This is a genomic window from Acinetobacter gyllenbergii, from assembly GCF_001682515.1.
GTDB lineage: Bacteria > Pseudomonadota > Gammaproteobacteria > Pseudomonadales > Moraxellaceae > Acinetobacter > Acinetobacter gyllenbergii.
Genome location: NZ_KV575264.1, coordinates 57,672 through 115,342, shown reverse-complemented (window position 1 = coordinate 115,342; position 57,671 = coordinate 57,672). Strand labels below are relative to the sequence as shown.

Here is a 57,671-nt window from a genome sequence, read left to right as displayed (position 1 = left end):
AGGCCAATAAGGATATTGCAACGGTAATAATGATCAGAGTCACAGTGTGACCAAAGGGTAGATGTAACATATAGGTTTTAAATTGATCAGTGTCTAAGCAATAATGCCATTAAAAACTTAATAAACAATGATCTTGCATAGAATTCCTACAAAAATGGTTGATTTTTTTTTATTACCCTCCATCTTCGGTTAATATAACGACATCAGCTTGAGGATTATTGTTATGTCGACTGAGAACACCAACACTGCTGTCGCAGAAGAAATTCCAAACCTTTTAATTACTCCCTCTGCACAAGAGTATTTAGGTGATTTATTAGCAAAGCAGAATACCCCAGGAATTGGCGTTCGTGTTTTTGTAGAGCATCCAGGTACTCCACGTGCTGAATGTTGTATGGCATATAGCGCACCTGAAGAAGTGGTGCCAACGGACTATAAACAGGACTATCCTAATTTTCCTGCTTATGTTGATGCGCCATCAATTCCGTATTTGGTTGATGCGGTGATTGACTACAATAAAGACCGTTTTGGTGGGCAATTAACATTCCGTGCACCAAACTCAAAAGTACCACGTGTCGGCCCAGATGCTTCAATTGAAGAGCGTATTACTTATGTATTGCAATCTGAAATTAATCCAGGTCTTGAAGGGCATGGCGGTAACTGTAGTTTGGTAGAAGTCAATAATGATCCAGAACACGGTCTTACTGCTGTATTGAAATTCGGTGGTGGTTGCCAAGGTTGTTCTGCGATTGATGTCACCTTGAAGCAAGGTGTAGAAACCACCTTAAGACAGCATGTGCCTGAGTTGCAACGTGTGGTGGATCAAACCGATCATACACAAGCAGAAGGCGCTTATTTCAAATAATTGCTGGAAAGTTAACGTAATAAAAAAAGTCCTTTTAAGGACTTTTTTTATTGTTTAATCAAAACCAAGATAAATTTTCTTTATTTCATAAATGGATGTATTCTAAAAATAATGAATATATAAATAATAATAATTATCATTTTTATTGAGTTTTATTTAATTTTTGTTAGAATTCTCATGAATTTTTAAGCAAATCTTAAGATTTTTCTGAATCGGGTGAAAATATGTCTAATACGATCGTGCGTCAATCACTCCTCACAATTTCTGTGTTGAGTAGTATGATGGCAGTTGCACATGCAGCAGAAACTCAAACCAATAAAGATGCGGTGCAATTAGACAAGATCGTTGTCACTGCAAGTGGATTTGAACAAGATATAAAAAAAGCAGCGGCTTCGATTTCGGTATTGACACAAGAACAAATTAATAAAAAAGCATATCGTGATGTGACGGATGCACTTAAAGATGTGCCAGGGGTGGTGGTCACAGGTGGGGGCAGCTCAAGCGATATCAGTATCCGTGGTATGAGCAGCGCTTATACAGTGATTTTGGTAAATGGGAAGAAAGTAAACTCGCGCTCAGTGCGTCCAAATAGTGATAATTCAGGGATTGAACAGGGCTGGTTACCGAATATTGGGGCGATTGAGCGTATTGAAGTCATTCGTGGGCCGATGTCTGGTTTATATGGTTCAGATGCAATGGGTGGTGTGATTAATATCATTACCAAGAAAAATGTAACTGAATGGACTGGCTCATTGAAGCTTGATACCACATTACAAGAAAATTCAGATTCAGGTAATCAATATCAAACCAATGCATATATTGCAGGTCCGTTGATTGCCAATCTCTTGTCTTTTAAAGCCAATGGTTTGTATTCTCAGCGTGATGAAGATGAAATTTATGGTGGATATAAGAAACAGAAAATTCGTGCGGGTGGGGCAGCATTTAGCCTGACACCAAACGATGACCATACAATTGAACTAGAATATCAACGTTCAATTCAAAACCGAAATGCGACTGTTGGTAAAAGTATTTCACCAGTACAAACGGGACGAAACCCGCCAGCAAATTCACTGACTGATTATTACCGTACCGAATATAGCTTAACGCATCAAGGTAAGATTGGTGCTGTGGAAACTCACTCTTATATTCAACGTGAAGAGAATGAAAATCCATCCCGTAATATGGAAGCAACGAATACGACATTTAATACCCTCAATAAAATTAATTTTGATCGGAACAGCCTGAGCTTTGGTGGATCATATTTAAAAGAAGAATTAGATGATAAAGGCAACCAGTTAAGCGTGGGTGGGGCAAAGCCAATTTCGAGTCTTGAGCGCTATAGCTGGGCTTTATTTGCTGAAAATGCTTGGAACATTGTCGATGATTTCACCTTAACAACATCATTGCGTTTAGATAAAGATGAAAATTTTGGTGATCACTGGAGCCCTAAAGTCTATGGTGTCTGGGGACTCAATGATAATTGGGTGATTAAAGGGGGTGTTTCTACAGGCTATAAAACACCGACACTGCGAGAAACTGTGGCAACATGGGGACAGGCAACGGGTGGTAGTCAAAGCAATGGTGTGATTGTAGGAAACCCAGACTTAAAACCAGAGAAAAGTGTGAACTATGAGGTTTCTTTCAATTGGGATAACTTAGATAATCTCAATGCTGGTTTGACACTCTTCAATAGTGAATTTAAAGACAAAATCACAGAGATCCGTGATTGTGACAAAGGTGCAGGTTCAGCTGGCTGTGATTGGTTGGGTGAAAAATTTGATTTTGTGAGCTTGAAGGAAAACGTGGATAAAGCCAATATGCGTGGTGCGGAAGCAACCTTTGGCTGGAAAGTACTCCCGAATGTGAATTTGAGTGCGAACTATACCTTTACGGATACCGAACAAAAGAGTGGCGTGAATAAAGGCAAGCCTTTAAATGAAATGCCTAAGCATATGTTTAATACCACTGCTGACTGGGAAATAAATGACCAGTTCTCAAGCTGGGGCCGTGTTAACTATCGTAGTAAAACTTCAGACTACTTAAGCCGTACCGCAATGGCGAAAGGTAAACCTGCATATACGATGGTGGATGTTGGGGTTAATTATAAGCCAACACAAAATATCGCAGTGGCAGCAGGGATCTATAATTTGTTTGATAAAAAGATTGATACAGCAACCTACAATTATGTCTTAGATGGTCGCCGTTACAATCTTGGTGTGACCTATAGCTTCTAAATAATCGAAGTGAAGGATAGGGCTATAAAGCCTTATCCTTCTGATTTTATAATTTTAAGAACTTGATCAGAATAATAAAATTTCTCTAAATACGTGCGGGCACGCTGTCTTAAATAACCTGTTGTAATGACTTGCTGTAAAACTGGGCTGAGCAAATGGCTCAGTTCATTTTCAACCAATTCTTCATCAATATTCAGGTCACGTAGTAACAGGTCAAAAGTGCGTTCCTGATTACGGGCATACCATGCATAGACGCCATCATGTACTTGCTGTTTTAGGTAAGGCGTTTGACGGATATGCTCCCAAATTTCATGTCCCATGCCCACGGTCTTAGGCAAATCTTGTACTTCGACATAATGACGCAAAACCGATAAAGGCATGACTTTAATTTTATGCCAGAGGTTGGCCTGAAAATGATAAAGCTTGTCATCATTAAAATGTTGATTTAATACTTTTTCACTCATTTGACTGATTTTTAGAATGTTCTTTTGTAGATAGTGGTTAATCGTGTCATTCAAGTTGGAATCGGTCACTGTTTCTAAAACCGATTTTCCCATTTTCATAAAATGTCCAACCCCAGGAACACGTTTTGACATGGAATTATCCAGATAATCTTGGATTGAGTGCTGAATCAGTTGGGTAATCAATGCAGAAAAAGCAGGGTTGTTGACCACTGTTTTAATCAAACGCTGTCGATGGCCGCTTTTGCTTGCTACATATTGTGCAATCGAGTCAATGGTCAGAACAGGAATGACTTGTTCAATCGTGGTTTGATCATTGATTGGATGAATCAGGGCAAAACGAATATGTTCCGCAATTTGTTCGATTAAAAATGGACTGGCTGGTGTGGCCAAAATCTGCTTGTCAATCAGCTCAAAGATTTGTTCAAACGACCAAAGATGCTGTAATTGTTGTAAGCGCAACCAATGATAGAACTGTTTAAACTCGTATTGAATCGTTTCTGCTTGTGCAAACTCCTGCTCTAGAAAATCAAGTTGTGCATCAATCAGTTGTTCTATCATGGGTTGTTTCGACATAAAATCTCAAATCGCTAATTAAATTTAGGGTGAAGGTGCTGCTGCAGGCTTTTGTGCCTGAATCTTACTGAGGAAAGGTAGATATTGCTGTACCACCAATTGATCTGCTTCCAAGATTGGCATATGTCCAACATTGTCCAAGATCACAGGCGCTTGCGCATTTTTCAGCAGTGATTTTAACTCAGGTGCAACTTCAACATTGATAATTTTATCTTGTTTACCCCATAAAATTAGGGTGGGTGCATCAATTGAGCGTGCTAATAAGGCAAATGAATCAGGTGTGTAGAGTTTATTCAAGGCAATGATTTGATCCACCATCTTTTGAGTTTGCTCAATCTGACCAATCATCATTTTCTCTTGCGCTTGTGCAATTTCCTTAGGAATGAAGGGTGGTGTATGCATGGCTTGTTGCATCAAGAAATTAAAGTCTCCTTTTTTGCTCACAATCATGTTTCTTACTTGGGTTGGATCTTTGAGATAAGGCGTGGTAGCAGATTTATATACCCCAGCCGCATCAATCAAGAACAGGCTCTTGGTTTCAAACGGATATTGACCTGCATACAGCATCGCAATTGAACCACCCAGTGAATGGCCTGCCACATGGGCTGGACCAGTGAGGTTTGCCGCTTCGACAAAACGACGTAGTTTTTCAGTCACGTTGGGAACTGAATAATCAAAATCTTTCGGTACCTGCGTTTCACCACTGGCAGGCAAGTCAGGGATGACCACATGGTAGTTTGCTGTTAAGGCACGTGCGACACGGTTCCAGTTATCGCGACTGCCTGCTAAACCATGAATTAAAATCACAATCGGTTTGCCTGCTTGCCCGCCCTCACTATAGGACCAAGTGATATCACCTACTTTTAGGGTTTTACTTTGTAAGCCTGCCCAAGCACGTTCTTGTTGCAGTAGGTTTTGGAAACTCATTTCAATTTCCGCAGCCTGTGTGGTGCTGATTGCAACTGTAGTCAAACTGCATGCCAGTAAAGCTGCAGTGAGTGTCCTACGAAAGGGCATTGCAAATTGGTTTTTTGTATTCATTGTTCTGTCCTTGATCTATTTTTACGCCCATTGATTATTGGGGAAAGTGCTAAAGGAGTCATTTGCATAATCTACAGCTGTATGGAAATTCTTGCCAATGAAATCATCAATTTTCCATTATTTTCCTGATTAAAACATTAGCAGACCGACTGAGAGTTTTTATTTTTGTCAGTGACTTTCAAACAGGCGCACATTACACTATTTGCTCATGTCAACCATAGATGGATTTAAGCATGCTCACTGCTCAAGAAGCCCTAGAACGTTTAAAAGCTGGTAATGCTCGTTTTGTAAAGGGAGAGGCAGTTCAACAAAAATTATTGTCTCACCAAGAACGTGCCGAAATGGCAAGTGAACAAAATCCTTTTGCAATTGTTTTAGGTTGTTCTGATTCCCGAGTCCCTGCGGAAATGGTGTTTGACCAAGGTTTAGGTGACTTGTTCGTGATTCGTGTAGCCGGCAATATTGTTGCGCCATCACAGGTGGGGAGTGTTGAGTTTGCAGCAGAACGTTATGATTGTGCTGTCGTAGTGGTGCTAGGGCATAGTCACTGTGGTGCGATTCAAGCGACGATTGATACCTTGATGAATCCACAGCAACCGCCATCGTCAAATTTGATGTCGATTGTTAATCGGGTACGTCCTTCGGTTGAAATCTTAATGCAAACAGATTTAAAAAATGATTTGAAAAAACTGTCAGCTCATGCGGTTCGTTCCAATGTATTTGCTTCAGTGAATCAATTACGTCATGGTTCAGCGGTATTGGAAAGTCTGATTGAGAAAGGCAAAATGATTGTGGTCGGAGCAGAATATTCACTGGAAACAGGTGAAGTCAGTTTCTTCGATTTTTAAAGCAGATGGCGAGTTGAGAGACTCGCCATTATTTTAGCATTCATACTTTATATTCTTTATTGATAAAATTTAGGTGTTTCAATCAAAGCGTAGTTCCACTATGAATATTATGCCGATATCTGAATCACAATTATCAGATTGGCTGGCATTAAGACGTTTGCTCTGGCCTGATCATGAAGAAGCGCATTTACAGGAAATGCGCCAACTGATCACACAGGCACATTGCTTACAATTATTGGCTTATACCGACACCCAACAAGCAATTGCCATGTTGGAAGCTTCAATTCGGTATGAATATGTGAATGGCACACAAACATCGCCTGTGGCTTTTTTGGAAGGGATTTATGTATTGCCTGAATATCGCCGTTCAGGTATCGCAACGGGGTTGGTTCAACAAGTAGAAATTTGGGCGAAACAGTTTGCATGTACAGAGTTTGCTTCGGATGCAGCGTTGGATAATCAGATCAGCCACGCCATGCATCGAGCACTCGGTTTTCATGAAACTGAACGTGTGGTGTATTTTAAGAAAAATATCGGCTAAGCGGCTTTAGCGACTCAACTGGTACTTATAAGGCGCTTTTGATATAGGGATAAGCCACATTCAGCATAATTGGTTGCGCTTTGGCATTGGGATGAATCTGGTCATTCTGAATTAAGTTTTTATGCCCAGCCACGCCTTCAAGGAAGAACGGCAAGAGTTTTACTTTATATTGCTGACTTACAATTTTGTAATTATTTTCAAAAGCTGTGCTATAGGCGGTCCCATAATTCGGTGGTATTTTCATACCAAACAGTAAAACATTGGCGTTCTGTTTTTGGCTCAGTTGTACCAATTGAGCGAGATTCTTTTGAATCATTTGTGGTGGTTGGCCACGTAGACCATCATTGCCGCCAAGCTCAATCACCACAATTTCAGGCTTATAGGTTTGTAATAACTTCGGAAGTCTTGCTAAGGCACCACTGGTGGTTTCACCGCTGACACTTGCATTGACCACTTTGTGTTGTTTCGGATACTGTTGGTCTAGGCGTTGTTGTAATAATTGCACCCAACCTTGCTTTACATCGATGCCATAACCTGCGCTCAGGCTATCACCCAAAATTAAAATAGTCTTTGCTGATACCAATGTTGGGATCAAGCCAATGGCGATGATTCCAACTGCTTTTGATAGTGACCAGATAACTTTAGATTTTTGCATCGTATTTCAAATTTGTCCTAAAGGATACGTGACATCATGCCACAACCGATTATCTCTGCCCAAAAAGTTACACAAAACATTCAAATCAATCAGCAAAGTCTGAGCATTTTAAAAGACATAGATTTAGACATCTATCAAGGTGAACAGATTGCCATTACTGGCCGTTCGGGCTCGGGGAAATCAACACTATTAGGTATTCTTGCGACATTGGATCGACCAAGTCTGGGGGAATTATGGGTCTGTGGAGAAGCCGTTCATAAGCTTACTGAAGAACAACGTGCCCGTGTCCGTTTAGAAAATATTGGTTTTGTCTTTCAATCTTTTCAGTTGTTGCCGCAGTTAAGTGCCTTGGAAAATGTGATGTTGCCGTTGCGGCTACAGCCAGATTTTAATTTCAAACAAGCTGAACAAAAAGCATTAGTATGGTTGGAACGGGTTGGACTGATTCGACAAGCACAGCAAACGCCGAAAGTGCTTTCAGGTGGAGAGCAGCAACGTGTTGCAATTGCACGAGCTTTGATTGCCGAGCCGAAAATCATTTTTGCCGATGAACCCACAGGCAATCTGGATGGGCAAACTGCGGAAGAGGTTGAACAACTATTATTTGATTTAAATAAAGAACTCGGCACCACATTAGTCTTGGTCACCCATGATCAAAACTTGGCTTCATTGTGCCAACGCCACGTCAAACTCGCCGATGGTCAAATTCAGGAAATCGTCAAGTTGCAGGAGGGGGTATGAGTTCAGTCCTGAAACCCTTACTGTTACAAAGTTTTCGTACTGGGGGCTTATATCTACTGATTATAGCCTTGTCTTTGGCAATCAGTGCAACCACGGCGCTCAAGTTTAGTAATACCCAAGTCCAAAATGCGGTGGCATTACAGGCTGCCGAAATGTTGGGTGGTGATTTAGTCTTATCAGACAAGGACCCTATTCAGCCGAATTGGCTGCAACAGGCAGATGAACTGAAGTTAAAGCATGCTCCTGTGACGGTCTTTAGCTCGATGGCACATACCCAAGATCAGTTTGTGATGGTCAATGTCAAAGCTGTAGATGGACATTTCCCATTGCGTGGTCAGTTGGTGATTCAACCCAAAGCACAGGCGATAAAAGCAGGAGAAGTCTGGTTAAGTCAGCGTGCCATGGATTTATTACATGCCAAGCTGGGTGAACCACTGGCAATTGCCGATGCTCAGTTTAAAGTCACGGGCATAATCGAGCGTGATTCTAATCAAGAGACAGGTTTTTCAGGTTTCTCTCCGACAGTGATTATTCACCAAGCTGATATTGCCAAGACCAATGCAATTCAAGTTGGAAGTCGAATTGAATATCGACTGCTACTTGCAGGAGAACCTGAGTCAATCAAGGCCTATAAAAAGATTTTTAAACAATCTCAAAAAAATGAACAAGACACCGAACAGCAGGCAGATCAACAATTTGAAGGCGAGCAAAGTTCACTGAAACTTAGAGATGCCAGTCAATCCAATACCCGCTTAATGAAACCAATTGAAAATCTGGATACCTTCTTGCAGCTGGCTAATCTATTGACCATTTTACTTTGCGGTATTGCGATTGCCTTAACCAGTCAACGTTATGTCCAACAAAACCAAGATCATATTGCTTTGATGCGATGCTTGGGTGCCAGTAAGCGACAAATTTTATTGGCCTATATTGCCTTGCTTGGAATCGTCAGTGCTTTGTCGATTGTGTTAGGGAGTCTGATTGGGGTTGCTTTGGGTTATGGTTTATTGCAACTGATGCTGCAATTGATTCCACAACTGCAATTGAGTTTCGCAGTCATCGATCTACTTTATGCCTTGCCGATTGCGATTTTTACCAGTGTGATGGTGTTGATTGGTTTTATTTTGCCAAGCATTTGGGAATTATTAAACACACCTCCGATTCGGGTGATTCGCCAACAGGAGCGTTCACGCAAGTCTTATGTGGCAATGTTTGCGATTGGTATTGTCAGCTTGGTTCTGTTTAGTTTGGTGCTGAGTGATAACCTCCAGTTGAGCTTGTTGGTACTCAGTGCAATCTTACTACTTTGCACAATGATGTATGCTGTGATTTGGCTGTTCCTCAAGGCGATTAAACAACTGAAACATCCTCTCGCGGCTTATGTGCGGATTCCACATCAAACTGCTTTGCAGATCACCGCACTGGCTTTAGGCCTGAGCTTGATTACGGTATTGAGTGTATTGAGAACGGATCTATTGCAACGCTGGCAACAGCAATTGCCTGTGGGTACGCCAAACCAATTTGTCTATGGTTTACCGCCATTTGATATGCCTCAGTTTAAGCAACAGATTGAGCAAAATAATTGGCAATCCACGCCACTGTATCCCAATATTCGTGGGCGATTGGTTGCTAAAAACGGTCATGCCTTTGCACCTGAGTTGGTTAAGCAAAACAATTCATTACGCCGTGAGCTCAATCTGACTCAAGCCAGTCTTTATCCTAAAGACAATGTGATTACTCAAGGCGGTGCTCATTTTAGCAAAGCAGGACAAGTGTCGGTTGAGGAAAAAACTGCACATGAGCTTGGCATTCAAATTGGGGATCAACTCAGTTTTAGCCTGCCTGAAGGTAGCTTAGAAGCCACAGTGGTGAATTTGCGTAGCGTCGAATGGGAAAGCTTTAGTCCGAATTTTTTCTTCATCTTCTCACCAGAAACGATGGATGAAAACGCGGGCAGTTATTTAGGCAGCTTTTATTTGCCACCTGCTGATCAGCCGAAAATGGTGCAATTGATTCAGCAATTTTCCAATACGGTATTTATTGATGTCGGACGGATTCTGGATGAAATTAAACGCTTGGTGAATGTACTGGTACAGATTGTCACAGTACTGGCTGCCTTAGTTGGTTTCTCGGGTATATTGGTACTGATCGCATGTTTAAATGTGCTGATGGATGAGCGTCGTAAAGAAGTTGCGTTGCTACGTTCATTTGGCGTTGCCAAGAATAAGCTCAAACGGATGCTCAGTCTTGAGATTGGTTTTATTGGATTATTGTCAGGTGTGGTGGCGTGTTTATTTGCAGAAGTGATTAGTGCGATTGCTAGTCACAGGATGCAAATGGCCGTGCAATGGCATCCTGAGATTTGGTTGATCTTACCGCTGAGTATGATGATTATTTGTACTTTAATTGGTCGTTATCGCCTGAGTTATTTATGCGATATTCCACCCTTACAAAGCCTAAGAGAAATGAATCAGTCTTAAAAACTTAATTGGTTTTGGTGCAGGATTTCATGCCATAAAGGATTAAGTCCTGTGCTTAACACCGTGCAATACCAATAAAATGCAGCAAGTAGGAGCAGTCCAACCCCTATGGCGATCATTTGGAATAGGCCTTTATTTTGTACTTTTTGACTGAAATACCACATCGAGGCTAACAAAGCTCCCATGATCATACCGCCAATATGTGCAGCATTATTAATGCCTGAAACAGTAAAACCAAAGACTAAGTTAATCCCCATGATTATCAGTAATGATTTCTTATCAAGCCAGAAACGTTGCTGTGGCAAGGGCGGAAATAAGGATACGACCGTCAGTGCTGCACCAAGACCCATGACAGCACCTGATGCACCGGCACTAATCCGTGGCAGGAGGTTTGGATCAAAGTGTTGCAACAATTCATAGCCATCACGAATGCTTAAATAGCTTGATAATACACTGCCCATTAAACCGGCTAGAAAATACAGACCAATATAGTAGCTTCGACCAAATAGCTGTTCGGCCACACTGCCGAAAATATACAGAGCCCACATATTTAACATTAAATGAATCATGCCAAAATGAAAAAACATGTTGCTGAATAAGCGCTCAGGTTCAGCTGTAAAGGTGAGTGGGGTAAAATCTGCACCCCAAGCAATTGCATCTACAGGGGTAGGGTCGGTAATATTCACCCCTGAAAGAATCTGCCAGCCAAATAATCCGACATTGACTGCAATCAATAGCGCAGTAAACCACCATGTTTGTATTTGCAATTTTTGATTAATTTGTGGTGGAGTCGTTTCAGTCATGTGTTTACGCTAGTTATTGATATAAAAAATAGCTTAGCATGAATTAGTTGCACGATGGAGTGATGCACTTTAATGAAAGCCTTTTTAGCACGCGCAGTAATGTTGATTATCGGCGTCATTCTACTGATTCAATTATGGATCTTTGGTAGTCTGGTCTGGTGGCGTACCCATCCTGTTGAAACCACAATGTTTATGCGGGCAGACTATTTAACCGATTTTAAGCCAATCAAACAAGAATGGCGTGACTATGACAATATTAGTGATAATTTCAAGCGTGCCATTTTAGCGGGTGAAGATGCCAAGTTTATCCATCATCATGGTTTTGATTGGGCGGGGATTCAATTTGCATTGGAACGCAATAGTGAAAAAGGGGAGTTGGTTGCAGGCGGTTCAACGGTTTCGCAACAACTGGCAAAAAACCTTTTTCTTTATAACAAACGTTCGTTTATTCGTAAGGGGCAAGAAGCCATTGCCACATGGATGATGGAACGAATGTGGTCAAAACGCCGCATTTTAGAAGTGTATATGAATTCGGTTGAATTTGGTCAGAATATCTATGGGGTCGAGGCAGCGGCACAATTTTATTATGGCAAAAGTTCAAAAAGTTTAAGTCGAGAACAAGCCGCATTCTTGGCGGCATTACTGCCTAATCCGAAGTATTATCAAGACAATCGCAACGATCGCAAGCTGCAATTTCGCAAACGAGTGATTTTGAAATATATGAATGCGATACAAATTCCAGAATAATTAAATAAATTTTAAAAAAGCCCAATATTTTTGGGCTTTTTTACCAAATTGACATAATTTTGCAGCATACTTAAATCATCACTTGATGAATGATAATGCGACAAGGTTCGGTATGAATACTGCAGTGACGACAACAGCGCCCATAGAATATAGTTACAACGACCGTTATATTAATCGTGAACTTTCGATTCTCGATTTCCATCTTCGTGTACTTGAACAGGCCGTCGATCCACTTCACCCACTGTTAGAACGGATGAATTTCCTTCTGATTTTTTCACGTAACTTAGATGAGTTCTTTGAAATTCGTGTTGCAGGGGTAATGGAGCAACTGACCTTAGGCAATGAAAGCCGTACGCCAGATGGGTTAACACCTAAACAGGTTTTAGATCAAATTTCAAAAACGACACATGCTGCGATTGAACGCCAATATCGTATTTTAAATGAACAAATTTTGCCAAAATTGCGTGAAGAAGATATTTGCTTTTTACGCCGTGGAGAACTAACGCCGGCCCAATCGGCATGGATCAAGAAATATTTCCAAGAACAAGTTGCACCTGTACTGACTCCGATTAGCCTCGATCCTGCACATCCATTCCCACGCTTAGTGAATAAAAGCTTAAACTTTATTGTAACCTTGGAAGGCAAGGATGCGTTTGGTCGTCAGATTGATCTCGCTGTTGTCCCAGCACCACGTTCATTGCCTCGTGTGGTACGTTTACCTGATGAACTCACCGATGGCAAAGAACATCATGTGATGCTTTCAGCGATCATTCATGAACATGTCTCTGATTTGTTCCCTGGCATGACTGCAACTGGCTGTTATCAGTTCCGTGTCACGCGTAATGCCGACTTAGCCCTGAATGAAGATGTCGAAGATTTGGCCAAAGCGCTCAAAGGTGAATTAAGTTCACGCCGTTTTGGTCGTGCTGTACGTCTGGAAGTGACACATAACTGTCCAAAGCATATTTATGAATATTTGTTGGATGAGTTTGATTTAAACGAAGAACAACTTTATCGCGTTGATGGGCCAGTGAACTTGGCACGTTTGTTATCGAACTTTAAGCGCCCGCATTTACGTTATGACTCGCATACCCCTGTGATTCCAAAAGCATTTAAAAAGTCGGAAAGTATTTTTGCGGCAATGCAAAAGCAGGACATTTTATTGCACCATCCATTTGAGTCGTTTGCGCCTGTGATTCAACTGTTGCGTGAAGCGGCACGTGATCCACAAGTGTTAGCAATTAAGCAAACGCTTTACCGCAGTGGTGCAGATTCAGAAATTGTGCAAGTCCTTGCCGAAGCAGCACGAAATGGGAAAGAAGTGACAGCCGTCATTGAACTACGTGCTCGTTTTGATGAAGAATCCAATATTGAAGTGGCTAACGTTTTGCAAGAAGCGGGTGCTGTGGTGGTGTATGGCATCGTAGGTTATAAAACTCATGCCAAAATGATTCTGGTAGTGCGTCGCGAAAATAATAAATTGGTGCGTTATGTACATTTGGGGACGGGTAACTATCATGCCACCAATGCACGGATCTATACTGACTATGGTTTGATGACCACAGACAAAGACCTGTGCGAAGACGTACATCGTATTTTTCAAGAATTAACTGGTATGGGGAAAATGGCGAAGCCGAAAAAGCTACTCCATGCACCTTTCACTTTGCATGCACAATTGATCAATTATATTGATGACGAAATTGCCAATGCCAAAGAAGGCCGACCTGCGCAAATTATTATTAAAGTTAATGCCTTAACTGAAGTTCAGTTGATTAATAAATTGTATGAAGCATCGCAAGCTGGTGTTCAGGTCGACCTGATTATTCGTTCTATTTGCTGCCTACGCCCAGGTTTGCCAAATTTATCTGAAAATATTCGTGTACGTTCGATTGTTGGACGGTTCTTGGAACATACTCGCGTTTACTATTTCAGTAATAATGGCAATCCACGCATTTACGGTTCGAGTGCGGACTGGATGGATCGTAATTTATTCAACCGTGTTGAAGCTTGTTTTCCAATTGAAGATCCAGCATTGAAAAAGCGGATCTACCAACTCGGTTTATTGAATTATCTCAAAGATAATCAGCAAGCATGGCTATTACAAGGCGATGGTGTTTGGGATCGTGCACGACCTGTGGAAGGTGAAGAGCCACATAATGCACAACATACCTTATTAGAAGCGATCAAGTAAGATCATAAAAAACCGACCTACTAAAGGTCGGTTTTTTATGGCAGGGTTTAGTTGGATTTCATTTCTAAGACCAGTTGATTGACGAGATCTACGGCTTCTAATTCTCGGATTTGCGCTACATTACTCCCTGCCCAAAAGGCACCATAGCTAAAATCATGCTGTCCGCCAGCAATGCTCATGAGTTGTTTGGCAAGGTCATAGGTATAAGGGTAGGCTGGTACTTTCGGGCGTTGAGGGCTGTCAATCTGGGTATGCCAAGTCCCGAGTAAACCACGTGCTGGACGACCAGACAGACTTGCACTGATTTGAGTAATTGGTTGGCTAAACAAAGCTTTGCGATAGGCCGCATTGGCACTGGAACTTTTGCATTGAACAAAGGCTGTACCCAATTGTACCGCCACAGCACCGAGTTTTAGCATGGCTCTGGCTTGTTCGCCATTCATAATTCCACCCGCTGCAACCACAGGCGTGTTGCAATGTTTTACGAGCAGTTGTACTAAATCAGCGGTCTTGATGGCTGCATCAAATTGTTGATTGAAAATACCTCGATGCCCTCCTGCCTCAATCCCTTGTGCAATAATGATATCAATGCCCGCAGCTTCAATCGCTTGCGCCTCAATTAAATTGGTGGCAGATACCATGGTTATGATGCCAGCTTGTTTCAAGGCTTGGATTTGATGTGGATGGGGGATACCAAAATGAAAACTCACGGCTTTGGGACGTGTTTCAAGCAGCACATTGAGAAAGTCATCATTATCTAAAAAACTGGGATAAATACAATTGAGTTGAGTCGGTGCTTGTGCAGCAAACTTTTCAAATTGTGGACGAATGTAGTCAATCCATTGTTGCGCTGTTTCCTGATTCAATGACTCGGATTGATGGCAAAAGAAGTTCACTTGAAATGGATGATCTGTGAGTTCTTGAGTTTTTAAGATTTGTGCTTTGGCGGCTTCAGGGGTATTGGCTCCAAGTCCTAAAGAGCCCAAACCGCCTTGGTTAGAGACCTCAGCTGCAAGTTCAGGCGTGGAAACACCCGCCATCGGCGCAAGTAAAATCGGGTGTTTTATTTCTAATAATTCTAAAATTGACATGCTGCAATACTCATTCCCTTTTCAGTCACCATAACGTAAAAACAAAAAGGCTTGCAAATAATAATCGCTATTTAATTATTGAATATAGACAGTATTTTCAAATCTAAAAGGAATGCTAAAGCGGCGTGACATTAAACAGAGAACCGACCCAACTGGAAAAGGCCATAGCGAGCATGCCCCATAAAGTAATGCGTAAACTGCCTTTGAGCATGGAGGTACGGGCAAAATAGCTGGATAAGGCACCTAATAAAGCCAGAGAAATCACCCCTGTGATCAGTACAGAACCTGCGACCCATGAACTAGGGCTCAGTAAAATCACCAACATCGGTAAGGCTGCACCGCATGAAAATGATGCTGCGGATGAAAGTGCCGCTTGAACAGGATTGGCAGCGGTATTTTCATGAATCCCGATTTCATCTCGTGCATGTGCACCGAGGGCATCGTGTTCAGTCAGTTGTTTGGCAACTTCTTCGGCAAGTGCTGGATTTAGGCCACGTGAAATGTAAATTTGCGTCAGTTCTTTTAGTTCGGCATGTGGATTTTTTTCCAGTTCCTTGGCTTCAAAGCGCAGATCAGATTTTTCGATATCTTCCTGTGATTTAACCGAGATGTATTCACCCGCCGCCATTGAGGTCGCACCTGAGATGAGACCTGCAATACAGGTAATCAATAAGGTATGTGAACTGGCACCGCTGGCAGCCATACCCATAATTAAACTGGTGACGGAAATAATGCCATCATTGGCACCTAAAACAGCGGCTCTTAGCCAGCCTGAACGTTGGATTACGTGCGGTTCTGCATGTTGGGAGTAGGACATAATCTTGCTCTTTTTGATCGAGTGAATTTAATTATTTATAAAGGTGAATGTAGCGAATGTTTGTAAAATTCTATTGCTGATTCATAAACTTAATCTATTATAAAATAACGTATTTTAACGATAGCATAACCATGACTTGGTTATAATATGTGAATAATTTAACACTTTAACTTTAGATTACATTGAGTTTTTATTGTCTATATTCTGAGTATATTTAGTTGAGATCTGCGATGAACAATTCCAAAAATAAGCTGCTGAGTCATACACTACTATTCTTGGGCCTCATTCTACCTGCACAACAGATATTCAGCGCTGAAGCTGATTTTGTAAAGGAAGGGGATGCTGCTTATAAACCCGGCAACCCCATTTACGATCGTTGGGATAAATTTTATAAAATTGAACAAAGCCAGCCACGAGACGCTGAGAAAATCCTGCTTGAATTAGGACAACTCACACCACTAGATATCAAAGTCTGGAAAAGTTTGACCTATTTGCAGATTCGTTTAAATAAACACGATGAGGCCATTCAGAGTGTGCGCAAAGCTGAGCAGCTTGCACCTGAAGATGATCAATTGAAATTACAAGAAGGGTATTTGCTGAATCAGCAAAAAAGGAACAAAGAAGCCTTAGTCATTTTTAAAGGATTATCGACCTCCTCAGATACTGAAATTGCTACAAAAGCACTGCAAGCCGTACAGAATTTAAGTGGTTCATCTGTTCCCGCGACGTTTAAAGATGTGTATTTTGCCCCGTCTTATGAGTCACGTTATGACGATTTCATTTTTCCTTTAAAAATGCGCTATGGGAAAAATTTGGAGGGTGGTCGAGCACAAGTCTATGGCTTTGTGAATTTGAACCGTGATACCAAATCTAAAGGTGGCGTGCGTCCAGAAATTATTGATGAAAATGCAGTAACTATTGGCGTGGGGGCAAACTATCAACCATGGCAATCGATTCCTGTTCGGGCCTATTTAGAAGTGGGGGGCAGTTATGATCTGATCGATCGCAATCGAGATAAGTTCAGAGAAAGTGTGGTGGGTGGGGTAACCGGTTATCAAGAGTGGTATGCCAATCCAGCGATAGAACAACGCACAGTATGGAATGATTATTTCACGGATCTGTATGGCAATGTGGCGAGTTACTCTCGGGAGGACTATAACGTGATTGCTGATTTGCGACTGCGTTCTGGTTTTAATCTGTACCGGGGTGAGGCGGGTACGGTGCAAGCCTATGGAAAACTACATACCTTAGCTGATTCTAAAGGTGAAAATTACAATAATTTATTTGAATATGGTGCTGGTTTTGCATGGCAACCGTTTAATTATATGCCTGTGAAACTCCGCGTTGAGCGTTTGTATGGACACTATTTCAAAGATGCGCTCGCTGATGGTACTGAAAATTATAACAACACCCGCACTGAACTGGTTTTTTATAAGGATTTCTAACAATGAAAAAACGAATATCAATTGTGTTTGGAACACGACCTGAACTGATTAAATTAGCACCTGTTATTTTGCAGGCCCAACAAGACCCTCGTTTTCAGGTCGAAGTTATTTTTACTGGTCAGCATGATGAATTGGTTCGTGATGCGATCGATTTTTTCCAAATAAAAATCGATCATCGTTTGAAAATGATGAATGCAGGCCAAAGCCTAAATCAATTATTAATACAGGGGCTAAGTCAGTTAGAAGGTATTTTTAATGATGGACAACAGCGTAATGCAATCATCATCCAAGGGGATACCACAACTGTTTTAGCGGCAGGATTGGTTGCATTTTCTATGAAAATTCCAGTTGCACATGTCGAGGCGGGCCTACGCTCTTATGACTTAGCGCACCCATTTCCCGAAGAGGGCAATCGACAACTGGTTTCACGAATTACTCAATGGCATTTCGCACCCACAGAACAGTCTAAGCAAAATTTACTGCAGGAGCATATTGCTGCCAATACAATTACGGTCACAGGTAATACAGTAGTTGATGCTGTCTATTTAGGTCGGGAACTGATTCAGCGTAAAGGAGCTGAACAAAATTATTTACAGCAACATAATTTGAATTTTCCTCCCGATGCACGAGTGGTCTTAATTACGGCTCATCGCCGTGAAAATTTTGGTGAGGGCATTCAGAACATCTGCCATGCCGTTCAGCATTTAGCTCAGAAATATAAGGATGTGCATTTTGTTTGGCCTGTGCATTTAAACCCTGCTGTGCATGACCTTGTTCATGCTCAATTTGATGGACATACACAAGTACATTTAGTTAAGCCACTTGATTATCCAAGCTTACTTGCTGTGATTGATCGGGCGACTTTTATATTAACTGATTCAGGTGGCCTACAAGAGGAAAGTCCTTCATTCCATAAACCTGTATTGATTTTAAGAGAGACAACGGAGCGTCCCGAGGTCGTACAAGTGGGTGCGGGGATATTGGTTGGGACAGATCAAGCAAAGATTGTCACTGAAGCTGAAAAATTATTATCTGACCAAGCCCATTATACACGTATGGCCAATGTCCCAAATCCCTTTGGAGATGGGAAGGCTTCGCAACGCATTTTAGACCAAATCGCGGCGCGTTAATGCGCGCTGTCGATTCTAGTTGTATCGGAGTTTATACCACAACGCAACTGCATAAACGGTCATACGGTTCATATAATGTGGGCCGTCAAAAATATAGACGGTTTGCCCTTCGTAGGCTTTCAACTGCTGCATGACTTCCCAAGGATAGGCGGAGCGAAATTTTCCGCCTTTCACGGGACGAAATGCTTCTAATACAATCACAATATTGTCTTTGCCAAACTCTTTTTGAAGGTCTTCTAATACAACACGCGCTTGTTGTGGTGTCCGCGTTCCAACGCCAACGCCATCTTGGAAGAAGACGCCAGTATGGCTTGGTAACCAGCTTTTAAGCCAAGAATCTAGATGCTCTGGTGCCTGCTCTCCACTATAGATACTGATCCACAGCGGTTTGGGCAAAGTTCGGATGGCATGGGCCAGATCATCAACACCGATCCAGGTTGGGTCGGCTTCTACAGGAAAATAATAACCTTTAAGGGGAATAATTTGGGTGTTTTTAATGATTTTTTGGGAGCTCTCAGCAAGTTTTAAGACATTGGCGCGAGCTAACTTCTCATCATATTCTCCTGCTAGGCCAAGTAAAATATGCTGAGCCCATGCTTTTTGCTGGAGCTGTTTTAGATTGATGTTTTTATCCCATTTTTCTAAACCGATGTCGTGATCAAACCATGATTTAGATTGTACAACTGACCATTGTGGCACAAAAGTAGAAACACCAAGTAAGTCCCAATTGCCTGACGGTGGCGTGGTTGCCAAGTCAGGCTGCCAGAACATACCTTCAATGTGCGGAGCGTGTACGTCTGTTTTGAGATGATGAATACAACCTCCTAAAAATAAGAGTGCTGATAATGTAAATGTGATTAAAAACGTTGTTTTAGTCAGCCTTATTTTTAGCATTTGGTCTTTGTCGCCAGTACCAGAGCAAGATTGCAACAATCATGATAGCAGAGATTATAACGACCAAGAGAAAGAAGGAGGATTGTTTTACCAGAGGTGCTTTTTGATTTCCGACCATAATCTTTTGTAAAATAAAGACTTGTCCGCTTTCAGTCACCAATATTTTGCTGGCATTATTTGGGATGTTTTGTTGAATCTTTTCCCAAAGCTTGGTGAAGTTTTGTGCCCCTTGCATTGAGTCGGTAATAATATCAAAGCGTTGATCATGGAAACTTACCAAGAAGCCACTCACGGTTGCTGGTGCGTACAGTGTACTCTGATGCATTAAAACCTGTTGGCGATAAATGTTGGGATTGACCTGTACATTGAGCAGTTCAGGTTTAGCTGGATCCAACTTGACCAGATTTAGTGGAATCGGGTCATTGGTCATCAGCATTTTTTTGGCCACTTGGCTGATGATCATCGCAACTTCTAAGCTTCCCGCATTACCGTCAATCGCAATAGTGGGATGTGTTGCAAAGGTCATCGATAAAGATGCAACACCATTTTTCAATTTGTGCGGTAATTTCACCGTCGATTTTTGCGTATCAATCCACAGAGAACCTTTCGCAGTCGGTAAACATTGTGAGTTGACGATAACCGAGTTTTCAAGCTTTAGGTTGAAGGTGGTATTATCTGAAATGGTCTTGGCAAAGTAGTTAAATTGGCGGTTAACAGGGTCTGAATCTAAATTGGCTGTTTTCAAACTCCCCGCAAAACCGCCATCAATCCAAGTGGTAATATTTGAGCCTTCCAATAAACCACTTTGCACACGCAATGCAATTTGGCCTTGTAAAATGTCGGTTGGTTGCCAAACTGCAGGGAAATTAAGGAAGAGATTTTTTTCAGCTTGATTCAAACGGAAATCGCTAATACCTAAATCTGCAAGGGTATGGATTTGTTTGATTTTAGCCCAGTTCGGTGCTGCCAGTTTATTGGGAAGAAAGGTTGCCGAAGTATTGAGTTGTTGTAAATAGTCTGAGTTAAGTAAGCCATTGATTGCGGAGACCAGTTTTTCTGGTTGGTCATATTGAATTTGTAAGGTCGGAATATCATTTGCCGTACTGATTTGAACCAGTGTTCCTTTGGGTAAGGCGGTTGCTGATTTGACAATTTCAATATAAAAGTTGGGTGCTTGTTCCGTTGCTGCATTTTGCTCATACCATTGGATTGGCGTCACTGAACCCCAAGCACTGATCAGTCGCCCTAACATTGCAGCTTCATTGAGATTGGCTGGGTTATACTTCAGCACACCGACAAAAGGTGTTGGTCGCACAACCTGAGGATTGAATAAGGCATCAGGTAAATCCTTTAAACGATAAATGGGGCGATGACGTATATACTCAATCTTAGAATTGCTTAAATAAGTCACTTGATCGACATCCTCACTACAGAAGGTAGTGCGGTCAGCCGCAGGCGAAGTGTTGGGTGAATACTGCTGTAAAATAAAATCTAGGCGATGGAAGCCGCTTTGGGTTGCTGGGATATCAAAACTCAAAGTACCATCACCATTTAAGGTGGTGTTATAAATCAGTTTGTCATCAAATTTCACCAATAAAGTAGTGAAATGCTCGGTAGAGTAATCACTGCTAAAACGGATGTTCTGCCATTCAGAGCCTTTGCCAACATAGAAGAAATGCGGCTCAATGGTATATTTATTGGACGTGTTGATGTTGTCAAAGGTCCATGTATTCAAGGTATCTGCCAAAGCAAATACGGGCAAGGAGAGGGCGACACTGGCAACTACAGCTTTTAAAAGTGGATGTTGTAAAGTTCTATTTTTCATTTATTTTTTCTCCTTGCTACGCTCAGTTTTATACCACTGTAACGAATTTCCCTGAATCTTATTTTTCAGCATGTCATAAGCAGCTTTAAACACGATAAATAAGAACACTTGTGAATAGGTTACGTAAGATAAGACCGAGAAGAAATATAGTTGAGGTTTAGCTCGTTCTAAAGATAAGGTGAACCACATTTGTGCGACATATAAACAGAAGGATAAGCCCCAAAGCAGGGTGAATGGGCCGGGAACAGTAATCCCAGCAATCCCAAGCAATCCTAAAGCTAAGGTAATGTGACTCCAGATCAGTGCCGGTACAAAGAGAACATAGCACATGATGTTGTTGAAAATTTCGATGCCGATTGGAAACGGTTTTCTCAATGCAATTGGCAGATATTTACTGGTGACATAAAAGTTTCCTTGCGTCCAGCGTGAGCGCTGTTTGACAAAGACGCTCAATGAAGGTGGGTCTTGTTGCCAACCAACTGCATACGGTACCCATTTAATTCGTCTTTGGCCAAGGAAGATACGAAAGCTCATTTCGGTATCATCGACTAATGATTTTTCATCAAAACCACCCAGTGTTTCCAATGCATCGCGCCAGATTACATAATTGGTGCCCATCAGGGTGGACAACTCAAAACGTTGCCAACGCCCCCCTTGGAAAATCCATTGGAAGAAAATAAATTCGATCGCAATAAAACGGGTCAAAATACTGTCGCGCCAGTTACGGGTACGAACTTTACCATTCACTGCAACTAATTTTTTATCCGCCAGTAAGGTCTGGGCTAATAAGCGCACACAGTCTGGTTCAGGGGTACTATCGGCATCATAGACCACAATGAGCTCACCGGTGGCATGGGGTAAGCCATTGTTCAGCGTGCGTGATTTGCCTTTCCCTCCCATACCTTTGGGTACATTGACAATTTTAATGCAGGGATAAATAGCAGCCATAGCTTCTGCAATTTCTAAAGTATTGTCTTTTGAACCATCATTAATCAGGAGTACTTCATAGGCATGGGCAGGATAATCCTGCTGGGCAATCGCATGTAGGGTATCTTCAATCACCACACCTTCGTTATAGGCAGGAATCAAAACACTTAACATAGGCCAGTGTTCGGGAACTGGCATGTTTTCCAGTTCCTTGGCTGCATTTTTTGAATACTTCCATGCCTGAAAACTGAGCCAAGCCCAGAAGGCTTGAGGAATCCAGATGCCTAAAAAACCGAATAAGAAAAGAATATCAATTGCGGGCATTTATTCTTCTCCTGCGGATAATTGAAATAATCAAGATCAGGAGGAGTCCACCACCGAGCAGCAGCGAAACCCAAGAGATCGAACTACCAAAGGAGCTGAGAAGACTTGGATAATGTGCTGAATAGATATAATCCAGTGGAATGACCACTGTACTTAACCCAATTAAAATATAGCCAAATAAACTAGTTTTAACCCCTTCGGTGCTGCTGGTAAATTTTGTACGATTCAGATCCCAGGAAATACCCAATTGAGGATATTGAATAGTATTTAAGGGCATCCCAAGTGGTGGATTAATCACGACTTGATAACCTGAGCTTTGTGAGGAGTCAGTAATGGCTTGATAAAAATAATGCTGATGATGCTGAATTTTACGTGCGGGAATACGCAATTCATCTGGAAGATCGGACTGAATAATATAACTTCCAGCAGGCTGCGCAATGATGTTTTCATCCCAACCTGTTTCGATCAATGCTGCTAAAGGGCGTAAGCCAATTGCCGTTGAAAACGTGGCTTTGGCGGCAAAATATTTGGCATGGGTCATCTGATATAAGGCAACAGGAATAGCGCCTTCATTGACGGCTTTTTTAATTTTATAATATTTCACTACGCTAAAATATTCATTGGGTAAAATCACACCGGGCTTGATCCCTTGTTCAAGCAATTGTTTAAAGCTTTCAGAGTCTAATTGATCGGAAGTGAAAATTGGCCACCACGTGGCAGGTTGTGGAAAGAGCTCTGCTACAGTTTGGGGCGTTTGAACTTGAGTACTGAGATCTTGTTTAGCTGTTTCAATCTGGCAGTGATAATACTGCTGATAAAATTGCTGCAAGGTGGTATCTGGAAAATGACTGGTGGCGACCAAAACACCACAAATATTGAGGAGTACCGACATTAGCTCACCTCACTACTTGGAGGGGCTAAGTATTCAGTATGTTGCTCGATCTGGAGTTTAAGGACGGTAAGCTCTTGAAGGTCTTGAATAAACTGAGGAAATCCTTGAGTTTCATCTGAGGTTGTTTCATGAATCACGATACTTTGAATTTCACTGAGTTCTTCATTGATGAAGTGGTAAATTACACTGTCACGCTCAGTAGATAGGATTTCCATAATTTTATTTTGTGTGTCTTTCCAAATATCTTCACCCAGCATTTCACGAATCAGGACAGTGTTGCTAATACGTGTCGTAATGATTTTATAGTGATCTTTTTGGGTAAGCTGAAGTAACTTTTTTAATTCGCCTTGGAAATGTTTTAACGCAGTGAGCGGCAAGATATCGTGTTGATAATTGCGGTCATAACTTTGAATGGCTCGGAAACTTTTTAATGCATTTTGAATATTATGACGGATAGCACTCAAAAAAATCGGGGTAATTGGAAGTACAAACAACAATAACAATTGGCGTTCGACATAAGTCTGATTGGCCAAGTCGAGGAAAAAGTAAACGGCAACGCCTATAAACGTGAGTAAACCCACGATGATGGCCATGCCAACATTTAAGAACGCACCTGAGATTAACAAGATGAGTAGAAATACCCAACTTCCACGATAACTTGCTGGTAGCCATTCATACGCAACAATGCCCATAAAGATTTGGGCTGAGATAATCCATAAGACGAGTGCTGGAGCTGGATTTTTTTGCATAATCGTTTTTAGTTTTAATATATGTCTTTTGTGGAAAAGTTAGCATTATTTTACGGTTTTGACGATAGTTTTTCTGTTGTTAGCTTTGTAAAATAATTTTATAAACAGTAACATACAGTATAGCCTGTATTTCAGAGTAATAAACAGTAGTCAAAATGATAAGAATTTTTAATTTATGTAAGCTGAGTTAGATTGTTTTAAATGCTGCTATGGCTCGTAGACGGCTGTGCTTTAAATCAACCATTGGCTTAGGATAATCTAGTACTAAGGCTTGATTCTTTGCATAAGGGTCATGGATTGTTTTGTGATCAAGATGAGCCAGTTCAGGGATCCATTGGCGAATATAAACGCCATCGGGATCAAACTTTTGTGATTGTGTAACAGGGTTAAACACTCGGAAATAGGGGACCGCATCGGTACCTGTTGAGGCACACCATTGCCAACCCCCATTATTTGCTGCTAAATCGCCATCGATTAAATGCTGCATAAACCATTGTTCTCCCTTACGCCAGTCAATCAACAAGTTCTTGCTTAAGAACATGGCACAGATCATACGTACTCGATTATGCATCCAACCTGTCGCCAACATTTGCCGCATGCCCGCATCAATAATCGGAATCCCTGTTTGCCCTTGTTGCCATTTTGCTAGAGCAACATGATCATTACGCCAGCTGATTTTTGCAGTGGAAGATTGGAAAGGTAGATGCTTTGAAACTTGGGGGAAATCAAACAAGATATGTTGATAAAATTCTCGCCACAGCAGCTCATCTAACCAAGTTTGTTGCCCTTCAGACTGAATTTCAAAATGCCCGTGTTGTTGTCTAAACAGGGCTTGCAGGCATTGTCGAATGGAAAGAATCCCGATATTTAAATAGGCAGATAACTGACTGGTGCCTGAAACAGCTGGTAAATCACGTGCAGTTTTATAATCTGCTAAGCGAGTATGGATAAACTGGTCGAGTAAGGTGAGCGCATAGTCTTCACCCACTTGCCATTCAGCAAAATGCGGATGTTGGATCTGTTCTAGATAATCGTGATGTAATTGTTGAATGTTATCTAGCTGAAAATAGGACACATCGAGCGAGAGTGGTTGCTGCTGCGTAGGAGCCGGGTAGCATTGCGGTAAACCATGCTGTAAACGTTGATAACAGGTTTTTTTAAATGCGCTAAAAACTTTATAGGGTAAGGCAGACTGATTGCGGATCGAAGCCACAGGAAATAAGGTTCGATCATGAAAAAGTATGAATTCTTTTTGCTGCTGATGGAGTTGTTGTTGGATGGCCTGATCGCGTTTTAATTCATTGACACCGAGTTCGACATTGGCATAGACATGTTCAATCTCAAGTCGTTGGAGCAAATCAGCAAAAAAATCAGGTAGATCTTTCCAAAGTGAAATGGTCTGAACCATTAAAGGAATATTGAGTTGATGCAGTTGTTTTTTTAATTCTTGCAGTTGGCGTAAATAAAATTCGATTTTAATGGGCGCATCATTATGTTGTTGCCATTGCGCAGGCGATAAGATCACCAGTGCCAGACATGAACCAGCCTGAGTCGCATGCCAAAGCGCAGCATGATCTTGGATTCTTAAATCTTGGCGAAACCAAATCAATTGATAGGGATGAGACATAGTTGACAACGTAGATGGTGATTGAAATGACCTTAAGCGATTTTCTGATTTTAAAAAAGTATTTGCTAATAAAAAAGCAAAGCCGAAGCTTTGCTTTTTGCATCTAATTCAAATCATGAATTAGTGGTGGTGGCCACCTGCACCGTGAACGTGACCGTGATCTAATTCTTCTTGAGAAGCATCACGGATTTCAACGATTTCAACTTCGAAAGTAAGATCTTGACCAGCAAGTGGGAAGTTCGCATCAACAATGATGTTGTCGCCTTCAATTGCTTTAACGGTTACGATTTGAACGCCGTCATCAGTTTGAGCTTGGAATTGCATACCAGGTTGGATGTTGTCCACACCTTGGAACATTTGAGCTGGAACTTCTTGAACGAGGTCAGGGTTGTATTCGCCATAACCTTCAGCAGCTGGAACGTTTACAGTGAATTTTTCACCAACAGTTTTACCTGTAAGAGCATTTTCTAAACCTGGAATGATGTTGCCCGCGCCGTGCAAATATGCAAGTGGTTCACCTTGAGATTGATCAAGTGTTTCACCCTCAGCGTTTGTTAAAGTGTAGTGGAATGAAACCACGTGGTTATTTGCAATAGCAGTCATGTTTTGAATCCATGTCATCAATAGTTTTAGCTGTATATCATAAAGTGAAAAATAGATTTTGTTGACTATTTTCCACTTTTTGAAACGATTTACTTAAATATTGAGTCGAAATATCAAATTTCAACTCAATACAGTTTAATTTTTGGACGGACACGACGCGTTAGGAAATCTTTCATGGTGAGCATACCCGCTTGGGTATAACCATGAATATTGGCTTGATGTAGTCGGTATAAAGAGACGTACATAGTTTTGGCAATAAAACCTTGTACGCTAACATCGCCCAACAGCTCTCCCACCGCTTGATTGTGGCTCAATGACACCAGAGACCCTTTTTCATTAAAGCTAAACATTGGCTGAGGTGAACCCGACAAACGCGCAGCCATGGCATCTACCAAGAAGGTGGCCTGCTGACTTGCCACTTGCGCACGTGGACCTAGTGGAGGCTGGCGTGCATCCAACTGACAGTTGGCGCAGTCGCCGAAAGCAAATACATTTGGATCAGAGTAGGTTTGCAGCGTTGCATAGACCATTAAGCGATTAATCTTGTCCCGTTTAAAATCATGGAATGATTCTAAAACTTTAGGCGCTTTAACACCTGCGGCCCAAACCGTAATATCTGAGTGTAAAACACTGCCATTGCTAAAATAGACATTGGATTCATCGACTTTCTGTACTTTGTGTTGCGTCAAAATGTCGATGCCCATTTTCTTGAGTTGCTTGGCACTATGTGCAGCGGTTTTCTCAGTCAGTGCAGGCAAGATACGATCAGAAGCTTCAATCAAGGTAATTTTGACTTGTTTAGGGTCAATTTTCTTTAAGCCATAACGATAAAAGTTTTTGGTGGTTTCAATCAGTTCAGCTGCCAGTTCAACCCCCGTTGCCCCTGCGCCGACAATGCCAATATTTAAGGCACGTTCAGTTGGCTGGTTTTGTGCTTCGATATACAGATGGAACAAATCCTGTTGGAAGATGTCAGCTTGTTGACGACTATCAAGGAAATGACAGTATTCACGCACACCCTCGGTACCGAAGTCATTGGACACAGAGCCAACAGCAAGCACTAGCGTATCGTAGTTAAGTGTCTGGATCAGTGGGGTGTGTTCTTTGGAAAGTTGTGGAGGAGAGAGCGTAATTTGTTTTTTATCTTTATTGACATCAGTGAGGGTACCAAGGACGAACTCAAAATGATGTTTTTCTGCATGAGCAAAGTAATTGGTCTGTTCTTCGTGGGGGTTGAGTGAGCCAGCTGCGATTTCGTGAAGAAGTGGTTTCCATATGTGAGTGAGGTTTTGGTCGACTAGGGTAATTCGGGCTTTCTTACGTCGGCCAAAACGTTCACCTAGTTGTGTCGCAAGTTCTAAACCACCTGCGCCACCGCCTACAATCACGATATGATGTAAGGTTTTACTCATGATTAACCTAATTTTTTTTGTGAAAGGATGGCAGGATTATGCCATCCTTTTTTCAATATTGTATTGGTAATCTTGATAGAAAAAGTAGGTTTTTTTTAACCTTGATTTAAAGGATAAAGTTTCGGGTTTTGAGTATCGTTGGTTGAAAAAAAACTGAACAGATTAGAAAACCAGATCATAATTTTTTGAAAAATGTTGGCTTCTTCAATCTGAACATCATTCTCAATCTGTAAGCTACGAATCAATTGGTTGTTTTGATAAATCGATACCGTGGCCAAGTTCATGACTTGAGTCAAAGGTGCAGTTAAATGCTGTTCATTCAGTTCGATATTGATATGTGTATTCGTCGTTTGAAGCGGTTCAACGGTCGTGACTTGCTGGTTGGCATCAGTCAAATGAATACGTTGTGTCAATAAATCAAAAGTATTTAAATCAATCGGCGCTGCTTGACCATAAAGTGAGGTGGTGACAATCGTTGGTTGCTGTGTTTCAACTTTAAACATTTTCAAAGTCGATTTAATTACAGGTAGTTCAGCAATGAGTCGTTGTTTTGGAATTACTTCTTCATCTCGGGTATAGGTATAAGCCAAATTCATCAATTTATGTGCCACTTCTGCACGCTTTACTGCGCTTGGTGTACCTAACACCACCACAATCAAACGACGTTTTTCAACATGCGAATTAAAGGTCGGACGCTCAGCAGTGAGGGCTAAGTTGTAACCCGCCGCTTTGGTAAAACCTGTTTTTAGACCATCAGCGGTTGGGTCCATTTTCAAAGCCAGATTAGTTGCATGATGGAAGCGTTGGTTATAACTAAAGCTTGGCATTTTTGAATAATATAAATATTCAGGGGTTTGCTTCACAATGGCTTTCGCAAGCAGGCTGAGATCAGCAGCTGTAGAATAATGATCGGTCATGGTAATCCCAGCTGGATTACTAAAATGCGTATCTTTCATGCCCAAGGCTTGTGCCTCTTGATTCATACGCGCCACAAATTGCGGTACGCTGCCCGAGATTTTTTCTGCAAGCGTGACGGCTGCATCATTGGCAGACATCACGATGAGACCTGCTAAAAGCTGGTCAACAGAAATCTGTTCACCTGCTTTTAGATACATTTGTGACTCATCCCACATGACTGTGCTAACAACAGGTGTTGCGGTCAGTATGTCTTCTTTACGTAATTTACCCGCCTCAATTTCTTTTAGCGCGATATAGGCCACCATCATCTTGGTGAGTGAGGCTGGTGCACGCTGAACATGACTATTATGCTCAGCAATAATTTGTCCGGATTGAGCATCAATCACAGACCATGCTTGAGCTTCAACGGTTTCAGGGGCAATGTTGAGTAAATTTGCATGTGCAAGGTTTGCACAAATGAGACTAAACAACGTAAAGAGGGGGAGGAGAAATTTCACGTGAATACCTTGTAGTGCCGATCCGGTGGCCTTAAATGTGAGAGGAGAATGCTATGACTTTTTTGTTGAAGAATCCAGCAACTTTTGCTGACAATTACGACATCTACGCATGACTTTGTAAAAAAATGCTAAGCTGTGTGAAATTGTTCCTATTTTTCATGATTAGAAATTATGTTGCACTATCAAATTGAGTTCGACGATTATCGCCAACACCTGATTCATGTCACCTTACGTTTCCTTGCCAATCCCAATCAAGAACTTTGGTTGCCAACTTGGATTCCAGGCAGCTATTTAATTCGAGAATTTTCCAAACACATTGAATCGGTAAAAGCATCTGATGAAGCAGGGCGTTTACTCAGCATTAAAAAAACAGAGAAAAATCGCTGGCGTTTATTCAATACCGATCATGAACTGATTACGGTGGAATATGATGTCTATGCTTATGATTTATCGGTGCGCGGGGCCTATGTTGATCAAACCCGTTTATACGTCAATCCAGCTTGTGTTTGTCTGGGTTTAAAAGATCAAGAGCAAGCGCCGTGTGAAGTGGAAATCTTCCTCCCAGATGAACTCAAGCATTTTCAAATTGCGACGGGTTTGCCAACCAAAAGCTTGGTTAAAGGACGTTTTACTTTAAAATCAGATAACTACGATCAGTTGATTGATAGTCCATTTGAGTTGGCTGAGCAAAGTCGTTTTAGTTTTGAAGCCAATGGTATTGCGCATGAGTTTGTGATTTCTGGCAAGCATGCGACCAATTTAACTCGTTTAGAGGCAGATATTAAAAAGATTTGCCAAACTGAAATCGACATCTTTGGTTCAGCACCATTTCAAAACTATACCTTTATGACCATGGCAACTGGTAATAGTTATGGTGGATTAGAGCATTGCAATAGCACCAGTTTAATTACACCGCGTGATGATTTACCTAAGGCGGATGAGGCAGAAGAACCGTCTAAAGATTATCAACGCTTTTTAGGTCTATGCAGCCATGAATATTTTCATTCATGGTTAGTAAAATTTATTCGCCCTGAAAATTTTACCAACTATGATTTGCATCAAGAAGCCTACACGAGCTTACTGTGGATTTTTGAAGGCTTTACTTCATATTATGATGATCTGATTTTGTTGCGTAGTGGCGTGATTTCACAAAAATCTTATCTGGATTTACTTAAAGCGCAAATTGACCGTTATTTACAAAACCCAGGGCGTTTGGTGCAATCTGTTGCTGAGTCAAGCTTTGATGCTTGGATCAAGTTTTATCGTCAAGATGAAAACTCGAATAATGCAGGCACGAGCTACTATAATAAAGGCAGTTTGGTGGCACTTTGTTTGGATTTGGGGTTGCGCTTACGTGGTTCAAATTTAGATGCCTTGATGCGTCGTCTATATGAAAATACCCAAAATGGGATTCAAGTGAATGATCGGACGATTTTTGACTTATGTCATGAGTTGACAGGGGATAACTGGATTGAGCAAATCAATCATTTGATCAACACCACAGATGAATTGCCACTGGATCAACTCTTCCCTGAATTTGGTTTAAGTTATAGCACCAAAGAAGACAAGGCTTTGCCATTTGGCTTAAAAGTTGTTGATAAAGCTGAAGGTGTGGTAGTGCAACAGCTTCGTCGAGAGAGTGCTGCGGCAAGGGCTGGATTGTCTGCCAATGATGTGATTATTGCGATTGATGGCATCAAGGCTTCGGAAAAACTGTTGGCAAAGTATGCAAAGCAACAAGGTAAATTTATTGTTTATGCATTCCGCCGTGATGAGTTTTTACAATTTGAACTGGAAGCAGGTGAGAATGCACTGACAACAGTTGAACTCAAAGTTGAAGATCAAAATAAGCTGGATCGTTGGTTGAAGTAATCATGTGTTGATTAAAAAAGGAAGAGCTGAATCTCTTCCTTTTTTTGTATTTAATTTTGGTATGAGCGTGGATTTATTCCTGCTGAAACTTTGATTTTGAGAGAGTGAATCGTTAAAAGGCACATCTATTTCTGCTTAGTCACTAAGCGTGAAATTCCTCTAAACTCGGCAATAATTTCATTGTGCTGATTGGCGATTGTAATATCATAAATTTCAGATCGTCCACTTGGCGCTTTGAAGCTTGCTGTTGCAGTTAAAGTATCGCCAATTTTTCCTGGTTTGATATAGCTGATATTGCAATGCTGTCCGACAGCAGGTTGTTCACTATTACATGCAATCGCAAAGGCACTGTCTGCAATCGCAAAAATAATGGCACCGTGGCAGGTGCCATGCCCTTGAGTATGATTTTCTTTCACTGTTAAAGAGACTGCGGCTGAACGATGACCTGAGGCTGTTAGTTTTGCACCGATCATTTGCATCACAGCATCTTGTTGAAATAGTGCATTCATCTTGGCAAGATCCATCTTTTTATATGATATGGTTTTAAATATAAATTAATTTTTTTGAATCATAAATGCTGTTTTGATAAATGATCGATAAGATCTGATAAAAAGCGCAATATTTTTGACGTTCAAGCAGGTCGTGATTGAGTTTCGCTGGGCTTATGTATAGGTCATTAAATCGTGAGTTAACAAAGATAAAATCGATTTAAAAGTGTGTCGATTACATTGAACCTACCACTAAAGAATTAACGAATTGTTCATCTAAGCCTGTCAAAATAGGACGAGTTATTTAGCAATTTATGTATTTGTTTGCTAAATGATCAATTCGATATTTATATTTAAAGCAGACAGTGGTTTGTATTTGAAAAGCCAAAACTTGACCGCATATAGATATGGCGAGATGCTACTATTATATCATTTTGTAGTATTTTTTATCGAAATGTCGTTATCACTGGATATTGCGTTGACTCGCATGTGATGAACACTGATACTCTCAAGTTTGTTTAAGCAAATCGGTTCTAGGAGCTGGGCCACAAGCACAGTTATCCGTAACTCAATCCAACACAAGGGGCTATATATGGCTGGTGGAAAGTCAAAAATCATTTACACACTGACTGACGAGGCGCCGTTATTAGCGACCTATTCATTGCTACCGATCATTGAGACCTTTACAAAACCTGCTGGCATTGAGATTGTTAAAAGTGACATCTCAGTTGCAGTACGTGTACTCGCAGAATTTTCAGATTACCTTAAAGATGAGCAAAAGGTAAACAATAACCTTGCAGAGTTAGGTCGTCTTACACAAGATCCAGATACCAATATCATTAAACTTCCAAACATCAGTGCGTCTGTTGCTCAGTTAGTGTCATGTATTAAAGAGCTCCAGTCGAAGGGTTATGCGATTCCTGATTACCCAGAAAATCCAACCACTGAAGAAGAAAAAGAGATCAAGGCACGTTATGGTAAATGCCTTGGTTCAGCAGTAAACCCTGTATTGCGTGAAGGGAACTCTGATCGCCGTGCGCCAGCTGCTGTGAAAAATTATGCAAAAAAACACCCGCATTCAATGAGCGAGTGGAAACAATGGTCTCAAACTCACGTTTCTCACATGGATGAAGGCGACTTCTACCACGGTGAAAAATCAATGACTTTAGACCGTGCACGTAATGTGAAAATGGAACTCATCACTAAGTCTGGTGAAACCATTGTGCTGAAGCCAAAAGTCGCACTTCAAGATGGCGAAATCATTGACTCAATGTTTATGAGCAAGAAAGCGCTTTGTGATTTCTACGAGAAAGAACTTGAAGACTGTCGTGAAGCGGGCATTTTGTTCTCATTACACGTGAAAGCAACCATGATGAAAGTGTCACACCCGATCGTATTCGGTCACTGTGTGAAAATTTACTACAAAGACGCTTTTGAAAAACACGGTAAATTATTCGACGAACTCGGTATTAACGTGAACAACGGTATGGCTGGTCTTTATGAAAAGATCGCAACTCTACCAACATCTTTACGTGAAGAAATCATCGAAGATTTACATGCTTGCCAAGAACACCGTCCTGCACTTGCAATGGTGGATTCTGCTAAAGGCATCACCAACTTCCATTCACCAAATGACGTGATTGTCGATGCTTCTATGCCTGCAATGATTCGTGGTGGAGGTAAAATGTGGGGTGCTGACGGCAAACCTTACGACTGTAAAGCTGTGATGCCAGAATCAACTTTCGCGCGTATCTACCAAGAAATGATCAACTTCTGTAAGTGGAATGGTAACTTCGATCCACGTACTATGGGCACAGTACCGAACGTTGGTTTGATGGCGCAAAAAGCAGAAGAATACGGTTCACACGACAAAACTTTTGAAATCTCAGAAGCGGGTATTGCCAACATTACTGATTTAGACACGGGTGAAGTGTTGATGTCACAAAATGTAGAAGAAGGCGATATCTGGCGTATGTGTCAGGTGAAAGATGCACCAATCCGTGACTGGGTGAAACTTGCAGTAACACGTGCACGTAACTCAGGCATGCCTGCGATCTTCTGGCTTGACCCGTACCGTCCACACGAAAATGAATTGATCAAAAAAGTTGAAAAATACTTGAAAGATCATGACACCACAGGTCTTGATATTCAAATCATGTCACAAGTACGTGCAATGCGTTATACGCTTGAACGTGTAGCGCGTGGTTTAGATACCATTTCTGTCACTGGTAACATTTTACGTGACTACTTAACTGACTTGTTCCCGATTATGGAATTGGGTACTTCAGCGAAAATGTTATCGATCGTGCCGTTAATGGCTGGCGGTGGCATGTACGAAACAGGTGCGGGTGGTTCAGCACCGAAGCATGTTCAGCAGTTGGTTGAAGAAAACCACTTGCGTTGGGATTCTCTCGGGGAGTTCCTTGCATTGGCTGTTTCTTTAGAAGAGCTTGGTATCAAAGAAGATAATAACCGTGCGAAATTGCTTGCGAAGACGCTTGACCAAGCAACAGGTAAACTTCTTGATAACGACAAGTCTCCATCACGTCGTACAGGTGAGTTAGATAACCGTGGCAGCCATTTCTACTTAGCATTGTACTGGGCTGAGGCATTAGCCGCTCAAGACGAAGATGCTGAGTTAAAGGCGAAATTTGCTCCGCTTGCAAAATCGCTTGCTGAAAACGAACAGAAGATTGTTGCTGAACTTGCTCAAGTTCAAGGCCAAGCTGCTGATATCGGTGGTTATTATGCAATCGACCCAGCGAAAGTAAATGCAGTAATGCGTCCAAGTGCAACGTTTAATACGACACTTGCGTCACTTTAATTGTTGATATATCACCGACAATATTGTCGGTGATACAAAAAAGCCGATGTGAAAACATCGGCTTTTTTGTGCGCTCAGTTTAGATTTTAACGCCCATTACGGTTACGGCCACGCGGTGCTTTGGTATTTGGACGGGTTGTGCCATTGGTCTTACGACGTGGTTTATCGGCATCGTCAGTTTGCCAAATACGGGTTGTACCACCACCTGCTTTTTTCTTGCCTTTAAATGGTTTTTCACCTTTTTCTTCTCGAGCTTTATCTTTAGCGCGTGAGAAGTGCGGTTTATTATTCGATTTTTTCGCGAAAGAACGACCTTCATAAGGCTTATCGGCAGGAACATCTTTAAAATCAGGATAAAGCAAAGGTTCGATTTCCAGTTGTTCTCCTGGCTGTAAACCTAGTTTGACCAGATCAATTGTACCAATTTGAGTGCGAATCAGACGTAAAGTTGGGAAACCAACAGCAGCGGTCATACGACGTACTTGACGATTACGACCTTCGCAGATTTGTAGTTCGATCCACGTCGTTGGAATATTGGCGCGATAACGCACAGGTGGATTACGTTCCCATAGCCATTCAGGTTGATCGACTTTCCGTGCTTTGGCCGGTAAAGTCATACCATCTGCAAGTTCAACGCCCTTTTGCAGTTTTTCGATTGCTTCTTCTGAGACATCACCATCAACTTGAGCAAGATAGGTTTTATATTTTTTATTGTCTGGATGAGTGATGAATTGATTTAAACCACCATGATCCGTAAGAAACATTAAACCTTCAGAGTCTAAATCTAAACGTCCTGCAATACGAAGTTCAGGATCTTTGATAAAACTTGAAACTGTTAGATGTTTTTCATCTTCGCGAAACTGTGACAAAACGTCAAAAGGTTTGTTAAATACGACTACTTTCATATGAATATACTACTTTGGTTATGGGCGGCATCATAACAATAACGGTTTCTATTTAATGGGAAAATGTTGTTATTTCCCGTATAAATCTCAAAAAAACCAGTTTTGAACTAAACTGTTTCATGCAATAAAAAACGAAAGTATGCCATAGAAGGCATAGAGATAATCGCTAAATACATGAGGGAGAACCTACAAAATGGGTTATCAGAAGATTGTGGTTCCTGCTGATGGAGACAAAATCACAGTAAATGCAGACCTGTCACTGAATGTTCCAAATCGTCCGATCATTCCTTTTATTGAAGGTGATGGTATTGGTGTGGATATTACACCAGCAATGAAAGCAGTAGTAGATGCCGCCGTGTTAAAAGCTTACGGTGGCAAACGTTCAATCGAATGGATGGAAGTCTACTGCGGTGAAAAAGCAGATAAAATTTATGGCAATTATATGCCAGAAGAAACTTTTGATGCTTTACGTGAATTTATTATATCAATAAAAGGGCCATTGACGACACCCGTTGGTGGCGGTATTCGTTCTTTAAATGTCGCATTGCGTCAAGAACTCGACCTCTATGTTTGTGTGCGTCCAGTCCGCTGGTTTGAAGGTGTTCCATCACCTGTTCAACATCCCGAACTGACCGATATGGTGATTTTCCGTGAAAACTCGGAAGATATCTATGCAGGGATAGAGTGGAAAGCAGATTCACCAGAAGCAAAGAAGGTGATTAAATTCCTGCAAGAAGAAATGGGTGTGACCAAAATCCGTTTCCCGACAGATTGTGGGATTGGGATTAAACCCGTTTCTAAAGAAGGCACACAGCGTCTGGTGCGTAAAGCAATTCAGTTTGCGATTGATAATGACAAGCCTTCGGTGACCTTGGTACACAAGGGCAACATCATGAAGTACACCGAAGGTGCATTTAAAGAGTGGGGCTATGAACTCGCCATGGAGCGTTTTGGTGGCCAGTTATTGGATGGTGGGCCTTGGGTAAAAATCAAAAATCCAAGAACGGGCAAAGATATCATTATTAAAGATGTGATTGCCGATGCCTTCTTACAGCAAATTTTAATGCGTCCAGCCGATTATTCCGTGATCGCGACGCTAAACTTAAATGGTGACTATATTTCGGATGCACTTGCCGCTGAAGTGGGGGGCATTGGGATTGCACCAGGCGCGAATATTGGTGGTGCAATTGCAGTGTATGAAGCCACACACGGCACGGCACCAAAGTATGCAGGGCAGGATAAAGTCAATCCGGGTTCTATCATCCTTTCTGCTGAAATGATGCTGCGAGATATGGGATGGACGGAAGCAGCAGATTTGATTATTCAAGGTGTTTCGGGTGCGATTTCAGCAAAGACCGTGACTTATGACTTTGAACGTTTGATGCCAAATGCAACCTTATTGCGTTGTTCTGAGTTTGGACAAGCCATAATTCAGCATATGGAAGATTAAGGTCTAAATATGAAATGAAAAGAGCGGTATAACTGCTCTTTTTTATTTGAATTTGAGATCAGTAAGTCATAAGAAAAGCATATACAAACGAGCGTCCATGGCATATGTTGATCTATTCGAAAATAAAAATTGAACATCATGGCTGAACGAAAATATGGTGCAGCTGCACCAAAAACTACAGAGACTATCACCAGTTTAGATTGTTATGGGCAGATACTGAGTAATCAAAAATATGAGCGGACTTTGTTTGTTGACTTAGATTTATCAGAAGCACAAAGCACAGGGGCTATTTTTAATGAATGTACCTTCCGTCGGGCACGTTTTAATGCCTCAGTTCATCAGCATAGCGCATTTTTAAATTGTACTTTTCATTTCTGCAATTTCTTTGATAGTAAATTTATCGACTGTAAATTTGTCGGCAGTATGTTTAGCAATTGCCAATTTCATCATATGCGAGTGGAGGATAGTGATTGGGCTTTTGTTGGATTGCCAGGTGCTGATTTAGAAAAAGCTTCTTTTTTGAGAACACGCTTAAGAGAGGCTGATTTGACAGGTGCACGTTGTCATGGAAGCTCAGTTCGAGAGAGCGACTTATCTGGTGCATGGCTTCATAGTGCAGATTTTACCGAGTGTGATTTAAGAGGCAGTGATTTGAGTGCTTTAGATCCGAAAGAAACACAGATTAAGGAGGCGATTATCAATCTTGACCAAACCTTAATGATTGCAGAAAATTTAGGCTTCGATGTCAGGGTTGATTGAAGCGCTCCGAATGTTGAATATAAAAATGAGTGGCCTAAACCACTAATTTTTATGGGAAAAGAAATTAAATCCTTTTAAGACCAATACAGTCTGATAAAAGGGACTCATTGTGATCTAAAGAAGCCCGTTAAACGGTTACTTAAATTCAATGCGTGTAGAGATTATCTGTAATAATACCGCTTGTATTTGTGGAGATAGCACATTGGCTATATGTGATATTAGACACGCCACAGTTCAAGAACTTGCGTATTATCTCTTTTTAGAAGGTCAATAGGAAATTAAACAATATGGGAAATAGGAGTATTGACCGATATGTAATAGGTGACATATTGCAAATTGAGAACTAATTAAATTAATACCTTGCTAAAACAGCCTCAACTTTAATTATTAAGGCTATTTTTTGATTATATTTTTTCGCTATTCAAATCTGAATTTCGATGACCTAATTCTGGCTGCTCTCGCTCTAACCAATTTTGATAGCTAATACTGATATTAAATAAATTCATGCTTATACTCAGTAATAACGCCATAATGCTAACTAGAATTGCTATTTTCTGCTTCAGAATTAATGTAATAATTAATATTAAAGCTGAGGTGGAAATGAAAAATGTATCAATTGAAACAGCATAGTGATTGTTATTTGTCATAAAAGACAGGATATAAATGAATACAACTCCAATAATGTTTAGGAGAGCAACCCAAAATAAGATTTTAACTTTCATATCACTTCTTCTTTTCTACAATTAACGCTGGGATTCGTTCCCCACCGATTACGTTACCTACATAGCTGTTATTCCCTCTACTATAGGCCCATAAATATATCTCTTTATCTGTTGGCGAAGTTCGTTTATAAACAGCTTCTTTTCGAGAAAAATAAGCCCAGCCTTTTTGACCGTGCACTCTACATTTTTCTTGTCTAATTGCAAATACATCCGCAATAGATTGTACAGACGTTCCTCTAAGACCTGTGTTGCAACCATGTAGAACTAAGTTAGCATTTGGAGACCAGCGCAATTTCTCTAATTGGGATATTTCAGTATAGGAAATTGTACCGTCCTCTAAAACTTCATTACTCGCGTTTCTGGTGCCTAAAAACTCTAAACCATCGTTACCGCCGTCTGTTTTGCTAGAGTGGCTAAAAACGTGCATTTCTTTTACTTTGGCAACGGTTTTATTTATCTCGTCATAGATCTCGGCCCAAACCTTTTTAAAGTCCTGTCCTGACGTAACTTGGTACTCTTTAAATACATAGTTATCACCGCAGTTTTTTAGCTTCAGTTGGGATAGCCAGTGATTTGATGCTCTTTGAAAAGCCTTGTCATCGCTCTTTGATGGTTTGTAGTAATAAACACATATTAAATATTCTTTTAACTTGATGGGCTGTTTATGTACAGATTCAGCCTTTGTATTGGTTTTGCAGATTCCTTGTGTCACTCCAGCTCTCCGATAAAAATGTGAATATCTTCAGCTTTGGTCGTATGAAACCTTTCTGTATATCCATTTTCATCTGTGGTTCCTGAAGCTACGACACTACCAGTAGAGTCTTTGAGGTGATAGGGGATGTTTGCCAAGGGTTCATTATCATCTCTATCGATCAATTGAACACGTTCATCAAAATTTAATTGATCAATAATATTCTGAACATTACTTGCTTGCCCTGAACTGGCACCCGAACCAGAGCCACCAGTTCGCACAGCTAAATCTGAAATCTTCATGTACTTTGCGCCACATGTTGCTTGGTCACCAGCCACAATTAAATTACGGCCATTAACCTGCATAAAACCTCGTTGCGTTGCTATGGCTTTTGAAATCACATTACATTTAGGGCAATAATGTTTCATTCCCTCTAAATGAGCCGCTTTACCATCTACCAGCCAAAAATCATCTCCTTCAATGATCTTGCCACCGTGATTAGTAAAACATCCTCTTGTTATAAATGCTTGCATATTATGAATATCCAGGGTTATTAAAATAATTTAAAAATAATTGGATAAAGATTGTCACCTTTATAATTTTTATGCAAAGAATTGCCTGATTTGTTCATAAATTAGATTTTTTATGTATATTAAATTGGTTTTTATATAATGGGTTGGAATCATGTTTAATTTATTATAGGGTTGTCAGCTTTCATTAATAAAAATAGGCTATCTGAATTGTGTGCGTACTTATTTTCCCGTAATGTAAAAATAAAAATTTGCTAAATCTTTTATTGTTTAAAATAAGTGTCTTGCTGTAGGTAGTTTAGAAATCCAACACACCAACAGCAAGTGATAATACATAAATCTTGATATCCAGTTGTTGGTTAGTCAGCTTTTACTTTACAGAAGGGATCAATGTTCGGGTTGCTATTCCAAATATATTCTGCCTCTTCAGCACACAATTGAGCCATTTCTTCACCCTGTGTGTTATGAATAAAGGCGAGGGTCATATCCATACCCGCACTCACACCAGAAGACGTATAGAATTTTCCGTCAATCACCCAACGGGCCTGAGCTTGCCACAACACTTGATCATTGAGTTTTTGTACAAACTCAAAGGCCATTTTATTCGATGTTGCTTTAACGCCATTTAAAAGACCCGTCGCTGCTAGCAATGAACTGCCTGTGCAAATGGTTAGAACATATCTGCTTTGTGCCGCTAAGTTTTTGAGTTGGTCAAGAAATTCGTGGTTTTTGATCAGTTCAAACGTCACGATACCGCCCGGAATCAGCAAAATGCTTTCTGCATTGGTCTCGATTTCACGGAATGATTTGGTGTGGATGCAAACACCATGTTTATTGGAAACCAGACCGCCATTTAGACTATAAAACTGGACTTGATAGTGCTGTTGCAGTAAGCCAAATAATTCAACAGGCCCCATAATATCGAGGGTTTCAAAGTCTTCAAAGACGATGGCATTTACAGAAATAGGCATTTCTTTTCTCACGAATTAAATCTGGTTAACACCATAGTCAGCTGCAAATTTTTTATTGTGAATATTCTGTATGGCTTATTTTGAATTATGCTAAATCAGTGGACTTTTGGCCTGATCTGTTAGCAAGCGAAACGTATTTTTGGCTTAAAATTTAAACGCTTAAGCATCCTGAATGAGAAAAGCAGTGGTGTATCGTAAATTTAGAAAAATCTGTATCTATAATTTCTGGACTAGATGTTCAAAAATAACTGAAAAATCGAGCGAGTGCCGTGTTATGAAGATGTATCAAGTGGATGCTTTTACCCAAGAATTATTCAAAGGCAATCCTGCAGGTGTAATCATCGTTGATGAATGGTTGGATGAGCATTTGATGCAGAATATTGCCATGGAAAACAATTTATCTGAAACGGCTTTTGTGAAAATCATTGATGAGCATAATTATGAAATTCGCTGGTTTTCTCCACTCAATGAGGTTGCATTTTGTGGACATGCCACTTTAGCCAGTGCTTTTGTTTTATTTAAAGATTTTACTAAGCTAGAAACCATCCAGTTTCATGTACGCGATTTGGGAATTTTTATCGTTAGCCAAGACACTGATGGCAAAATTAAAATGAATTTCCCGATTCGTAAAGCAGAATTGGTTGCTGATTATCCTCAAGTATTACGTGAAGGACTCACCAAGCCGTTTAAAGCGGTCTATCGTAATGTCCAAGCCTATATTATTGAATATGAAACCGTTCAGGATGTCTTAGATGAACAACCTGATATGGAAAAATTAAAACAACTTGGACAAATTCGTACTGCGATTACAGCTTCTCAGCCAGACGTTGCAATTACTGCTAGAGGTGAAGGACAGTTTGATTGTGTGTCTCGCTATTTTGCGCCAGCAATTGGCATTGATGAAGATCCTGTAACAGGATCAATTCATACGGCGATTGTTCCGCTTTGGGCTGAAAAATTGAATCAGACTCAATTAACGGCCTTTCAGGCGTCTCAACGAGGTGGAATTTTAGAATGTGTCATTGTATCTGAAGATCGTATTGAAATTTCAGGTTATGCAAAATTGTATCTGCAAGCTGAACTGGCAATCTGAATTTTTACTTAAACTGTGCAAAAACAAAGATAAAAGCTGTTTAAATAAACAGCTTTTTTCAAAACATAACTATTAAAAATGCGAATCGTTCTCTACTATAGCTTGACGTTTTTATTTAAATCACCATAAATACTTGGATAAATTATGTTAATGCGGTTTAAGCAGCTTACTCTCTCGCTTTGTTTGATCGGGTTGAGTGCGACGTCTTGGTCTCAGACAGTACTCGTAAAAAGTGAAAAAAATATTGAAGAATATAAATTAGATAATGGTTTCAGAGTTATTCTTGCGCCAAACGATAAAGAAAACAAAGTTTACGTCAATACGGTTTATTTTACGGGTTCATTGAATGATCCAAAAGGTAAAGGTGGTTTGGCACATCTGTTGGAACATTTGGCGTTTAAAGGTACGCAGAATGTCAAAGGGGATGAGTTTCAGCGCCGTTTAGATCAATTTACCTTGATGACCAATGCCAGCACGGACTATTACTCGACCAAATATTTAAATATTGTTCGCCCTGAAAAGAATGCGTTGAATGAGATTCTATATCTCGAATCTGAGCGTATGGACAAATTGGTACTGCAAGAAAAATTTGTACCTTCTGAAATTGAGATCGTCAAACGCGAACGTGAAATCCGTATGGATCAACCATTTGCGGTTTTAATGGATCAAATGTGGAAAGCAGCATATGGCAACCAATATTTGGGTCGTTTGCCGATTGGTGATCTGCCTGAATTAAAATCCATTCAACTGAATGAATTGAATCAGTTTTATAAAACTTGGTATGCACCGAATAATGCGGTAATGGTGATTTCGGGTAAATTTGATAAGACTGAAGTGTTGAATAAGATTGATCAATATTTTAGTCCAATTCCCGCGCGTGCTGTACCAGCTCAAGTACAAGTGCCTGTGCTGGATTCAAGTAAAATTGAACAGCGTCAATTTACGGTGCACAAGGGCAGTGATTTGGCCAAATTCCATATTTATATGAATGGCAAGAATACCAAGTTGCAGCCTGCGTTAGCTTTGGCACCTGCACTGTATACCATGCAACCAAGCGGTACTTTGTATAAAAGTATGGTAGAGACAGGTATTAGTACGGCTGTGCAATCGACCACATGGTTAGATCAAGATTTTAATTTGGTGTTTATGGGTGCAATTTACGCACCGAATCATGATGCCAAAAAGGTCAATGATGCACTCACGGCAGGTGTAGAAAATAGCCATGAGTTTAGTGAAGCAGAGTTGCAACGGATTAAAAATATCACGCAGAATGATGCGGATACGATTATGAATGATGCGGTGGCTTTGGGTTCACGTCTAAGCGATTATGCAGTTTCATCTCATGGTCAATGGGATCAATACTTTAAAGATTTGCAGGCTGTTAAAGATTTAAAATTAAAAGATGCCAACCAAACCTTAAAAGACTTTTTAGTGTCATCCCATCGTATTTCAGGTGATATTTTACCGACGCCTGAAGATCAGAAAAAAGCGATGACGTTGAAAGCTGAACAAAAGCCAAAAACGCTCGACCAAACCGCGGAAAAGCCTGAGCCTTTAAAAGATGCCAGTGTGTATAAGCAAGAAGTTAGCCAGTTTATGACGCAGTCTGCTCAGCAATTGCAAAAGAATGAGCAGAAAATTCAGCGTGGCGAGTTGAAGAATGGCATTCGTTACGCGTTATTCCCAACGCCTACACGTGATGATAAAACTTATGCCACCATTAGCTTAGATTTTGGTGATGAGAAAGCGCTGTTTGGTAAGGGTGTAACTTTAGATTTAACCAGTTATTTAATGCTACGGGGTTCTGAGAAGCATACCTTGCAGGAAATTACCGATAAGGCGATTGCGGCGAGTGGTGGCGCATCGGTCAGTTCAAATGGCAATGGTTTTACCATCGTTGTTCAAGCGAAAAAAGACAAATTTGAAGACTTCTTAAACTTTATTATTGATGTCATCAAACAGCCGAAATTCTCGCAAACTGAATTTGATTTGGCAAAAAATCAAAGTTTGTCGGTACTGGATCGTCCATATACAGAACCTGCAGTTGTGTCATCAATGACTTTATCTAAAATTTTGGAAATCTATCAACCAGGGGATATGCGTTATCACTTTGAACCTGAGCTTGCCAAAAAGCAGATTAGTGAAGTCACTCAGCCACAAGTCAAACAATTCTATGATCAATTCTTTGAGACCGATCATGCACAAATTGCGGTAACAGGTGATTTTGATGCCAAGAAAATGCAGAAGACCTTACAAAAGGCCTTTGGCTCTTGGAAAGCAAAGCAACCGTTCACAAAAGTGACAGGTCAATATACGGTGTATAAAGCACAGAAAGTGCATGCTTTATCAGAGCAGCGTGAGTTCGGTAGCTATCAAAGTGTATTGGCATTGCCTGTTGGTTCGTACCATAAAGATGCGCCTGCTTTGATTATTCTCAGTCATATTTTGGGTAACTCACAATTGTCATCTCGTTTGGCTCAAGAGTTACGTGAGAAAAATGCGTTGGTGTATGGTTTTGGCAGTGGCTTAGACCTCGACCCAGATATTGATGATGGTACGTTGAGTATCACTGCAAATTATACTTCTGGTCGTTCAGAGCAAGTTTCGCAATCAGTACACAAGGTATTGAATGAGTTGCTGAGCAAAGGCGTGACTGAGCAGGAAGTGGAAGCAGCCAAAGCAGATATCATGAAGAAACGTGTGACGGCTTTGGAAGATGAGCGCAATATTCATGGTATGTTGACAGGTCAGTTAGAGCGTAACAAGACTTTGTTGGATCGTGCTGAACGAGATCAAGAGCTTGCAAAACTGAGTAAAGAAGATGTCAATGCTGCCATCCAGAAATACATCAAACTTGATCAGTTTGTCGAAGTCATGGCTGACCAATATGGTCAAGCACAAGACTTGAAGTAAATCATAAAAAGAAAGCCACCGATGAGGTGGCTTTTTTTATTGGAGATAATCAGTGATCATGTTTATGCGCATGAAAATCTTCATTTTTGCGGAAACGTAGGTAGTTTTCAAACTGTTCGCAATATTCGTCAAAGTTATCTTCCAGCATCATTTGGAATTGTTGCAGCAGATAAGACATCACTTGTTCTTTGGCAGCACGCATTTCTTCGCCGTCTTTGAAGTTATTGGCTGCGACCCAAGTATTAAAACGAGCAGTGGCGAATAACATGGCTGCGCTGACCTGACCCCGTAATTCTTCTGGCTTGGTTTGCTGACCTTTAGGTGGTCGGCAGAAATCATTGGCAAGCTTAATGAACTCATCTGCACGCTCAAAAAAGACTGCATTTAAAGCTTCTTCTTCCGTCACATCAGTGGCGTTAATTTTTTGAGACATGGTTTTTCCCAGCGACAAGTTAAGACACATTATTATAGACAAAGCCTTGTCGAAACTAAACCTTTGCCTTAACCTAAAATAGCCTAAGCAATTAGAATAATCACTATGCAAGATGCGATCGCGATTCAAAGTTTAAAAACGGATATTGCTTTATTACGCCAGCATATTTATCCACCCCAATATTTAGAGCATGTTGAAGGCTTGCCGATTTATTATGGGTTGCAACAAGACGTGGATGAATATTATCGACAATGGCAGCCTTTAATTGAACGGGCACAACAGTTATGCCAGCCTTTTATGGAAGATGAGGTGGTGGATGCGATTCATTTACCGAGTCATTTAAATCTGCCGCTGTTTTTCTTTCATGTCGATCGGATTCGGATTAATAAAACCCGTGCTAAAGAGTCGAAAACTTTTCGTGGTGTCGCTGCCTTGTTAGAAAAATGTGGGCAGTTTGAGACGGATCAGATTTTTGCAATGCAGGAATGGTTGGGCAGTGACGATACAGCTGCTTTGGTGGCACATCGTGAGTTTATTGATTTGCGCACCTACGTCTTTCAGCATGGCCAAAGTGACTATACCCGAACGCGGTTTTATATGAATGGAGTGATTCTCAGTGTTGAACCGCATTTTAAATTGGTGGATGCACGGGATAAGCCGCGTAAGCAGCGTAATGATCGTTATAGCGATCCGATTGCGGATAATGGTACGTGGAAGATTTTTGGGAAATATCGGTAAATGATTTAAGTGGAATAAATAGTTTAACACTCTAATTTTCATTAAAAAATAACAGCACAGCCACAAGAGCTATATAAAGTTTGGAGGTTTTCGCGTAGGCGATTTCCTACTTTGTTTTCGGACAAAGTAGGCAAAACCTGAGGTGCGAATCGCAAAGATTAATAATCTTTGTCGTACCGCAAGGCGAAAGCTATGCTTGAGTATAGACTACGCACTTCGCTTGTCTTGCACTAAGTCAAAGCTTTAGTCGCTTTGACTTGCTCAGGTTGCTGATGACGTTTCCGAGTATCCGCTTTTTGTAGGACTTAAATTATTTGTGGCGGCATCCATGCCGCCATCACGATAATAGAGTGAGGTGATTTTCCCTTATGCAGCTATTGCTTTTCATCCCAAAAAGCGTCCTGAGCAGATAGGGTCTGAAGCTTTTTATTCGCTTTCTTGGCCACATGTGGTTGCTGTGCTTTAACCCAACCTAATGCAAATAAAAACTGCGGATGCTTCACAGCCTGTTGCTCAAAGATTTGCTCAGCAACAAACAGGTCATTATAAAAGCCTAAATATTCCTGAATTGGCTGTAACTTATTTAAGAATTGTTGAACCTGCTTTTCTGGATACAGCGCTGAAATAAAGTCGATGCAATAACGCAATTGTTTGACGCGTTTACGGGTACGGTGTTGTTGCTCGACTTCTAACTTAGAAAATTGGGCTGCATCTTTGAGAATTTTTTGATATAGCCTACTTAAGCTTTTCGCTGCCTGTTTGGAAAGTTTAGATTTAGACTCATGCTCACTATAGGTGAAGCTGAATAATGCTAAAAATAGCTGTGTGGTTTTAGGATGACTTAATAACTGAGAAACACGACTGTCAGTACTCTCAGGGAATGGGAAATCAAAATCACAGACTTCTTTAACTAAAGGAATAACGGAATCTTGAATCGCATCGTTATCACGTGATTGTCCCAAAGCTCTAAAAATATCTGCTAACTGACTTTCCCAGGTAGGATCAATTCGTGTAGACCAGTTAGAAAAATGTTTTAAAGCAGAACGTAAACGACGTAAACCAACACGGGCTTGATGAATATGGTCTGCTTCTGCTACACCATCGGCGATTGCAGCTGCATTGGGTAAGATATGATTTAGGGTATTTTCGATAATCAGTTTAAGAGCTTGTTCAGCACGGATATCTGTATCTAAAATCAGTGATTTCGCTTTGCTGGCAGGGGATACCGTCTTGCCAATAGCCAATAAATTACCACGTTCAGCCTTACTCCGTACATCGAGCCAGAGTTGGTATTTGTCTACCCAAGTTTTGGCAAAATCAATCAGAGACTGTGCTGATCCTTGTTTTAATTCAAATTCAACTTCACAGATTTTAGTTTGATCAGTTGGCGTACGGATTTCGCCATCATCCAAGCAAACTTCAATCTGTGAACCTGCAAACTCGAAGACATGAAAGGTGCGTTGGACGTCAGTTTGAAACTGTAGCAATAACTCAGCAGGTGACTCACCTAGGACATCACGCAGTACAGTTTGGACTGTTTGATTATGTTTATATAGAGATAAATCCAGTTCGGGTTCTTTCGTACATTTACCTAAATAAATATCTTCTTCGATGCGTTGTAAATGGTTTTTACTGGCAGCTTTAAAGGTTTGTACCCAATGTTCACCTTCCTGACGCAAACGAATGGCCACATAATTTTTTGCCAGTAAACGGTCGGCCGTATCATAGTATTTTGCTTGTAGCTGAATTTTTTGTGCTTTTTGTTTGCTTAACAGCTGTAATACACTTTTTTTCTTAGATTCAGGTAGTTGAAATTTTAACTCTATTTCCATGATGTTATGACTCCTGACCATCGAGAATGATTTAGACAAAACTTAGTATAACTTGTTGATCTCAAAAATCATTGTAAAGTTGTTTTAAGCAGGAAAAGGATGGCACGCAATGACTTTATTTTGTACAGAAAATGCATTAACGTGTGGAGAGTCTTGCACGATTAGGATGATCTTAAAATGAATGCGCCAGCGAATATTACCAAGCCAGTGGAATTTTCATTACCGATTAAAAACTACGATGAATTTTATCACTTTTATTTAACAGAACATCGCAGTATTGCCAGTCGCCGTTTGCATGTCGCAGGCAGCTCGATCGGTTTATATTTCTTTAGTAAAGCCATCCGTAAACGTCAGGCAAAATATGCTGTGTATGGTTTGGTATCAGGCTATGCCTGTGCTTGGGTTGGACATTTTTTCTTTGAACATAATAAGCCTGCCAGCTTTAAACAACCGCTGTATAGCTTTATTTCAGATTGGCGTATGTTGTCAGACGTTGCACGTGGTCGTTTGAGTCTAATTGATCGTCAGTTTGATAAAATTGAGTCGTAACACTCATTTGATATTTCAAAAGCTGCTTTGGCAGCTTTTTTATTTGCTATGATTTACAGCGATTAATGGTGTAAATACACTCCCTATCTTTAAATTTTCACTAAGAGAATATACTCTGAAGCTAATGTAATTATAGTGAATAGTGAAACGTTCATGCGCGGTCTTTATCTCATTACCAATGACGATCCAATCCAACTATTATTAGAAAAATTAGACGTTGCATTAGCGACAGGGCAGATTGCCATTCTGCAATATCGTCGTAAGAAAATAGCAAAAGCTGATCAGCCACTTGAAGTGGAAAAAATTAAAGCACTGTGTGAAAGACGCCAAACTCCTTTTGTGATTAATGATGATTTGGCCTTGGCGGAGCAATTTGGTTTAGGTGTGCATCTTGGACAGTCCGATGGTGAAATTAGCGATGCAGCTACACGTTTGCCGTCAGGTGTGATTATTGGGCGGACTTGTCTAAACTCATTAGAACTGGCGGAGAAGGCAATTGCAGATGGGGCGACTTATGTGGCATTTGGTGCGGTCTATGCCACCTCAACTAAACCTGAAGCGGGCAATGTAGGTATCGAAGTCATTAAACAGGCGAAACAAAAATTTGCTGTGCCGATTTGTGCGATTGGTGGTCTGACTGTGGAAAATTCTCAAGTCGTGATTGAGGCTGGGGCAAGCCTTTGCGCGGTAATTAGTGATATATTAGGACGATCAACAGCCGAAATTCCTGCTCGTGTACATGCATGGGCAATGTTATTTGACTAATTATATGTATCCGCTTCGCGGAACTTTTATTGTTTCTCGGAACGACAACGTTCCTCGTCCTCGATTCTAGGTTGAGTCTTTTATGAGCTTATCTCCAAAGCAAGAACAGCTATTTAAACAAGCAAATAAACATATTCCAGGTGGCGTAAATTCACCGGTACGTGCATTTAACGGTGTTGGTGGTACGCCTGTCTTTATCGAAAAGGCCAAAGGTGCGTATTTGTGGGATGTCGATGGTAAGCGTTATGTGGATTATGTCGGCTCATGGGGACCAATGATTTTAGGTCATGCGCATCCAGATATTATTCAAGCGGTACAAACCGCAGCAGAAGATGGCCTAAGTTTTGGTGCACCAACGGTCTATGAAACCACTTTGGCAGACACCATTTGCGAGATTATGCCATCCATTGAATTGGTACGTATGACCAGCTCGGGCACTGAAGCAACCATGACTGCGATTCGTCTGGCACGTGGTTATACCGGCCGTGACAAGATTGTGAAATTTGAAGGCTGCTATCACGGTCATTCAGATTCACTCTTGGTCAAAGCGGGTTCTGGTTTGCTGACTTTAGGTGAGGGCGAGCCAACCTCAAAAGGTGTACCAGCAGATTTTGCCAAACATACCTTAACGCTACCGTATAACAATATTGAAGCGCTGAAAGAATGCTTTAGCAAATTTGGTCATGAGATTGCGGGTGTCATCATTGAACCTGTTGCAGGCAACATGAACTTGGTGACGCCAATTGATGGCTTCTTACAAGCGATTCGTGACGTCTGTGATGAATATAAGTCTGTCTTTATTATTGATGAAGTGATGACAGGTTTCCGTGTTGCTTTAGGCGGTGCGCAATCAGTCTATAAAGTTAAACCAGATTTAACCACATTGGGTAAAATCATTGGTGCAGGCTTACCAGTTGGTGCTTTTGGCGGTAAACGTGAAATCATGGAATGCATCGCGCCTTTAGGCGGTGTTTATCAAGCAGGTACATTGTCCGGGAATCCATTGGCAATGCGTGCTGGTATTGCGATGTTCAAACATCTTCGTGAACCAGAGTTTTATGACAAGCTGACTGCACAGCTCGCAAAATTACTTGCGGGTTTACAGGCTGCAGCAGATGAAGCGGGTATTCCATTTAAAACCCAACAAGTGGGTGGCATGTTTGGTTTGTACTTTACCGATCAAGAAGACATCACCAGTTTTGATTCAATGTTGGCCTGTGATGTTGAAGCATTTAAGAAATTCTTCCACGGCATGCTAAAGCGAGGTGTTTATCTTGCACCATCGGCATTTGAAGCAGGATTTATTTCATCGATGCATTCTGATCAAGATATTGCAGAGACCATTCAGGCAGCAAAAGAAACCTTTGCTGAAATGAAATAACGCTGTGATGCACACATAAGCCCGATTTATTCGGGCTTTTTTTATGGCAATGGTTTCGGTAGTTCTCAAAACAGGCTGCCCTCAACTGATTAAACAATAAGGGTGGATCGTCATGAACGCTCACTGCGTTCTGATGTATTTGTAGTCTGTATCTAAGCTTTGAATAGCAGTAAAGATAAATAATCTTTACTGTATTATCAGGTTAAATATGATTGAATAATCCACTATCTTTGCGTTTGTCTTTGGTTGTTCCCAAGGGCGAACGTTTTGGCTGACGCTAGCTGTGTATGGCGTTGCTAGAGATTGTATGCTAGACAAGCTTTTGATAAGAAACTCATAGGAATGGAGTAAAAAAGATGAAAACTAAACATTATTTAACTGCCGCAGATGTGGAAATTTTGGTTGATGCAGCCTTGCAGTATGCAACTGCACACAGCTTTAATGTCAGCGTGGCAGTTGTCGATGATGGTGGAACGCTGTTGATAATGAAGCGTATGGATGGTGCATCGGTATTATCGACACAGATTTGCCAAGAAAAAGCACATTCTGCCGCAGTCAGCCGAAGAACCACCAAGGCATCGGAAGATATGATCCGTGATGGTAAGATCGGCTTTTTAACGATCAATGCAGCAAAAGGCATGTTAGAAGGTGGTGAGCCGATTGTCTATCAAGGGCAAGTTGTCGGGGCTGTTGGTGTTTCGGGTGTACAATCTTTTCAAGATGCAGAAATTGCTCAACATGCGATTCAACAATTTCTAGAGCAACAGACCTAAATCATCCTTTAAATTCGATTCTGGATGAAATATTAAGAGAAACACGAAAAAAAATAGTAAAAATACGTGTCATGCATTGTAATTCAGCGCTAAGCTTTTTATGATTGCCCGCTTGTTTTCATCCAGTCGTTGGAAGGCTACCTTGAATGATTTTCTAAGTGAACATTTGATTCATCGTGATGAAGATTTTATGGTCATCCATAAACCTGCAGGCTTACTCACTGTACCGGGGAAAACACCTGATTTACAAGATTGTTTAATCAATCGTTTATTAGAATTAGAACCAAAAACTTTACTGATTCATCGTTTAGATCGCGATACTTCTGGCATCTTGGTCTTTGGTTTATCCAAATTTGGACAGAGCAATATTTCGCGCCAATTTCAAGATCGTCAAACCTCAAAAATTTATCAGGCTTTGGTTGCAGGGCATTTAGAAGGTCAGGGCACAGTCGACATTCCTGTGATTTATGATCCAAGCCGTCCACCATTACATATTGTTGATGCATCCTATCACAAGCCTGCATTGACCGAATGGCAAGCCATCGAGCATCTAGAAATTCAAGGACAAGCTGTAACTCGAGTCAAACTCATTCCGATTACAGGGCGTTCACATCAGCTTCGTGTGCATATGCAATATTTAGGTCATCCGATTCTGGGTGATACCTTATATGCCACACCCGAACAGCAACAGCTTTATCCGCGTTTATGTTTACATGCAACGCAATTGAGCTTTGCGCATCCTAAAACAGGTGCACAACTCAGCTTTGATTGTGCAGTACCGTTTTAGTCCCAAAACTTTTTTATGAAACACGATGTGATGCACGCTATTTGATTGCGCTTTGTGTCAAAATACATCGTTGAAAACTACATAAAATGCCTTAACTTTTATTTGGGTCAGGGCATAAAATATGTAGGCTAACTTGAGATAAAGGTGGAAAAATTGCAGCAGTTTGCTATTGGTCAACGTTGGTTATCAGATACTGAAACTGAACTCGGTTTAGGGGTTCTTATTGATGTAGATGAACGTTCTATCAGCATTTTATTCCCTAAAAGTGATGAAACTCGTGTTTATGCACGTAACAATGCGCCTTTATCTCGCATCATCTTTAACGTTAATGATGAAGTCCAAGACCAAGAAGGTATCAAGTGGACTGTTGAGTCGATCGAAGATCGTCATGGCGTACTGCGTTATGATGTGGTTCGTAGCCTTGAAAATGGCGAACAAGAACGTAAGTCACTGAATGAAACCCGTATCGGTGCACAGATCCAGCTGTCAAAACCTTTAGAGCGTCTGTTAGCCAGCCAAGTTGATTATAAAGAATGGTATGACCTGCGTATTGAAGCGATGTTGTTGCAAGCACAAATGCACACCAGCCCTTTACGTGGTTTTCTTGGTGCGCGTGTGGGCTTGATTCCACATCAGCTTTATATCGCGCATGAAGTCGGTAAGCGTTTTGCGCCACGTGTCTTGTTAGCGGATGAAGTGGGCCTAGGTAAAACCATTGAAGCAGGTTTGATCATTCATCAACAACTGAAAACAGGGCGTTCAGAACGTATCCTGATTTTAGTGCCTGATTCTTTGCAATATCAGTGGATGATTGAAATGCGTCGCCGTTTCAATTTGCAATTCTCGCTGTTCGACTTAACCCGTACTGCTTCGATCAAAGAACATGATCCTGATCTGAATCCATTCTTGACTGAGCAATGTATTATTGCCAGTGTTGATTTGATGGTTGACCACGATGATTTACGTGAACAAGCCATGGAAGCAGGTTTTGATCTATTGGTGGTCGATGAAGCCCATCATTTGATGTGGAGTGAAGAAGAGGGTGGCAATGATCGTTATGATCTGGTTGAAGAACTCGCTGAACAAACTGCTGGGGTATTATTGCTCACCGCAACACCTGAGCAATTAGGCGTTGAAAGTCATTTTGCCCGTCTTCGTTTGCTTGATCCACAGCGTTTTAGCAGTCTAGACCGTTTCCTTGATGAAGAAGAGCAATATCAACACACTGCAAAAATTGCGGAAGTGTTGATGTCAGATCAAGCATTAACAGAAGAACATTTGGCTGCGTTGGAAGGCTTGTTGGGTCATCGTATTGATGATCAGCCTGAACAGCGTATGCGTGCGATTCATGAATTATTAGACCGTCATGGTACAGGTCGTATCTTATTCCGTAATACTCGTGAAGCGATTCAAGGCTTCCCAGGTCGTGATTGTCAGCCAGCACCTTTACCAGCACCAGAAGATTGGTCATTTGATGGCAAAATGCGTGAGCAAATGTGGCCAGAAGAAGGTCAACTCGATGGCGCATGGATGGAAAATGATCCGCGTGTGCCTTGGTTGATGGAAGTGCTGCGCAAAGATTTAAAACACAAAAAAGTGTTGTTGATTGCACGCAGCGGACCAGTGGTAGAAGCATTGGAAAATGTTCTACGTTTACATGCGGGTATTCGTACCGCAATGTTCCATGAGGGCATGAGTTTATTAGAGCGTGACCAAGCTGCAGCATATTTTGCGGAAGATAGTTATGGCGCTCAAATCTTATTGTGTTCAGAAATTGGTTCGGAAGGGCGTAACTTCCAGTTTGCCAGTGATTTGATCTTATTTGATCTGCCTGCAAACCCTGACGTATTGGAACAACGAATTGGCCGTCTGGACCGTATTGGTCAGGAAAATCGTATTCAAATTCATGTGCCGTATTTGATGGGCACAGCACAAGAACGTATGTTCCGTTGGTACAACGAAGCACTCAATATTTTCAGCAGTATTTCTCCGACGGCGCAAACGCTACAAGAGAATTTTATTGTTGAATTAAAAGATTGTTTATTGGCCGATCAAGGTCAGACGTTTGAAGATCTACTTGAAGAAGTGAATGTACAGCGCCAAGCCTTGGAAGCTGAGTTACAGGCAGGTCGTGACCGTTTGCTTGAGTACAACTCGTGTCGTCCAGTGGTTGCGCAAGGCATTGTACAAGCGCTTGAAGATTATGATGACAACACCACTTTACCAATGTTTGTGAAGCGTTTCATGTCATCCACCAATATTGACTTTGATGAGCAAAGCAATGGTACGGTGATCATCAAGCCGACTGATCAGATGCAAGTTCAAGGCATTAGCTTGGATGAAGAGGGCATGACGGCGACCTTCTATCGTGATCAGGCACAAATTCGTGAAGATGCGCAATATTTGACTTTGGAACATCCGTTTATTGAAAGTGTGATGGAAATGATCCGCACACAATCATTCGGTAGTACCAATGTGGCCTTATTGAAATCGAATGCACTAAAACAAGGTTCAGTCTTGTTGGAAGTGTGGTTTAAGGTTGATGTGGTTGCACCGAAGGCATTGAACTTGCCATCAAGCTTACCGAAGCAATTGATTCGTGTATTGCTCAGTGAAAATGGTCAGGATTTATCGACCAAGATTGATCCAAGTATTTTACGTCCGTACCTGCATCATCTAGATGGCAATAGTTGCCGTCAAGTGGTAAAAGCACGCCGTGAAGTGATTGAGTCACGTTATGCGCAAGCTTTAGAGATTGCCAAGGGATCATTGCCAGAATTAATGCAGCAGGCTAAAGAGCACTACAGTGGTAAATGGCAGTATGAAATTGACCGTTTAAGCTATCTCAAGCAATTTAATCCAAGTATTCGCCAAGATGAAATTGAGCGCTTACAGAAATTCCAGAAAGAAGGCTTAGGTCTACTAGATGGTCTGTCTGTGACACCAGAGGCAATTCAAGTGTTGGTTGTGGTTAAGCCTTAATTGAAACGGCAATAAAAAAGAGGACGCTTAAGGTCCTCTTTTTTATGTCTATGGATTTAGTGATCGATATTGGCTTCCAAAAACCATAGGTACTGATCTAGATCCTCGAGTGCTGCATGGATAATATCTTCAGAAATTGGGTCTTGAATTTCGTCAATGGTATCGCGTAGATGGTTGGCGACCACACCATAACGATCCGCCAATTCTTTAAGATGGTCTTGTACCGCGTGAATGGCAACAGGGTACGGCTTGAGGTGTGAGGTTTCTGCAACTGTTTGTGTTGTTCCTAATGCGGTTCCACCGATCTGTACCGCACGCTCTGCGACGTTGTCTAAATGAGTGATGAGCGAAGTACGGAACGTATCTAACATTTCATGTACCGCAATAAAGTTGCTACCCCGCATGTTCCAATGCGCCTGCTTGGTCAATAAGGACAGGTCAATCAGGTTGGCAAGGATTTGATTTAAAATTTTTACCGTGGACTCTTTAATTGAGTCATCTAAATTATTACGTGTATATACTTTTAAAGCTTTCGCTGTTGAAGAATTCATAGTTACCTCATTCAATTATAATGTGATGAAACATCGTGAATAAAAACCATTCATTTCATGACTAGCTTATCGCTTGAATCGAGGCTTGAGTGTTTTCGTTGTCTAGGCTTTTGTAAGTTTACTTATCATCAATTTTGTTTTTGATTTTATTGGTTTTGATTCAGATGGAATGATGCTTCCATCTGTTAGACTTCTTTTAGAATTGTTAAAAAATGGCTTAAATGAGCCCTGCATCCTTACATTCCAGTTTGATATAGGCATAGAAAATCGGCGCAACAATCAGACCGCTGAGTCCAAAAATCGACTCAAAAATCAGCATCGCCAATAACACTTCCCATGCACTGGCATTGATTTTGGTACCAATGATTTTGGCATTGACGAAGTATTCCAGCTTATGAATGATCACCAGATAGGCCAATGCGATGGCCGCCACGGACAGGGAAATGGTCAAACCCGCCATAATGATCAAGGTATTTGAAATCAAATTGCCAATAATCGGCAGTAGACCAAAAATAAAGGTCAGAATGGTCAGTGTTTTGGCAAAAGGTAAATGGATATTGAAGATTGGCAGAACGATAAAGACAAAGATCATAAATAATACGGTATTGATCAGTGAAATTTTCACTTGAGCAAAGACCACATTTTTAAAAGAAACAGAAAGCTTCTGAATACGATGCAGCACAGCTGCTTTAAATGCAGGTTGTGGTGCATGTTGTTTAAAATTCTGGATCGACACCAAAATCCCGACAATCAGACCAATCACCATCGTCGCCAGATTATGCAGAATATCGGTCCCAGTATTTTTGACGATCGAAATATTATTTTTAATGAAAGACAAAATCTGGTTTTTGATATCCGCCACGCTATGCGGCAAATAACCCGGCAGGTAATGACTCATTTCCTCTTGGAATTTAATCAGTGTTTGATCGATCTTAAAGTTAAAAGAATTCAATCCAGTCCCTTTTAAATCATAGATCACGAAGCTAATCAGACTGGTAATAAAAAAGCCAATCAGGAAGGTGGTTAAAATACCTAGAATAATACTGATAAAGATACGTGCACGTTGTCCATCAATATGTTTTTCAACAATCGAACTTAAACTGTTAATAATTTCAAAAACTAGAAAACCTGCAAAAAAGCTCGGAAGCAAGTGCAAGGGAATGACCATCATTAAAAACAAAGCCATCAGGATAAAACTGGCGATAATGCTTTGACGGTCACTGAGTAGATTCATGCTCTAGATGCCTAGTTTAAGTTGTTGTTATGTTAAAGAACAAACATATGATTTTGATGACATCTATCCTATTGTGCTGCGATCAATTAATCAATTTCCATTTCATTGATATGACGCGCGCCTTCTAGAATCATACGAATCATGACCATGGTTTGTTCTGCTACTTCAGTACGTTGTTCCGCAGGCAGATCCAGCACTTTTGCGCCCATGTTGAACACCAATTGCGTAATAGCTTTGGCTGCAAGATCAGCATGACTGAGCTTACTGTTATTCAAACGTTCTAAACGAATCAGGTCTTCTTGCAGCTCTTGCTGAAAGAAGTTGAGTTGACGGTCAACCGCTGCTTTATACGAAGTAGAACCCGTGTAGCCTTCGCGTAATAACAAACTCAGATTGCCTTCGTCGGTATTCAATTGTTGAATAAACACTTCAACCGAACTACGGATAATGCTTTGCTGCTTTGAAGCCTGTAAACGCGCTTCACGAATAATACGGCGTAGTACCAAGCCAGATTGATCAATCAAGGCAATTGCCAGTTCATCAATGTCTTTAAAATGACGATAGAAACTATTTGGTGCAATACCTGCTTCGCGTGCAATCTCACGTAAGCTGAGTGAGGCGATACTTTTTTGTGGACCAATCAAGTTGAGCGTGGCTTGAAACAACTCTTCTTTGGTAATGGTTGCTTTTCTACCTACTGAGCGCACAGGAGTTTTCATAGGAATGACATCTTGTTCGTTTAAGTTGTCATGGCCGAGTGGTAAAAAAGAAGAATGAACCATTGTTTTCAATATATAAGTAAGCTACTCGGGATTATAGCGATTGTCTGTGGACTTGTGAAATGTAAATTCTTATACGAGTGTATATACAAATATATATACATATGTATAATAATTAGCAAACAACCAGAGTAAACCTGCTCATGCAAGCAATTGAAAAGAGAAATTCTCTATTTAATTCGTTGGCTCACAGTGTGATGAACAGCCATGACGCCAATTTTTGGTTACAGAAAATCAATCCATTGTGGTCCATTAATCAGTCTCTAGCCAAAATCGTAAAAAAACAAATCGTGGCAAAAGACACCGTCAGTCTTATTC

51 protein-coding genes (2 of these 51 cut by a window edge) are annotated in these 57,671 nt (G+C 40.9%); 24 read left to right on the top strand and 27 right to left on the bottom strand.

Annotation, left to right across the window (positions count from 1 at the left end; all coding sequences use genetic code 11):
- A protein-coding gene (locus NG55_RS12265; RefSeq protein ID WP_016541241.1) for a rhomboid family intramembrane serine protease crosses the window boundary here: on the bottom strand, positions 1 to 70 show its 5' portion. It extends 548 nt beyond the left edge of the window; the window shows 70 of its 618 coding nt (coding positions 1-70); the start codon lies at positions 68 to 70; its stop codon lies off the left edge, out of view.
- 153 nt (positions 71 to 223) lie between these two features.
- Between NG55_RS12265 and nfuA the strand changes: the two genes are divergently transcribed.
- Positions 224 to 862, top strand: coding sequence for a Fe-S biogenesis protein NfuA (gene nfuA, locus NG55_RS12260; protein ID WP_004652044.1), 639 nt, complete (start codon positions 224 to 226; stop codon positions 860 to 862).
- A 224-nt stretch (positions 863 to 1,086) separates the two neighbouring features.
- Positions 1,087 to 3,096 (top strand): ligand-gated channel protein, encoded by a 2,010-nt coding sequence (locus NG55_RS12255; RefSeq protein ID WP_016660213.1) that lies wholly within the window; start codon positions 1,087 to 1,089, stop codon positions 3,094 to 3,096.
- A gap of 32 nt (positions 3,097 to 3,128) precedes the next feature.
- Here NG55_RS12255 and NG55_RS12250 read toward each other — a convergent pair whose 3' ends face one another.
- Together NG55_RS12250 and NG55_RS12245 are read right to left on the bottom strand one after the other, a co-directional pair.
- Positions 3,129 to 4,133, bottom strand: a complete 1,005-nt coding sequence (locus NG55_RS12250; protein WP_065343409.1) for a hypothetical protein — start codon at positions 4,131 to 4,133, stop codon at positions 3,129 to 3,131.
- Between the two features lie 24 nt (positions 4,134 to 4,157).
- Positions 4,158 to 5,174, bottom strand: coding sequence for an alpha/beta fold hydrolase (locus NG55_RS12245; RefSeq protein ID WP_016541244.1), 1,017 nt, complete (start codon positions 5,172 to 5,174; stop codon positions 4,158 to 4,160).
- Between the two features lie 233 nt (positions 5,175 to 5,407).
- On the opposite strand from NG55_RS12245, the gene NG55_RS12240 reads away from it, so the two are divergent.
- Both NG55_RS12240 and aac(6')-I read left to right on the top strand, forming a co-directional pair.
- A complete protein-coding gene (locus tag NG55_RS12240; RefSeq protein ID WP_004652048.1) occupies positions 5,408 to 6,022 on the top strand; it encodes a carbonic anhydrase in 615 nt (204 codons plus the stop codon).
- 100 nt (positions 6,023 to 6,122) lie between these two features.
- Positions 6,123 to 6,563 carry an AAC(6')-Ighjkrstuvwx family aminoglycoside N-acetyltransferase gene (aac(6')-I, locus tag NG55_RS12235; protein ID WP_065343408.1) on the top strand — a complete coding sequence of 147 codons (441 nt, stop codon included), beginning with the start codon at positions 6,123 to 6,125 and terminating at the stop codon, positions 6,561 to 6,563.
- Between the two features lie 25 nt (positions 6,564 to 6,588).
- Here aac(6')-I and NG55_RS12230 read toward each other — a convergent pair whose 3' ends face one another.
- Positions 6,589 to 7,218 (bottom strand): arylesterase, encoded by a 630-nt coding sequence (locus NG55_RS12230; RefSeq protein WP_065343407.1) that lies wholly within the window; start codon positions 7,216 to 7,218, stop codon positions 6,589 to 6,591.
- 36 nt (positions 7,219 to 7,254) lie between these two features.
- On the opposite strand from NG55_RS12230, the gene NG55_RS12225 reads away from it, so the two are divergent.
- Complete coding sequence (locus NG55_RS12225) at positions 7,255 to 7,959, top strand: ABC transporter ATP-binding protein (protein WP_065343406.1); 705 nt, start codon at positions 7,255 to 7,257, stop codon at positions 7,957 to 7,959.
- On the top strand, positions 7,956 to 10,439 hold the full coding sequence (locus NG55_RS12220) for an ABC transporter permease (RefSeq protein ID WP_065343405.1): 2,484 nt from the start codon (positions 7,956 to 7,958) through the stop codon (positions 10,437 to 10,439). Before NG55_RS12225 ends, NG55_RS12220 begins: the two co-directional genes overlap by 4 nt.
- Here the strand turns inward: NG55_RS12220 and NG55_RS12215 are convergent.
- Positions 10,436 to 11,242 (bottom strand): rhomboid family intramembrane serine protease, encoded by an 807-nt coding sequence (locus tag NG55_RS12215; protein WP_065343404.1) that lies wholly within the window; start codon positions 11,240 to 11,242, stop codon positions 10,436 to 10,438. The two genes, NG55_RS12220 and NG55_RS12215, sit on opposite strands and share 4 nt — an antisense overlap.
- A gap of 72 nt (positions 11,243 to 11,314) precedes the next feature.
- Here NG55_RS12215 and mtgA point away from each other — a divergent pair, with 72 nt between their 5' ends.
- Together mtgA and ppk1 are read left to right on the top strand one after the other, a co-directional pair.
- The gene (gene mtgA, locus NG55_RS12210; RefSeq protein ID WP_016541250.1) at positions 11,315 to 11,989 is read left to right on the top strand and encodes a monofunctional biosynthetic peptidoglycan transglycosylase; all 675 of its coding nucleotides are present in this window, start codon (positions 11,315 to 11,317) and stop codon (positions 11,987 to 11,989) included.
- A 112-nt stretch (positions 11,990 to 12,101) separates the two neighbouring features.
- On the top strand, positions 12,102 to 14,180 hold the full coding sequence (gene ppk1, locus NG55_RS12205) for a polyphosphate kinase 1 (RefSeq protein ID WP_016541251.1): 2,079 nt from the start codon (positions 12,102 to 12,104) through the stop codon (positions 14,178 to 14,180).
- 47 nt (positions 14,181 to 14,227) lie between these two features.
- Here ppk1 and NG55_RS12200 read toward each other — a convergent pair whose 3' ends face one another.
- Positions 14,228 to 15,271: an NAD(P)H-dependent flavin oxidoreductase gene (locus NG55_RS12200; RefSeq protein ID WP_065343403.1), complete on the bottom strand. Its 1,044-nt coding sequence runs from the start codon at positions 15,269 to 15,271 to the stop codon at positions 14,228 to 14,230.
- Positions 15,272 to 15,386: 115 nt separating this feature from the next.
- Positions 15,387 to 16,088 (bottom strand): VIT1/CCC1 transporter family protein, encoded by a 702-nt coding sequence (locus tag NG55_RS12195; RefSeq protein ID WP_065343402.1) that lies wholly within the window; start codon positions 16,086 to 16,088, stop codon positions 15,387 to 15,389.
- Between the two features lie 230 nt (positions 16,089 to 16,318).
- Here NG55_RS12195 and NG55_RS12190 point away from each other — a divergent pair, with 230 nt between their 5' ends.
- Both NG55_RS12190 and wecB read left to right on the top strand, forming a co-directional pair.
- Positions 16,319 to 17,533: a tetratricopeptide repeat protein gene (locus tag NG55_RS12190; protein WP_065343401.1), complete on the top strand. Its 1,215-nt coding sequence runs from the start codon at positions 16,319 to 16,321 to the stop codon at positions 17,531 to 17,533.
- Between the two features lie 2 nt (positions 17,534 to 17,535).
- The gene (gene wecB / locus NG55_RS12185) at positions 17,536 to 18,663 is read left to right on the top strand and encodes a non-hydrolyzing UDP-N-acetylglucosamine 2-epimerase (RefSeq protein WP_065343400.1); all 1,128 of its coding nucleotides are present in this window, start codon (positions 17,536 to 17,538) and stop codon (positions 18,661 to 18,663) included.
- 15 nt (positions 18,664 to 18,678) lie between these two features.
- Here wecB and NG55_RS12180 read toward each other — a convergent pair whose 3' ends face one another.
- The 9 genes from NG55_RS12180 to NG55_RS12140 form a co-directional block, all read right to left on the bottom strand.
- Positions 18,679 to 19,557, bottom strand: a complete 879-nt coding sequence (locus NG55_RS12180; RefSeq protein WP_065343399.1) for an alpha-amylase family protein — start codon at positions 19,555 to 19,557, stop codon at positions 18,679 to 18,681.
- The gene (locus NG55_RS12175) at positions 19,535 to 21,382 is read right to left on the bottom strand and encodes a hypothetical protein (RefSeq protein ID WP_065343398.1); all 1,848 of its coding nucleotides are present in this window, start codon (positions 21,380 to 21,382) and stop codon (positions 19,535 to 19,537) included. The genes NG55_RS12180 and NG55_RS12175 overlap by 23 nt, the downstream gene beginning before the upstream one ends.
- Positions 21,383 to 22,633 carry a glycosyltransferase family 2 protein gene (locus NG55_RS12170; protein ID WP_016541258.1) on the bottom strand — a complete coding sequence of 417 codons (1,251 nt, stop codon included), beginning with the start codon at positions 22,631 to 22,633 and terminating at the stop codon, positions 21,383 to 21,385.
- Complete coding sequence (locus NG55_RS12165; protein ID WP_016541259.1) at positions 22,620 to 23,525, bottom strand: hypothetical protein; 906 nt, start codon at positions 23,523 to 23,525, stop codon at positions 22,620 to 22,622. Before NG55_RS12165 ends, NG55_RS12170 begins: the two co-directional genes overlap by 14 nt.
- Positions 23,525 to 24,274 carry a hypothetical protein gene (locus NG55_RS12160; protein ID WP_016541260.1) on the bottom strand — a complete coding sequence of 250 codons (750 nt, stop codon included), beginning with the start codon at positions 24,272 to 24,274 and terminating at the stop codon, positions 23,525 to 23,527. The genes NG55_RS12165 and NG55_RS12160 overlap by 1 nt, the downstream gene beginning before the upstream one ends.
- A 187-nt stretch (positions 24,275 to 24,461) precedes the next feature.
- The gene (phrB, locus tag NG55_RS12155; RefSeq protein ID WP_016541261.1) at positions 24,462 to 25,901 is read right to left on the bottom strand and encodes a deoxyribodipyrimidine photo-lyase; all 1,440 of its coding nucleotides are present in this window, start codon (positions 25,899 to 25,901) and stop codon (positions 24,462 to 24,464) included.
- A gap of 120 nt (positions 25,902 to 26,021) precedes the next feature.
- The gene (locus NG55_RS12150) at positions 26,022 to 26,504 is read right to left on the bottom strand and encodes an FKBP-type peptidyl-prolyl cis-trans isomerase (protein ID WP_004652066.1); all 483 of its coding nucleotides are present in this window, start codon (positions 26,502 to 26,504) and stop codon (positions 26,022 to 26,024) included.
- A 125-nt stretch (positions 26,505 to 26,629) separates the two neighbouring features.
- Complete coding sequence (locus tag NG55_RS12145) at positions 26,630 to 27,916, bottom strand: NAD(P)/FAD-dependent oxidoreductase (protein WP_016541262.1); 1,287 nt, start codon at positions 27,914 to 27,916, stop codon at positions 26,630 to 26,632.
- Positions 27,917 to 28,011: 95 nt separating this feature from the next.
- Positions 28,012 to 29,331 carry a D-alanyl-D-alanine carboxypeptidase PBP6B gene (locus NG55_RS12140; protein WP_065343397.1) on the bottom strand — a complete coding sequence of 440 codons (1,320 nt, stop codon included), beginning with the start codon at positions 29,329 to 29,331 and terminating at the stop codon, positions 28,012 to 28,014.
- Positions 29,332 to 29,502: 171 nt separating this feature from the next.
- Between NG55_RS12140 and NG55_RS12135 the strand changes: the two genes are divergently transcribed.
- Positions 29,503 to 31,203, top strand: coding sequence for a M61 family metallopeptidase (locus NG55_RS12135; protein ID WP_016541264.1), 1,701 nt, complete (start codon positions 29,503 to 29,505; stop codon positions 31,201 to 31,203).
- Between the two features lie 125 nt (positions 31,204 to 31,328).
- On the opposite strand, the gene paaI is transcribed toward NG55_RS12135, so the two are convergent.
- Complete coding sequence (gene paaI, locus NG55_RS12130; RefSeq protein ID WP_016541265.1) at positions 31,329 to 31,712, bottom strand: hydroxyphenylacetyl-CoA thioesterase PaaI; 384 nt, start codon at positions 31,710 to 31,712, stop codon at positions 31,329 to 31,331.
- Between the two features lie 571 nt (positions 31,713 to 32,283).
- Between paaI and NG55_RS12125 the strand changes: the two genes are divergently transcribed.
- The gene (locus NG55_RS12125; protein ID WP_005202278.1) at positions 32,284 to 34,515 is read left to right on the top strand and encodes an NADP-dependent isocitrate dehydrogenase; all 2,232 of its coding nucleotides are present in this window, start codon (positions 32,284 to 32,286) and stop codon (positions 34,513 to 34,515) included.
- Between the two features lie 86 nt (positions 34,516 to 34,601).
- On the opposite strand, the gene NG55_RS12120 is transcribed toward NG55_RS12125, so the two are convergent.
- Complete coding sequence (locus NG55_RS12120) at positions 34,602 to 35,420, bottom strand: rRNA large subunit pseudouridine synthase E (protein WP_065343396.1); 819 nt, start codon at positions 35,418 to 35,420, stop codon at positions 34,602 to 34,604.
- 193 nt (positions 35,421 to 35,613) lie between these two features.
- Between NG55_RS12120 and icd the strand changes: the two genes are divergently transcribed.
- On the top strand, positions 35,614 to 36,870 hold the full coding sequence (icd, locus tag NG55_RS12115) for an NADP-dependent isocitrate dehydrogenase (protein WP_065343395.1): 1,257 nt from the start codon (positions 35,614 to 35,616) through the stop codon (positions 36,868 to 36,870).
- Positions 36,871 to 37,008: 138 nt separating this feature from the next.
- A complete protein-coding gene (locus NG55_RS12110) occupies positions 37,009 to 37,629 on the top strand; it encodes a pentapeptide repeat-containing protein (protein WP_065343394.1) in 621 nt (206 codons plus the stop codon).
- Positions 37,630 to 38,033: 404 nt separating this feature from the next.
- Here NG55_RS12110 and NG55_RS12105 read toward each other — a convergent pair whose 3' ends face one another.
- From NG55_RS12105 to NG55_RS12090, 4 genes are all read right to left on the bottom strand, one after another.
- Positions 38,034 to 38,351, bottom strand: coding sequence for a hypothetical protein (locus tag NG55_RS12105; RefSeq protein ID WP_065343393.1), 318 nt, complete (start codon positions 38,349 to 38,351; stop codon positions 38,034 to 38,036).
- Between the two features lies 1 nt (position 38,352).
- The gene (locus NG55_RS12100) at positions 38,353 to 39,063 is read right to left on the bottom strand and encodes a hypothetical protein (protein WP_065343392.1); all 711 of its coding nucleotides are present in this window, start codon (positions 39,061 to 39,063) and stop codon (positions 38,353 to 38,355) included.
- The gene (locus tag NG55_RS12095) at positions 39,060 to 39,575 is read right to left on the bottom strand and encodes a PAAR domain-containing protein (protein ID WP_065343391.1); all 516 of its coding nucleotides are present in this window, start codon (positions 39,573 to 39,575) and stop codon (positions 39,060 to 39,062) included. The genes NG55_RS12100 and NG55_RS12095 overlap by 4 nt, the downstream gene beginning before the upstream one ends.
- Before the next feature lie 356 nt (positions 39,576 to 39,931).
- Positions 39,932 to 40,543, bottom strand: coding sequence for a DJ-1/PfpI family protein (locus NG55_RS12090; RefSeq protein WP_065343390.1), 612 nt, complete (start codon positions 40,541 to 40,543; stop codon positions 39,932 to 39,934).
- Positions 40,544 to 40,817: 274 nt separating this feature from the next.
- On the opposite strand from NG55_RS12090, the gene NG55_RS12085 reads away from it, so the two are divergent.
- Entirely contained in the window at positions 40,818 to 41,636 is an 819-nt protein-coding gene (locus tag NG55_RS12085; protein WP_023271479.1) for a PhzF family phenazine biosynthesis protein, read from the top strand.
- Positions 41,637 to 41,780: 144 nt separating this feature from the next.
- Positions 41,781 to 44,549 carry a M16 family metallopeptidase gene (locus NG55_RS12080; protein ID WP_065343389.1) on the top strand — a complete coding sequence of 923 codons (2,769 nt, stop codon included), beginning with the start codon at positions 41,781 to 41,783 and terminating at the stop codon, positions 44,547 to 44,549.
- Between the two features lie 49 nt (positions 44,550 to 44,598).
- On the opposite strand, the gene NG55_RS12075 is transcribed toward NG55_RS12080, so the two are convergent.
- The gene (locus tag NG55_RS12075) at positions 44,599 to 44,982 is read right to left on the bottom strand and encodes a DUF3144 domain-containing protein (RefSeq protein ID WP_016541274.1); all 384 of its coding nucleotides are present in this window, start codon (positions 44,980 to 44,982) and stop codon (positions 44,599 to 44,601) included.
- A 105-nt stretch (positions 44,983 to 45,087) separates the two neighbouring features.
- On the opposite strand from NG55_RS12075, the gene NG55_RS12070 reads away from it, so the two are divergent.
- On the top strand, positions 45,088 to 45,720 hold the full coding sequence (locus NG55_RS12070) for a hypothetical protein (RefSeq protein ID WP_065343388.1): 633 nt from the start codon (positions 45,088 to 45,090) through the stop codon (positions 45,718 to 45,720).
- Positions 45,721 to 46,094: 374 nt separating this feature from the next.
- Here the strand turns inward: NG55_RS12070 and NG55_RS12065 are convergent, their stop codons facing one another.
- Positions 46,095 to 47,552, bottom strand: a complete 1,458-nt coding sequence (locus NG55_RS12065; RefSeq protein WP_065343387.1) for a CYTH and CHAD domain-containing protein — start codon at positions 47,550 to 47,552, stop codon at positions 46,095 to 46,097.
- Positions 47,553 to 47,729: 177 nt separating this feature from the next.
- Here NG55_RS12065 and NG55_RS12060 point away from each other — a divergent pair, with 177 nt between their 5' ends.
- The 6 genes from NG55_RS12060 (at position 47,730) to rapA (ending at position 54,789) form a co-directional block, all read left to right on the top strand.
- Positions 47,730 to 48,101 carry an Mpo1-like protein gene (locus tag NG55_RS12060; RefSeq protein WP_065343386.1) on the top strand — a complete coding sequence of 124 codons (372 nt, stop codon included), beginning with the start codon at positions 47,730 to 47,732 and terminating at the stop codon, positions 48,099 to 48,101.
- 153 nt (positions 48,102 to 48,254) lie between these two features.
- The gene (gene thiE, locus NG55_RS12055; protein ID WP_065343385.1) at positions 48,255 to 48,866 is read left to right on the top strand and encodes a thiamine phosphate synthase; all 612 of its coding nucleotides are present in this window, start codon (positions 48,255 to 48,257) and stop codon (positions 48,864 to 48,866) included.
- Between the two features lie 82 nt (positions 48,867 to 48,948).
- Positions 48,949 to 50,247, top strand: a complete 1,299-nt coding sequence (gene hemL / locus NG55_RS12050; RefSeq protein ID WP_065343384.1) for a glutamate-1-semialdehyde 2,1-aminomutase — start codon at positions 48,949 to 48,951, stop codon at positions 50,245 to 50,247.
- A gap of 356 nt (positions 50,248 to 50,603) precedes the next feature.
- On the top strand, positions 50,604 to 51,020 hold the full coding sequence (locus NG55_RS12045) for a GlcG/HbpS family heme-binding protein (protein WP_065343383.1): 417 nt from the start codon (positions 50,604 to 50,606) through the stop codon (positions 51,018 to 51,020).
- Positions 51,021 to 51,162: 142 nt separating this feature from the next.
- The gene (locus NG55_RS12040) at positions 51,163 to 51,807 is read left to right on the top strand and encodes an RluA family pseudouridine synthase (protein WP_171257969.1); all 645 of its coding nucleotides are present in this window, start codon (positions 51,163 to 51,165) and stop codon (positions 51,805 to 51,807) included.
- Between the two features lie 144 nt (positions 51,808 to 51,951).
- On the top strand, positions 51,952 to 54,789 hold the full coding sequence (rapA, locus tag NG55_RS12035; RefSeq protein WP_065343381.1) for an RNA polymerase-associated protein RapA: 2,838 nt from the start codon (positions 51,952 to 51,954) through the stop codon (positions 54,787 to 54,789).
- A gap of 56 nt (positions 54,790 to 54,845) precedes the next feature.
- Here rapA and dps read toward each other — a convergent pair whose 3' ends face one another.
- The 3 genes from dps to fabR form a co-directional block, all read right to left on the bottom strand.
- Positions 54,846 to 55,340: a DNA starvation/stationary phase protection protein Dps gene (gene dps, locus NG55_RS12030; protein ID WP_004801316.1), complete on the bottom strand. Its 495-nt coding sequence runs from the start codon at positions 55,338 to 55,340 to the stop codon at positions 54,846 to 54,848.
- Between the two features lie 217 nt (positions 55,341 to 55,557).
- Positions 55,558 to 56,574 carry an AI-2E family transporter gene (locus NG55_RS12025; RefSeq protein ID WP_005323024.1) on the bottom strand — a complete coding sequence of 339 codons (1,017 nt, stop codon included), beginning with the start codon at positions 56,572 to 56,574 and terminating at the stop codon, positions 55,558 to 55,560.
- Positions 56,575 to 56,660: 86 nt separating this feature from the next.
- Positions 56,661 to 57,356 (bottom strand): HTH-type transcriptional repressor FabR, encoded by a 696-nt coding sequence (fabR, locus tag NG55_RS12020; RefSeq protein WP_016541284.1) that lies wholly within the window; start codon positions 57,354 to 57,356, stop codon positions 56,661 to 56,663.
- A 140-nt stretch (positions 57,357 to 57,496) separates the two neighbouring features.
- On the opposite strand from fabR, the gene NG55_RS12015 reads away from it, so the two are divergent.
- Positions 57,497 to 57,671 carry the beginning of a ferredoxin reductase gene (locus NG55_RS12015; protein WP_065343380.1) on the top strand. It continues 893 nt past the right edge of the window, so only the first 175 of its 1,068 coding nucleotides appear in the window; it begins with the start codon at positions 57,497 to 57,499; its stop codon lies off the right edge, out of view.

Excerpts from the sequence above, each read along its gene's own strand:
- nfuA (WP_004652044.1), top strand. The coding sequence starts at position 224 with ATGTCGACTGAGAACACCAACACTGCTGTCGCAGAAGAAATTCCAAAC.
- NG55_RS12255 (WP_016660213.1), top strand. The coding sequence starts at position 1,087 with ATGTCTAATACGATCGTGCGTCAATCACTCCTCACAATTTCTGTGTTG.
- NG55_RS12250 (WP_065343409.1), bottom strand. The coding sequence starts at position 4,133 with ATGTCGAAACAACCCATGATAGAACAACTGATTGATGCACAACTTGAT.
- NG55_RS12245 (WP_016541244.1), bottom strand. The coding sequence starts at position 5,174 with ATGAATACAAAAAACCAATTTGCAATGCCCTTTCGTAGGACACTCACT.
- NG55_RS12240 (WP_004652048.1), top strand. The coding sequence starts at position 5,408 with ATGCTCACTGCTCAAGAAGCCCTAGAACGTTTAAAAGCTGGTAATGCT.
- NG55_RS12230 (WP_065343407.1), bottom strand. The coding sequence starts at position 7,218 with ATGCAAAAATCTAAAGTTATCTGGTCACTATCAAAAGCAGTTGGAATC.
- NG55_RS12225 (WP_065343406.1), top strand. The coding sequence starts at position 7,255 with ATGCCACAACCGATTATCTCTGCCCAAAAAGTTACACAAAACATTCAA.
- NG55_RS12220 (WP_065343405.1), top strand. The coding sequence starts at position 7,956 with ATGAGTTCAGTCCTGAAACCCTTACTGTTACAAAGTTTTCGTACTGGG.
- NG55_RS12215 (WP_065343404.1), bottom strand. The coding sequence starts at position 11,242 with ATGACTGAAACGACTCCACCACAAATTAATCAAAAATTGCAAATACAA.
- mtgA (WP_016541250.1), top strand. The coding sequence starts at position 11,315 with ATGAAAGCCTTTTTAGCACGCGCAGTAATGTTGATTATCGGCGTCATT.
- ppk1 (WP_016541251.1), top strand. The coding sequence starts at position 12,102 with ATGAATACTGCAGTGACGACAACAGCGCCCATAGAATATAGTTACAAC.
- NG55_RS12200 (WP_065343403.1), bottom strand. The coding sequence starts at position 15,271 with ATGTCAATTTTAGAATTATTAGAAATAAAACACCCGATTTTACTTGCG.
- NG55_RS12195 (WP_065343402.1), bottom strand. The coding sequence starts at position 16,088 with ATGTCCTACTCCCAACATGCAGAACCGCACGTAATCCAACGTTCAGGC.
- NG55_RS12190 (WP_065343401.1), top strand. The coding sequence starts at position 16,319 with ATGAACAATTCCAAAAATAAGCTGCTGAGTCATACACTACTATTCTTG.
- wecB (WP_065343400.1), top strand. The coding sequence starts at position 17,536 with ATGAAAAAACGAATATCAATTGTGTTTGGAACACGACCTGAACTGATT.
- NG55_RS12180 (WP_065343399.1), bottom strand. The coding sequence starts at position 19,557 with ATGCTAAAAATAAGGCTGACTAAAACAACGTTTTTAATCACATTTACA.
- NG55_RS12175 (WP_065343398.1), bottom strand. The coding sequence starts at position 21,382 with ATGAAAAATAGAACTTTACAACATCCACTTTTAAAAGCTGTAGTTGCC.
- NG55_RS12170 (WP_016541258.1), bottom strand. The coding sequence starts at position 22,633 with ATGCCCGCAATTGATATTCTTTTCTTATTCGGTTTTTTAGGCATCTGG.
- NG55_RS12165 (WP_016541259.1), bottom strand. The coding sequence starts at position 23,525 with ATGTCGGTACTCCTCAATATTTGTGGTGTTTTGGTCGCCACCAGTCAT.
- NG55_RS12160 (WP_016541260.1), bottom strand. The coding sequence starts at position 24,274 with ATGCAAAAAAATCCAGCTCCAGCACTCGTCTTATGGATTATCTCAGCC.
- phrB (WP_016541261.1), bottom strand. The coding sequence starts at position 25,901 with ATGTCTCATCCCTATCAATTGATTTGGTTTCGCCAAGATTTAAGAATC.
- NG55_RS12150 (WP_004652066.1), bottom strand. The coding sequence starts at position 26,504 with ATGACTGCTATTGCAAATAACCACGTGGTTTCATTCCACTACACTTTA.
- NG55_RS12145 (WP_016541262.1), bottom strand. The coding sequence starts at position 27,916 with ATGAGTAAAACCTTACATCATATCGTGATTGTAGGCGGTGGCGCAGGT.
- NG55_RS12135 (WP_016541264.1), top strand. The coding sequence starts at position 29,503 with ATGTTGCACTATCAAATTGAGTTCGACGATTATCGCCAACACCTGATT.
- paaI (WP_016541265.1), bottom strand. The coding sequence starts at position 31,712 with ATGAATGCACTATTTCAACAAGATGCTGTGATGCAAATGATCGGTGCA.
- NG55_RS12125 (WP_005202278.1), top strand. The coding sequence starts at position 32,284 with ATGGCTGGTGGAAAGTCAAAAATCATTTACACACTGACTGACGAGGCG.
- NG55_RS12120 (WP_065343396.1), bottom strand. The coding sequence starts at position 35,420 with ATGAAAGTAGTCGTATTTAACAAACCTTTTGACGTTTTGTCACAGTTT.
- icd (WP_065343395.1), top strand. The coding sequence starts at position 35,614 with ATGGGTTATCAGAAGATTGTGGTTCCTGCTGATGGAGACAAAATCACA.
- NG55_RS12110 (WP_065343394.1), top strand. The coding sequence starts at position 37,009 with ATGGCTGAACGAAAATATGGTGCAGCTGCACCAAAAACTACAGAGACT.
- NG55_RS12105 (WP_065343393.1), bottom strand. The coding sequence starts at position 38,351 with ATGAAAGTTAAAATCTTATTTTGGGTTGCTCTCCTAAACATTATTGGA.
- NG55_RS12095 (WP_065343391.1), bottom strand. The coding sequence starts at position 39,575 with ATGCAAGCATTTATAACAAGAGGATGTTTTACTAATCACGGTGGCAAG.
- NG55_RS12090 (WP_065343390.1), bottom strand. The coding sequence starts at position 40,543 with ATGCCTATTTCTGTAAATGCCATCGTCTTTGAAGACTTTGAAACCCTC.
- NG55_RS12085 (WP_023271479.1), top strand. The coding sequence starts at position 40,818 with ATGAAGATGTATCAAGTGGATGCTTTTACCCAAGAATTATTCAAAGGC.
- NG55_RS12080 (WP_065343389.1), top strand. The coding sequence starts at position 41,781 with ATGTTAATGCGGTTTAAGCAGCTTACTCTCTCGCTTTGTTTGATCGGG.
- NG55_RS12075 (WP_016541274.1), bottom strand. The coding sequence starts at position 44,982 with ATGTCTCAAAAAATTAACGCCACTGATGTGACGGAAGAAGAAGCTTTA.
- NG55_RS12070 (WP_065343388.1), top strand. The coding sequence starts at position 45,088 with ATGCAAGATGCGATCGCGATTCAAAGTTTAAAAACGGATATTGCTTTA.
- NG55_RS12065 (WP_065343387.1), bottom strand. The coding sequence starts at position 47,552 with ATGGAAATAGAGTTAAAATTTCAACTACCTGAATCTAAGAAAAAAAGT.
- NG55_RS12060 (WP_065343386.1), top strand. The coding sequence starts at position 47,730 with ATGAATGCGCCAGCGAATATTACCAAGCCAGTGGAATTTTCATTACCG.
- thiE (WP_065343385.1), top strand. The coding sequence starts at position 48,255 with ATGCGCGGTCTTTATCTCATTACCAATGACGATCCAATCCAACTATTA.
- hemL (WP_065343384.1), top strand. The coding sequence starts at position 48,949 with ATGAGCTTATCTCCAAAGCAAGAACAGCTATTTAAACAAGCAAATAAA.
- NG55_RS12045 (WP_065343383.1), top strand. The coding sequence starts at position 50,604 with ATGAAAACTAAACATTATTTAACTGCCGCAGATGTGGAAATTTTGGTT.
- dps (WP_004801316.1), bottom strand. The coding sequence starts at position 55,340 with ATGAATTCTTCAACAGCGAAAGCTTTAAAAGTATATACACGTAATAAT.
- NG55_RS12025 (WP_005323024.1), bottom strand. The coding sequence starts at position 56,574 with ATGAATCTACTCAGTGACCGTCAAAGCATTATCGCCAGTTTTATCCTG.
- fabR (WP_016541284.1), bottom strand. The coding sequence starts at position 57,356 with ATGGTTCATTCTTCTTTTTTACCACTCGGCCATGACAACTTAAACGAA.